Source organism: Limnohabitans radicicola, from assembly GCF_014837235.1.
In the GTDB taxonomy this organism is placed as follows: Bacteria; Pseudomonadota; Gammaproteobacteria; order Burkholderiales; family Burkholderiaceae_C; genus Limnohabitans_A; species Limnohabitans_A radicicola.
This window is the reverse complement of record NZ_JACYFT010000003.1, coordinates 245,127-301,125: the sequence shown is the minus strand read 5'-3', so window position 1 is coordinate 301,125 and position 55,999 is coordinate 245,127. Positions and strand designations below refer to the sequence as shown.

54 protein-coding genes (2 of these 54 only partly in view) are annotated in these 55,999 nt (G+C 62.2%); 18 read left to right on the top strand and 36 right to left on the bottom strand.

The features are described 5' to 3' along the window. Together IC609_RS14065 and IC609_RS14060 are read left to right on the top strand one after the other, a co-directional pair. Positions 1-523 carry the 3' portion of a Bug family tripartite tricarboxylate transporter substrate binding protein gene (locus tag IC609_RS14065; RefSeq protein ID WP_191820145.1) on the top strand. It extends 470 nt beyond the left edge of the window, so only the last 523 of its 993 coding nucleotides appear in the window; its start codon lies beyond the left edge, outside the window; its stop codon occupies positions 521-523. Between the two features lie 26 nt (positions 524-549). Beyond that, positions 550-1,755 (top strand): M20 aminoacylase family protein, encoded by a 1,206-nt coding sequence (locus IC609_RS14060; RefSeq protein WP_225224197.1) that lies wholly within the window; start codon positions 550-552, stop codon positions 1,753-1,755. Between the two features lie 70 nt (positions 1,756-1,825). Here the strand turns inward: IC609_RS14060 and IC609_RS14055 are convergent, their stop codons facing one another. The 4 genes from IC609_RS14055 to dcd all read right to left on the bottom strand — a co-directional run bounded on the left by IC609_RS14055 (position 1,826) and on the right by dcd (position 7,151). Further along, positions 1,826-2,701 carry an alpha/beta hydrolase gene (locus tag IC609_RS14055; protein ID WP_191820144.1) on the bottom strand — a complete coding sequence of 292 codons (876 nt, stop codon included), beginning with the start codon at positions 2,699-2,701 and terminating at the stop codon, positions 1,826-1,828. A 128-nt stretch (positions 2,702-2,829) separates the two neighbouring features. After that, positions 2,830-5,043, bottom strand: coding sequence for a TonB-dependent receptor plug domain-containing protein (locus IC609_RS14050; protein WP_191820143.1), 2,214 nt, complete (start codon positions 5,041-5,043; stop codon positions 2,830-2,832). 56 nt (positions 5,044-5,099) lie between these two features. Further along, positions 5,100-6,542 (bottom strand): DEAD/DEAH box helicase, encoded by a 1,443-nt coding sequence (locus IC609_RS14045; protein ID WP_191820142.1) that lies wholly within the window; start codon positions 6,540-6,542, stop codon positions 5,100-5,102. A gap of 39 nt (positions 6,543-6,581) precedes the next feature. Then, positions 6,582-7,151: a dCTP deaminase gene (dcd, locus tag IC609_RS14040; RefSeq protein WP_191820141.1), complete on the bottom strand. Its 570-nt coding sequence runs from the start codon at positions 7,149-7,151 to the stop codon at positions 6,582-6,584. 154 nt (positions 7,152-7,305) lie between these two features. Here dcd and IC609_RS14035 point away from each other — a divergent pair, with 154 nt between their 5' ends. The 3 genes from IC609_RS14035 to IC609_RS14025 are packed head-to-tail and all read left to right on the top strand — an operon-like array spanning position 7,306 to position 10,407. After that, positions 7,306-8,040: a GntR family transcriptional regulator gene (locus IC609_RS14035; RefSeq protein WP_191820140.1), complete on the top strand. Its 735-nt coding sequence runs from the start codon at positions 7,306-7,308 to the stop codon at positions 8,038-8,040. Next, positions 8,037-9,005, top strand: a complete 969-nt coding sequence (locus IC609_RS14030; RefSeq protein ID WP_191820139.1) for a Bug family tripartite tricarboxylate transporter substrate binding protein — start codon at positions 8,037-8,039, stop codon at positions 9,003-9,005. The genes IC609_RS14035 and IC609_RS14030 overlap by 4 nt, the downstream gene beginning before the upstream one ends. Before the next feature lie 31 nt (positions 9,006-9,036). Continuing rightward, positions 9,037-10,407 carry an MmgE/PrpD family protein gene (locus tag IC609_RS14025; protein WP_191820138.1) on the top strand — a complete coding sequence of 457 codons (1,371 nt, stop codon included), beginning with the start codon at positions 9,037-9,039 and terminating at the stop codon, positions 10,405-10,407. An 18-nt stretch (positions 10,408-10,425) separates the two neighbouring features. Here IC609_RS14025 and IC609_RS14020 read toward each other — a convergent pair whose 3' ends face one another. The 7 genes from IC609_RS14020 to IC609_RS13990 form a co-directional block, all read right to left on the bottom strand. Next, complete coding sequence (locus tag IC609_RS14020; RefSeq protein ID WP_191820137.1) at positions 10,426-11,511, bottom strand: BMP family ABC transporter substrate-binding protein; 1,086 nt, start codon at positions 11,509-11,511, stop codon at positions 10,426-10,428. Between the two features lie 93 nt (positions 11,512-11,604). Continuing rightward, entirely contained in the window at positions 11,605-12,654 is a 1,050-nt protein-coding gene (locus IC609_RS14015; protein WP_191820136.1) for an adenosine deaminase, read from the bottom strand. Beyond that, positions 12,654-13,637, bottom strand: coding sequence for an aromatic ring-hydroxylating dioxygenase subunit alpha (locus tag IC609_RS14010; RefSeq protein ID WP_191820135.1), 984 nt, complete (start codon positions 13,635-13,637; stop codon positions 12,654-12,656). The genes IC609_RS14015 and IC609_RS14010 overlap by 1 nt, the downstream gene beginning before the upstream one ends. An 82-nt stretch (positions 13,638-13,719) precedes the next feature. After that, on the bottom strand, positions 13,720-14,856 hold the full coding sequence (locus tag IC609_RS14005) for a BMP family ABC transporter substrate-binding protein (protein ID WP_191820134.1): 1,137 nt from the start codon (positions 14,854-14,856) through the stop codon (positions 13,720-13,722). A 44-nt stretch (positions 14,857-14,900) separates the two neighbouring features. After that, entirely contained in the window at positions 14,901-15,821 is a 921-nt protein-coding gene (locus IC609_RS14000; RefSeq protein ID WP_191820133.1) for an ABC transporter permease, read from the bottom strand. Continuing rightward, positions 15,821-16,894 (bottom strand): ABC transporter permease, encoded by a 1,074-nt coding sequence (locus IC609_RS13995; protein ID WP_191820132.1) that lies wholly within the window; start codon positions 16,892-16,894, stop codon positions 15,821-15,823. Before IC609_RS13995 ends, IC609_RS14000 begins: the two co-directional genes overlap by 1 nt. After that, the gene (locus IC609_RS13990; RefSeq protein WP_191820131.1) at positions 16,881-18,410 is read right to left on the bottom strand and encodes an ABC transporter ATP-binding protein; all 1,530 of its coding nucleotides are present in this window, start codon (positions 18,408-18,410) and stop codon (positions 16,881-16,883) included. The genes IC609_RS13995 and IC609_RS13990 overlap by 14 nt, the downstream gene beginning before the upstream one ends. A gap of 145 nt (positions 18,411-18,555) precedes the next feature. Here IC609_RS13990 and guaD point away from each other — a divergent pair, with 145 nt between their 5' ends. After that, on the top strand, positions 18,556-19,908 hold the full coding sequence (guaD, locus tag IC609_RS13985) for a guanine deaminase (RefSeq protein ID WP_191820130.1): 1,353 nt from the start codon (positions 18,556-18,558) through the stop codon (positions 19,906-19,908). Further along, the gene (locus IC609_RS13980; protein WP_191820129.1) at positions 19,905-20,138 is read left to right on the top strand and encodes an oxidoreductase-like domain-containing protein; all 234 of its coding nucleotides are present in this window, start codon (positions 19,905-19,907) and stop codon (positions 20,136-20,138) included. Before guaD ends, IC609_RS13980 begins: the two co-directional genes overlap by 4 nt. On the opposite strand, the gene IC609_RS13975 is transcribed toward IC609_RS13980, so the two are convergent. The 6 genes from IC609_RS13975 to IC609_RS13950 form a co-directional block, all read right to left on the bottom strand. Next, positions 20,135-20,557 carry an SRPBCC domain-containing protein gene (locus IC609_RS13975; RefSeq protein WP_191820128.1) on the bottom strand — a complete coding sequence of 141 codons (423 nt, stop codon included), beginning with the start codon at positions 20,555-20,557 and terminating at the stop codon, positions 20,135-20,137. The two genes, IC609_RS13980 and IC609_RS13975, sit on opposite strands and share 4 nt — an antisense overlap. A 78-nt stretch (positions 20,558-20,635) precedes the next feature. Beyond that, positions 20,636-21,367 (bottom strand): tetratricopeptide repeat protein, encoded by a 732-nt coding sequence (locus IC609_RS13970; protein ID WP_191820127.1) that lies wholly within the window; start codon positions 21,365-21,367, stop codon positions 20,636-20,638. A 69-nt stretch (positions 21,368-21,436) separates the two neighbouring features. Then, entirely contained in the window at positions 21,437-22,522 is a 1,086-nt protein-coding gene (locus tag IC609_RS13965) for a PA0069 family radical SAM protein (RefSeq protein ID WP_191820126.1), read from the bottom strand. Between the two features lie 48 nt (positions 22,523-22,570). After that, a complete protein-coding gene (locus IC609_RS13960) occupies positions 22,571-23,266 on the bottom strand; it encodes a DNA alkylation repair protein (RefSeq protein WP_191820125.1) in 696 nt (231 codons plus the stop codon). A gap of 3 nt (positions 23,267-23,269) precedes the next feature. Further along, positions 23,270-23,593 (bottom strand): thioredoxin family protein, encoded by a 324-nt coding sequence (locus IC609_RS13955; RefSeq protein ID WP_191820124.1) that lies wholly within the window; start codon positions 23,591-23,593, stop codon positions 23,270-23,272. Next, positions 23,590-24,522, bottom strand: a complete 933-nt coding sequence (locus IC609_RS13950; protein WP_191820123.1) for a LysR family transcriptional regulator — start codon at positions 24,520-24,522, stop codon at positions 23,590-23,592. The genes IC609_RS13955 and IC609_RS13950 overlap by 4 nt, the downstream gene beginning before the upstream one ends. Positions 24,523-24,616: 94 nt before the next feature. On the opposite strand from IC609_RS13950, the gene IC609_RS13945 reads away from it, so the two are divergent. Genes IC609_RS13945 through IC609_RS13935 form a run of 3 tightly spaced genes read left to right on the top strand, consistent with a single transcriptional unit; the run spans position 24,617 to position 29,418 of the window. Beyond that, the gene (locus tag IC609_RS13945) at positions 24,617-26,773 is read left to right on the top strand and encodes a thiamine pyrophosphate-dependent enzyme (protein WP_191820122.1); all 2,157 of its coding nucleotides are present in this window, start codon (positions 24,617-24,619) and stop codon (positions 26,771-26,773) included. Positions 26,774-26,796: 23 nt separating this feature from the next. After that, positions 26,797-28,374 carry an indolepyruvate oxidoreductase subunit beta family protein gene (locus tag IC609_RS13940; RefSeq protein ID WP_191820121.1) on the top strand — a complete coding sequence of 526 codons (1,578 nt, stop codon included), beginning with the start codon at positions 26,797-26,799 and terminating at the stop codon, positions 28,372-28,374. Positions 28,375-28,425: 51 nt separating this feature from the next. After that, complete coding sequence (locus tag IC609_RS13935; protein WP_191820120.1) at positions 28,426-29,418, top strand: Bug family tripartite tricarboxylate transporter substrate binding protein; 993 nt, start codon at positions 28,426-28,428, stop codon at positions 29,416-29,418. A gap of 9 nt (positions 29,419-29,427) precedes the next feature. Here IC609_RS13935 and IC609_RS13930 read toward each other — a convergent pair whose 3' ends face one another. From IC609_RS13930 to IC609_RS13890, 9 genes are all read right to left on the bottom strand, one after another. Then, positions 29,428-30,081: a Crp/Fnr family transcriptional regulator gene (locus IC609_RS13930; protein ID WP_191820119.1), complete on the bottom strand. Its 654-nt coding sequence runs from the start codon at positions 30,079-30,081 to the stop codon at positions 29,428-29,430. Between the two features lie 91 nt (positions 30,082-30,172). Further along, positions 30,173-31,471 carry a glycerate kinase type-2 family protein gene (locus tag IC609_RS13925; protein WP_191820118.1) on the bottom strand — a complete coding sequence of 433 codons (1,299 nt, stop codon included), beginning with the start codon at positions 31,469-31,471 and terminating at the stop codon, positions 30,173-30,175. 83 nt (positions 31,472-31,554) lie between these two features. Further along, positions 31,555-32,523 (bottom strand): Bug family tripartite tricarboxylate transporter substrate binding protein, encoded by a 969-nt coding sequence (locus IC609_RS13920; RefSeq protein WP_191820117.1) that lies wholly within the window; start codon positions 32,521-32,523, stop codon positions 31,555-31,557. 22 nt (positions 32,524-32,545) lie between these two features. Continuing rightward, positions 32,546-32,938 carry a VOC family protein gene (locus IC609_RS13915; protein ID WP_191820116.1) on the bottom strand — a complete coding sequence of 131 codons (393 nt, stop codon included), beginning with the start codon at positions 32,936-32,938 and terminating at the stop codon, positions 32,546-32,548. Beyond that, on the bottom strand, positions 32,935-33,876 hold the full coding sequence (locus IC609_RS13910) for a hydroxymethylglutaryl-CoA lyase (RefSeq protein ID WP_191820115.1): 942 nt from the start codon (positions 33,874-33,876) through the stop codon (positions 32,935-32,937). Before IC609_RS13910 ends, IC609_RS13915 begins: the two co-directional genes overlap by 4 nt. Continuing rightward, positions 33,873-35,102, bottom strand: a complete 1,230-nt coding sequence (locus IC609_RS13905; protein ID WP_191820114.1) for a CaiB/BaiF CoA transferase family protein — start codon at positions 35,100-35,102, stop codon at positions 33,873-33,875. Before IC609_RS13905 ends, IC609_RS13910 begins: the two co-directional genes overlap by 4 nt. Before the next feature lie 48 nt (positions 35,103-35,150). After that, the gene (locus tag IC609_RS13900) at positions 35,151-36,074 is read right to left on the bottom strand and encodes a LysR family transcriptional regulator (RefSeq protein ID WP_191820113.1); all 924 of its coding nucleotides are present in this window, start codon (positions 36,072-36,074) and stop codon (positions 35,151-35,153) included. A gap of 69 nt (positions 36,075-36,143) precedes the next feature. After that, positions 36,144-37,133: a tripartite tricarboxylate transporter substrate-binding protein gene (locus IC609_RS13895; RefSeq protein WP_191820112.1), complete on the bottom strand. Its 990-nt coding sequence runs from the start codon at positions 37,131-37,133 to the stop codon at positions 36,144-36,146. A 78-nt stretch (positions 37,134-37,211) separates the two neighbouring features. Beyond that, entirely contained in the window at positions 37,212-38,276 is a 1,065-nt protein-coding gene (locus tag IC609_RS13890) for a tartrate dehydrogenase (protein ID WP_191820111.1), read from the bottom strand. Positions 38,277-38,374: 98 nt separating this feature from the next. Here IC609_RS13890 and IC609_RS13885 point away from each other — a divergent pair, with 98 nt between their 5' ends. Continuing rightward, positions 38,375-39,286: a LysR family transcriptional regulator gene (locus tag IC609_RS13885; RefSeq protein WP_191820110.1), complete on the top strand. Its 912-nt coding sequence runs from the start codon at positions 38,375-38,377 to the stop codon at positions 39,284-39,286. Here IC609_RS13885 and IC609_RS13880 read toward each other — a convergent pair. From IC609_RS13880 to IC609_RS13855, 6 genes are read right to left on the bottom strand one after another with little or no spacing between them, the layout of a single operon-like run. Then, positions 39,267-40,271, bottom strand: coding sequence for a transketolase family protein (locus tag IC609_RS13880; RefSeq protein ID WP_191820109.1), 1,005 nt, complete (start codon positions 40,269-40,271; stop codon positions 39,267-39,269). The two genes, IC609_RS13885 and IC609_RS13880, sit on opposite strands and share 20 nt — an antisense overlap. Then, positions 40,268-41,110: a transketolase gene (locus IC609_RS13875; RefSeq protein WP_191820108.1), complete on the bottom strand. Its 843-nt coding sequence runs from the start codon at positions 41,108-41,110 to the stop codon at positions 40,268-40,270. Before IC609_RS13875 ends, IC609_RS13880 begins: the two co-directional genes overlap by 4 nt. 22 nt (positions 41,111-41,132) lie before the next feature. After that, entirely contained in the window at positions 41,133-42,392 is a 1,260-nt protein-coding gene (locus IC609_RS13870) for a TRAP transporter large permease (RefSeq protein WP_191820107.1), read from the bottom strand. Further along, positions 42,389-42,889 (bottom strand): TRAP transporter small permease, encoded by a 501-nt coding sequence (locus IC609_RS13865; protein ID WP_191820106.1) that lies wholly within the window; start codon positions 42,887-42,889, stop codon positions 42,389-42,391. The genes IC609_RS13870 and IC609_RS13865 overlap by 4 nt, the downstream gene beginning before the upstream one ends. A 52-nt stretch (positions 42,890-42,941) precedes the next feature. Next, positions 42,942-43,925, bottom strand: a complete 984-nt coding sequence (locus IC609_RS13860; protein WP_191820105.1) for a TRAP transporter substrate-binding protein — start codon at positions 43,923-43,925, stop codon at positions 42,942-42,944. Between the two features lie 44 nt (positions 43,926-43,969). After that, positions 43,970-44,719 (bottom strand): SDR family NAD(P)-dependent oxidoreductase, encoded by a 750-nt coding sequence (locus IC609_RS13855; RefSeq protein ID WP_191820104.1) that lies wholly within the window; start codon positions 44,717-44,719, stop codon positions 43,970-43,972. A gap of 143 nt (positions 44,720-44,862) precedes the next feature. Here IC609_RS13855 and IC609_RS13850 point away from each other — a divergent pair, with 143 nt between their 5' ends. From IC609_RS13850 to IC609_RS13840, 3 genes are all read left to right on the top strand, one after another. Continuing rightward, the gene (locus IC609_RS13850; protein WP_191820103.1) at positions 44,863-45,747 is read left to right on the top strand and encodes a LysR substrate-binding domain-containing protein; all 885 of its coding nucleotides are present in this window, start codon (positions 44,863-44,865) and stop codon (positions 45,745-45,747) included. Positions 45,748-45,816: 69 nt separating this feature from the next. Continuing rightward, on the top strand, positions 45,817-47,823 hold the full coding sequence (gene tkt, locus IC609_RS13845; RefSeq protein ID WP_191820102.1) for a transketolase: 2,007 nt from the start codon (positions 45,817-45,819) through the stop codon (positions 47,821-47,823). Positions 47,824-47,932: 109 nt separating this feature from the next. Further along, positions 47,933-49,336, top strand: coding sequence for an 8-oxoguanine deaminase (locus IC609_RS13840; protein ID WP_191820101.1), 1,404 nt, complete (start codon positions 47,933-47,935; stop codon positions 49,334-49,336). An 18-nt stretch (positions 49,337-49,354) separates the two neighbouring features. Here IC609_RS13840 and IC609_RS13835 read toward each other — a convergent pair whose 3' ends face one another. Further along, entirely contained in the window at positions 49,355-49,669 is a 315-nt protein-coding gene (locus tag IC609_RS13835; protein WP_191820100.1) for a BON domain-containing protein, read from the bottom strand. A 305-nt stretch (positions 49,670-49,974) separates the two neighbouring features. Here IC609_RS13835 and IC609_RS13830 point away from each other — a divergent pair, with 305 nt between their 5' ends. Then, positions 49,975-51,144 (top strand): OmpA family protein, encoded by a 1,170-nt coding sequence (locus tag IC609_RS13830; RefSeq protein WP_191820099.1) that lies wholly within the window; start codon positions 49,975-49,977, stop codon positions 51,142-51,144. A 75-nt stretch (positions 51,145-51,219) separates the two neighbouring features. On the opposite strand, the gene IC609_RS13825 is transcribed toward IC609_RS13830, so the two are convergent. Both IC609_RS13825 and IC609_RS13820 read right to left on the bottom strand, forming a co-directional pair. Next, positions 51,220-51,366, bottom strand: coding sequence for a lmo0937 family membrane protein (locus IC609_RS13825; protein ID WP_191820098.1), 147 nt, complete (start codon positions 51,364-51,366; stop codon positions 51,220-51,222). 9 nt (positions 51,367-51,375) lie between these two features. Then, positions 51,376-51,588, bottom strand: a complete 213-nt coding sequence (locus IC609_RS13820) for a glycine zipper 2TM domain-containing protein (protein ID WP_225224196.1) — start codon at positions 51,586-51,588, stop codon at positions 51,376-51,378. Positions 51,589-51,860: 272 nt separating this feature from the next. Here IC609_RS13820 and IC609_RS13815 point away from each other — a divergent pair, with 272 nt between their 5' ends. Continuing rightward, a complete protein-coding gene (locus tag IC609_RS13815) occupies positions 51,861-52,697 on the top strand; it encodes a class I SAM-dependent methyltransferase (RefSeq protein WP_191820096.1) in 837 nt (278 codons plus the stop codon). A 40-nt stretch (positions 52,698-52,737) separates the two neighbouring features. Continuing rightward, the gene (locus IC609_RS13810) at positions 52,738-53,229 is read left to right on the top strand and encodes a bacteriohemerythrin (protein ID WP_191820095.1); all 492 of its coding nucleotides are present in this window, start codon (positions 52,738-52,740) and stop codon (positions 53,227-53,229) included. A 36-nt stretch (positions 53,230-53,265) separates the two neighbouring features. Here the strand turns inward: IC609_RS13810 and IC609_RS13805 are convergent, their stop codons facing one another. Beyond that, positions 53,266-54,795, bottom strand: coding sequence for a class I adenylate-forming enzyme family protein (locus tag IC609_RS13805; RefSeq protein ID WP_191820094.1), 1,530 nt, complete (start codon positions 54,793-54,795; stop codon positions 53,266-53,268). Positions 54,796-54,913: 118 nt separating this feature from the next. Here IC609_RS13805 and IC609_RS13800 point away from each other — a divergent pair, with 118 nt between their 5' ends. Continuing rightward, positions 54,914-55,999 carry the 5' portion of an alpha-hydroxy acid oxidase gene (locus IC609_RS13800; RefSeq protein ID WP_191820093.1) on the top strand. The gene runs 69 nt beyond the window's last position, so the window shows 1,086 of its 1,155 coding nt (coding positions 1-1,086); its start codon is at positions 54,914-54,916; the stop codon falls past the right edge of the window.

Genomic DNA, 55,999 nt, shown 5'->3' with positions numbered 1-55,999 from the left:
GACCTACGCCTCAGTGGGGCCAGGCTCGTTCTACCACCTGCTGGGAGAACACCTGTCCAAGGTCACCGGCATTGAAATGACGCACGTGCCATACAAAGGTGGCGCACCTGCGAACCAGGACCTGATTGGGGGGCAGGTGGACATCTATCTGGCCCCCTTCGGCAAGAACTACGTTGACCTGCAAAAAGAAGGCCGGATCAAGGTCTTGGCCATGCTCAACAAAGAGCGACTGGAGAGCGTGAAGCAATACCCCGCCATCACCGAGAGCAAGCAACTCAAGAACTTTGACTTCAACATCTGGACCGGCTACTTCGTCAAGAAAGACACCCCCGAAGCCGTTGTGCAAACGCTGCACAAGGCACTGACCGAAACCCTGAACGACGCAGGCGTGCGATCCGGTCTGGAAACCAACAGCCTGCTGATCGCCAAGCCCTTGCCACTGGCCGAACTGAGCAAGGTCTACAGCGAGGGTACAGCCCAGTTCCGCGGCATCGCCAAATCGATTAATCTGCAACCTCAGTAACCCACCCTCTCCAAAGAGGTCTATCCATGAACGCACCCAGCGAAGCTTTTTTGCACGACAAACTGCAGGCCCTGCAAGCGCAGGCCGATGAGTTCATCGCGGTACGCCGCGACATCCACAAGCACCCGGAGATGGGCTACAAGGAATACCGCACCAGCGACCTGGTGGCCGAGCAGCTCGAGAAATGGGGCTATGCGGTCACCCGTGGCCTGGGCGGTACGGGCGTGGTCGGGCAGCTCAAGCGCGGCACAGGCGGCAAGGCCCTTGGCTTGCGCGCCGACATGGACGCTCTGCCCATCGACGAGGCCACTGGCTTGCCTTACGCCAGCTGCAACACCGGGATCATGCACGCCTGCGGTCACGATGGCCACACCGCCATGCTGCTGGCTGCGGCCAAGCACATCGCGCAAAAGGCCACGTTCTCGGGTACCGTCAACCTGATCTTCCAGCCCGCCGAGGAAGGCCTGGGCGGCGCCAAGAAGATGATGGAAGACGGCCTGTTCAAGCAGTTCCCTTGCGACGCGATTTTTGGCATGCACAACATGCCAGGTCACCCACAAGGGCATCTGGTGATGCGCGACGGCGCGGCCATGGCGTCGTCTGACAACGTGACCATCACCGTCGAAGGCACTGGCGGCCATGGTGCGGTGCCCCACCGCTCGGCCGATCCGGTGGTGGCGGCTTCGGCCATCGTCATGGGCCTGCAAAGCATCGTGGCGCGCAATGTGGACCCCCAAGAGATGGCGGTCATCACCGTGGGCGCGTTCAATGCGGGGGTGGCCAACAACGTGATCCCGCAATCGGCCACCTTGCGACTGAGCGTGCGTGCCTTGAACCGCGAGGTGCGTGAACTGCTCGAAAAACGCATCACCGATCTGGCCCATGCCCAAGCCCAAAGCTACGGCGTGCGGGCCCACATCGACTACAAGCGCGGCTATCCGGTGCTGGTCAACCACATGGCCGAGACCGATTTTGTGCAGCAAGTCGCCGAGGAGCTGGTGGGCAAAGACCGCGTGGTGCGCAACCCCCGCGCCTTGACCGGCAGCGAAGACTTCGCCTTCATGCTCGAAGAAGTGCCCGGCTGCTACCTCCTGATCGGCAACGGCGACGGATCGGGTGATGGCCACGGCGCGTGCATGGTGCATAACCCGGGCTACGACTTCAACGACGACAACGTGGCTGTGGGTTCGGCGTTCTGGTCGCTGCTGGTGGAGCGCTTTTTACCTGCCTGAGCCTTGGGCTCTTGAACAGAAAAAAGGCAAGCCGTGGCTTGCCTTTTTTGTTTCCTGCCGGTGCCGAGCCTCAGGCCGATTTCTGCTGGATCAGCTGGTGCGTGAGCGCATGCAAGCGGCTACCCACCCGTGTGAGTTCAGTGACGATGCTGAAGTGATTAAGCCCAGGCAAGTCCTCACACACCGGCACGGTCTTGGGCCCCCAGGCTTGGTGGATCAGGCGGTTGTGCCGCAAAAACTCCGGGCTCTCGTCACCCCCGGCCACGGTGTACAGCACCCCATGGCGCGGGCGCGGCCATTTGGCCGGGCTGGCCAGACGCACTTGCGCGGGCGTGATGCGCAAATCGGCCTGAACAAAAGGCGTCTTGCGCACCGGCTCCAAGTCATACAGACCAGAGATGGACATCGCCTTGGTGACCAGTTTCGCAGGCAAGTCCGAACCCACGTCTTTCCAGTCGCAAGCGAGCAGCATGGCCGCCAGGTGGCCGCCTGCCGAGTGGCCGATCACGGTGATGTTGTGGCGGTCACCTCCATGCAGGCCGATGTGGCGCCACACCCAGGCCAAGGCGTGGGTCATCTGCAAGGCGATGTCGGGGATGGTCACGGGCACTTCAGGGGTGCCTGGGCACAGTGCGTAGTTGACGGCCACCACGCAGGCCCCCATGTCGCGCAAGGCTGGGGCCACAAACGAGTGATCAGCCTTGTCCAGACTGCGCCAGTAGCCGCCATGGATGAACACCACCACCGGGGCGCCGGGCCGGGCTGCCGGGAAGATGTCCAGCGTTTCTTTGGGGCCGGGGCCGTAGCGCACATCCAGCTGGCAAGGCAGCGTTTTTCTGGCTTGTTCGGAGGCGCTAGCCCAGTGCGCAAAGTGATCGGCAAAGTCCGGCACCAAAGCGCGGTTGTTGTACATGCGGTCGTGCCAGGCACCATCTTTGATCGGCATCGGGGGTCTCCTTGAAGGGTTTAACCACCATCTTGGCACAAGCGCTCAGGTGAGCGCTGCCAAACCCGGGACAAGGGTGTTGCCGCGTCAGCACCCCAGGGGGGCGCACGCAGCCGCCCACTCAGCGGTCAGATTTTCATCTCCAGCCGCAACTGGACGTTGCGCCAGTTGTGGGCCGTGGTGGTGGCCGACTCGTACTGGCTGCCATTGCGGAAGGTTGATCCGGTGATGTAGTCCAGGGGCGTCAGGTTGCTGACCGTCAGGCGTAAACCGGTTGACGGCGAAATTTTCCACAGACCATACACATCCACCACGCGCTTGGTGCCTTGGTACACCCATTGCTGTTCGGTGCGGCGGGTGTCGTAGGCCGGGTTCCAGTTGACATTGCCCCCCAGCGTCAAAGGCCAACTGCGCAGACGGTAGTCACCCCCTAAATTGGCGGTCATGCCCGGCTGCTGGTCGAGCCGGTTGTTGGGGCCAGGTACATCCTGCACGCGTGAATGGAAAAAGCTGGCATTGGCCCGCACATCCACTGGCAAGGCCCCTGCAAACCACTGGTCCAAGCGGAATTTGGCCTCCAACTCCAAGCCCTGCGTGACGGCATCGCCCACATTGGTGGGCAATGAAATGTAACGACCGGTGCTGGTGTTGTAGCTGGTGGTGTAGCGGATCAGGTTGCTGATGTTGCGGCGGAACACGTTCGCGCTGAGCAAACCGCCCTGGTCCAGGTAGCGTTCAAACGCCACGTCCACACCCGTGGCCAACTCGGGCTTGAGGTCCGGGTTGCCCGTGCGGTCGGCCTGGGTCCAGCTGTTCTCGCCCAGCGAAGGCACATAACGCGCCACCAGCTGGTAAAGCGTGGGTGACTTGTAGCTGCGCGTGAGGCTCATGCGGATCTGGTCGCGCTTTTGTGGATCGGGCTTGTAGACCGCATGCAGCAGCGGCGTCCAGACCGCGCTGTCGTTGCGTTTGAGCACGCCGTTGACCGTGCCCTCGGTCAGCAGGTTTTCATAGCGCAAGCCGCCATAGGCCGACCACTGAGGGTTGATCTTGAATTCGTCCTGGGTGTAAATCGCCCAGCGGCGCGTGCTGGCGGTGAGGTTGCCACCATCCTCGGCCAATGCTGCATTGCCTTGCTCGTCACGTTTGACCGTCTCCAGCTCCAGCCCGCTCACGATCTGGTGACCGTTGTCGAGCGCACGGGTCCATTTCCCATTCAGGCTGTAACTGTTGTCCACGAAGTTCTGGGTCTCGAAACCGTTGCGCAGCAAAGGCTGACCACTGCCCGTGGTCACACCCGCTGCACCGGTCTGGTCCAGACGGTAGTCGTAAGTGGTTTTGCCTGCGCCAAAGCGCACTTCCAGCCGGTCATCGGCCGACAATCGCTCGTTCCATTGCCCATTGAGCCGTGCCATGGTGAAGCGGTTGCCGCTCTGTATTTGCGCGGTATCGGACAGCGCCGCACCTTCTGTGGTGCGCACCGCGAGCTGGCCGCGGTTGTCAAATTCGGAATACACCACGAAGGGGGTCAGCACCAGGCTGCGGCCTTGCTCACCCTTCCACTGCAATCGCGCATTCGCATTCATGGCCTTGCGGTGGCCCACGCTGCTGAACTCCCGTATCCGATCGGTGATCAGCGAGGACTCGGTGACTGTGCTGCTTTCCTCGTGCCGGTAGTTGTCCATCGCAGACAGGGTGAATGTGCCGCTGATGGGTTCTGTCTTGAGGTTGTGGACCCAGTTGACCTGGCTCGACACCTCACCATGCTCCGTGCTGCGTGTGAGCTTGAGGTCATCGGGCGAAGCCTTTTGGCCCTCACGCAGCACGATGTTGATCGTGCCTGCAATGGCTCGTGCGCCCGTCTCGGCGGTGGGGGCACGCATGATCTCGATTTTTTCAACCTGCTCGGGCGTGAGCTGGTCCACCGAGAAGCCCGGGGGCATCCGTTCACCATCGATCAGGATCTGGGTGTAGCCATTGCCCAGCCCCCGCATGCGGATGGCCCCTCCACGCCCAGGCGCGCCCCCAATGGTGACGCCCGGCAAGCGCTTGAGCACCTCGCCCAGGGTCGCATCGCCCTGTTTTTCGATGTCTTCGCGGCCAATCACGATCTTGGCGGCCGTCGACTCGCGACGGGCTTCGGTGTCGTTGTCGCGGTTGCTGCGGATCTCGACCCGCCCCATGTCCGTGACCTTGGCAGGCGCAGTTTGCGCCAGAACACCCCACACGGGGCTGATCAAGCCGATGGCCAGGAGGCCGCGCGTCAGGGCAGGCAAGGGAAAAACAGGCGTCGTCAATTCGAAGGAATTGGCACCGGAAACGGAGGAGAGGTTTTCACGCATCCCCCAATTTTGACAGTGTCAGGTCACGCCCGTTTGAAGCAGGCGTAAAGACAAGGTCAATCGCTGGTCTTGAACAAGGCCGCCACTTTGCGCTTGGGCTTGATGTTGGCCGAGACAGGCGAACGGGGCATGGTGCCGCGATTGGACTCCCAGACCGGGGGCGCATCTGCGGCAGGGGCTTCGTAGGGCTTGTCAAAGAAGGGATCACGCGGCACAGGCGCAGGGCGGAAACCACCGCTGCGGCGCTCACGCGGCGCGTCCAGCACATCACGCGGATCGCGGGCAGACTCGCGGCGGCTGCGTTCACCGTCGAAGCGGCCACGCTCGCCCTCATAGCGACCGCGAGGTGCGCGGTCTCCTTCGAGCGAGACGGTCTCGACATCGATTTTTTTCTTGATCAGCTTCTCAATGTCACCCACCAGGCGGGTATCACTCGACGACACCAGGGTCACAGCCAAGCCGCTGGCCCCCGCACGGCCTGTGCGGCCAATGCGGTGCACATAGTCTTCCGCATTGAAAGGCACATCGAAGTTGAACACCGCGGGCACATCCTTGATGTCCAGACCGCGCGCGGCCACATCGGTGCAGACCAGCAAATCGACTTCGCCTTTTTTGAAGGCTTCGAGGGCTTTGAGGCGTTCGTCCTGGCTCTTGTCACCGTGCAGTGCCCCGGTTTTGTAGCCTTCGCGCTCCAATGACCGCGCCAGGCGACCACAGCCGAGTTTGCTGTTGGTGAAGATGAAGGCCTGCTTGAGGCCGCGCTCATTGAGCACATGGCGGATGACCCGGCGCTTGTCGTCGTCTTGAGCCGCATAAAAGCGCTGCTCGACGGTGGATGCGGTTTCGTTGGGGCGGGCCACCTCGATGGTGATCGGGTTTTGCAGGTAACTGCCCGCCAGCCGCTTGATCTCGGGTGAAAACGTCGCAGAGAACAACAGCGTGGTGCGCTGCTTGGGCAGGTAGGAAAGGATGCGCTGCAGGTCGGGCAAAAAGCCAATGTCCAGCATGCGGTCGGCTTCGTCGAGCACCACATACTCCACCTGGTTGAGGACCGCGGTTTTGGCTTCGATGTGGTCGAGCAAACGTCCCGGTGTAGCAACCAGCACTTCCACGCCTTTTTTCAGCTCGGCAGTCTGGGGCTTCATGTCCATGCCCCCGAACACCACAGCGCTGCGCAGCTGGGTGTACTTGGCGTACAGCTTGATCTGCTGGGCCACCTGATCGGCCAGCTCACGGGTGGGCAGCAACACCAGTGCCCGCACAGGGTGGCGGGCGGGGGAGGTGGAAGGGTTCTCGTGCTTGAGCAGGCGCTGCAGCAAGGGCAACGAAAAAGCCGCTGTTTTGCCAGTCCCCGTCTGGGCAGCGCCCATGACGTCCTGCCCGGTGAGCACCACCGGAATGGCCTGGGCCTGGATGGGGGTCATGGATTCGTAGCCCATTTCGGCTACGGCGCGTGCCAGCGTGGGCGCCAGCGACAAATTGGAAAAAGATGCAGTCATCGGCCTCTATTGTCTCATTTCAGCCGAACCGCCCGAAAATCAGGTCTTGGGCAAGGTCACGCCGACCTGGCCCTGGTACTTGCCGCCCCGATCCTTGTAGCTGGTCTCACACACTTCATCGCTCTCGAAGAACAGCACCTGCGCGCAGCCCTCACCGGCATAAATCTTGGCAGGCAGCGGGGTGGTGTTGCTGAATTCGAGCGTCACATAACCTTCCCACTCGGGCTCGAACGGGGTCACGTTGACGATGATGCCGCAGCGGGCATAGGTGCTCTTGCCCAGGCAAACAGTCAGCACATTGCGCGGGATACGGAAATACTCCACCGTGCGGGCCAGCGCAAAACTGTTGGGCGGGATGATGCAAACATCGCTTTCGATGTCTACAAAGCTCTTTTCGTCAAAGTTCTTGGGATCCACCACCGTGCTGTAGATGTTGGTGAAGACCTTGAACTCCGGGGCGCAGCGGATGTCGTAGCCGTAGCTGCTGGTGCCGTAGCTCACAATTTTCTGGCCAGCTGCGTTCTGGCGGATCTGGCCCGGCTCGAACGGCTCGATCATGCCGTTTTGCTCGGCCATGCGGCGGATCCACTTGTCGCTTTTGATGCTCATCGGTACACCTCGGAAGAATGCCGCATTTTAGGCCGCTTCTGTTTTGGACCTTGCAAGGCAGGCAGGGCGTTGTGCCGTCACCCACCGGACAGTGCGCCAGGCGCGTTGATCGTATTTCGTATACGATTAATCCAATCATCGATCAATACTGACCATGCTCCCCTGGATCACCTCCGACACGTCTGCGCGACTGCAAACCATGCGGGACACCTCGCTGGCCAAGCTCGTGCGCGAGGACCTGCTGGAGCGCATTCTGCGGGGCGACCTGGCCCCGGGCGAGCGGATCAACGAGCCCGATGTCTGTGCACGGCTGCAGGTGTCGCGGGTGCCCGTCCGTGAAGCCTTGCGCGAGTTGGAAAGCTCGGGCTTGGTGAGTTCACGCAAGCACTCAGGCACCTTTGTGCGCGAAATCCAGGACACCGAGGTGCTCGACCTGTACGAGATGCGCAGCCTGCTGGACGGCTTTGCCGGGGCCAAAGTGGCCGCTCTGCCCACGCCCCAGCGCAAGGTCCTGGCCACGGCGTTGTCGGCGTCGGTCACCGCCATGCAAGCGGCAGCATCACAACAAAACGTGGCGAGCTATTACGCCGAAAACCTGCAATTTCACTGGCGAATCATCGAGGCTGCCGGCAACGCTCCCTTGGCCAGCACCTACCGGGACGTGGTTCAGAAATTGCATCTGGCACGGCTCAAAAGCCTGTCCCAGGGCTTGAGCATGCAAAGCTCGATCAACGAGCATACCCACATCGCGCAGGCCATTGCTCAAGGCGATATCGAACAGGCTCGCCAACTGCTCACGCAGCACGTGAGCAGCGCTTTCCAACGCTTGCAAAGCAGCACATCGGCCCTGACCAAGCCATCAGACAAATCCACTGGAGACAAACCATGAAACGTCGGACCTTGCTTCAATCCGCGCCTTTGCTGGCCCTGCCTGCCAGCACCTGGGCCCAATCGACTTATCCGGCCAAGCCCATCAAATACATCGTGCCCGTGGCCGCAGGCGGCGGCTCGGACATGGTGGGCCGCGCCGTGTGCGACCGCCTGAGCAAGGTATTGGGTCAATCCCTGGTCGTGGAGAACCTGGGCGGCGGCGGCGGGGTGATCGCTTCACAGACCACGGCACGTTCCGCACCCGATGGCTACACCCTGATGCAAGGCTATGTGTCCACCCATGCCACGGCCCCCGCCACGCGCAAGCTCAGCTACGACCCCCTCAAAGACTTCACCCCCATCGGCATGATCGGCGCCACGCCCAATGTGCTGGTGGTCAATGCGTCCTTGCCCATCAAGGACGTCAATGCCTTCATCGACTACGTGAAAAAGAACCCTGGCCGTGTGTCCTATGGCTCGGCCGGCGCAGGCTCGCTCACCCATCTGACAGCCGAGCTGTTCAAGCTGCAAACCGACACCTTCATGGTGCACATCCCTTACCGCGGCATTGCGCCCGCCACCACCGACGTGATCGCGGGCCAGACCCAGGCCATGTTCCCGGGCTTGGCCGCTGCGCTGCCCCACATCCGCAGTGGCCGTGTACGACCCTTGGCCGTCACCGGCAACCAGCGTCACCCTGCCCTCAAAGATGTGCCCACCATGGACGAATCGGGCGTCAAGGGCTTTGACGCCCAGCAGTGGTACGGCATCGTCGGCCCCGCCAGCATGCCCGCCCCCATCGTCAAGCAACTGAGCGATGCGCTGGCCCAAGTGCTGGCCCAGCCGGACTTCCGCGAGAAGCTCAGCGCCGAAGCGATCGAGCTGATGCCCATGACGGCCACCCAGTTTGGCGACTACATGAAAAAAGACCTGGCGCGCTGGACCGAGCTCGCACGCAAACGCAACATCAACCTCGATGCCTGAGCATCCGATTTTTAATTGAAATGGAAAGACCATGACCGTCAACACCAGCGTCACCGCCGACCACAACGCACCGGCCATCACCCGCCAACTGGCCGAATTCGTGGCCAATCACCCTTCCAAAGGCTGGAGTGATGCCGTCGAGCACGAAGCGCACCGCACCTTTTTGAACTGGCTCGGCTGCGCGATCGGCGCAGCCCGCCACGAAGCGGTGGACGCGGCCCTGGCCGCCACCCAAATGTTGCAGCCCGCCCCCCAGGCCACCCTGGCCGGGCGCAGCGAGCGCGTGGACATGGCCAGCGCCGCCCTGATCAACGGCATCTCGTCGCACACCTTTGACTTTGACGACACCCACCTCAAAACCATCATCCACCCCGCTGGCCCCGTGGCTTCGGCCATCATGGCGCTGGCCGAGCACCAGGGCAGTTCGGGCCGCCAGGTGATCGACGCGCTGGTGCTGGGCATCGACGTGGCTTGCCGCATGGGCAACCTGGTCTACCCCGAGCACTACGACCGCGGCTGGCACATCACCGGCTCCACGGGTACGCTGGGCGCGGCGGCCGCTTGCTCGCGCTTGTTGGGCCTGAACGCCGAGCAAACCACCATGGCGCTGGGCATTGCCGCGTCACAACCCATTGGCTTGCGCGAACAATTCGGCACCATGACCAAGCCCTTCCACCCCGGTGGCGCGGCGCGTGCTGGCCTGATGGCCGCTTTGCTGGCACAAAAGGGCTTCACATCCAGCGCACGCGCACTTGAAGCCCCGCGCGGCTGGGCGCAGGTGCTGTCCACCAAGTACGACTGGCGTGAGGCGCAAGACGAGCTGGGTCAGCGCTTCGAGATCAGTTTCAACGCTTACAAACCGTTTGCCTGCGGCATCGTGATCCACCCCAGCATCGATGCCTGCGCGCAACTGCGCGCCCAAGGCGTGAAGGCCGAAGAAGTCGAAAAAATCGAGTTGCGCGTGCACCCGCTGGTGCTGGAGCTGACCGGCAAGAAAGAACCGCAAGACGGCCTGCAAGGCAAGTTCAGCGTGTACCACGGTTGCGCCGCAGGCCTGATCTTTGGCCGTGCGGGCGAAGAAGAGTTTGCCGACCACATCGTCACGCGTGAAGACGTGGTGGCCCTGCGCCGCAAGGTGCAGGCCGTGGTGGACACCTCGGTTCGCGAAGAAAGCGTGTACGTGACAGCCACCCTCAAGGACGGCCGCAGCGTGCAAGTGCATGTCGAGCACGCCATTGGCTCGCTGCAACGCCCCATGACCGACGCCGATCTGGAAGCCAAGTTCCACAACCTGGCCGATCCGATCCTGGGCGAGTCGAAAGTGGAAAGCGTGCTCGACGCCTGCTGGGGTCTGGGTCAGGCCAGCAACCTGCAGGTCCTGCTCAAGCAGCTGGCCCCCTGATGGGGAAAAAGGTCAGCCTCAGCGGCTGACCTTGCCCACCACACCTGCCACCAGGTAGTTCATCGACAGGATTTGCTCGTCGCTCAGCTGCTGACCGGCAGGCAGCACATTGCGACCTTCGTTGTCGGTGATCGGACCTGTGAAGGGGTGCAGCTGGCCTGAACCCATTTTCTTTTGTTGGGCCAGCACTTCGTCCTGCACCTTCTTGGGCACCTGGGGGCCAAAGTCGCCTACGCGAACCATGCCTTCCTTCACGCCCCCCCACACGGTGCCCGAAGTCCAGCTGCCATTCATGACGGCCTTGACGCGGCGGGTGTAGTAGTCACCCCACTGGTGCGTGACCGCAATGATCTGGGCATCGGGCCCCGCCTTGCGCATGTCCGAGTGGTAGGCCACGGCCATCTTGCCGCGCTCTTGCGCCGCAGCCATCACGGCGGTGGAGCCGGTGTGGAAGGCGATCACGTCCACATCCTGGTTGAACAAGGCCATGGCCGCCTCGCGTTCCTTGGGTGGATCAAACCAGACATTGAGCCAAACCACCTTGACAGTGGCCTGAGGGTTCACCGAGCGCATGCCCAAAGTGAAGGCGTTGATGCCCTGCAGCACCTCTGGAATCGGGAAGCCCGCCACATAACCGGCGACATTCGTCTTCGTCATGCGGCCCGCCGCGATGCCCGCCAGATAGCGGCCTTCGTAATAGCGGGCGTTGGACGCGGCCACGTTGGCAGCCGTTTTGTAGCCCGTGACCGATTCGAACTTCACATTCGGAAAGTCCTTGGCCACCTTGAGCGTGGGCTCCATGTAGCCAAAACTGGGCGTGAAGATGATCTGATGGCCTTGCTGTGCCAAATCGCGGATCACGCGCTCGGCATCGGCCCCTTCGGCCACATCGGCCACAAAGGTCGTTTTGACTTTGTTGCCCAAAGCCTTCTCGACGGCCTTGCGGCCCTCGTCGTGTTGCTTCGTCCAGCCTGCCTCGGTGATGGGCGAGACATAAACAAAACCGGCCTTGACGGGCTCGTTCGATGGGGTGGAAGTTTGCGCCTGAGCGCCGATGAGAAAAAAGCAGGCGGCCACGAACGTGGCAGCGAGGTTTTTGTACATGGTAGTCCTCTACATGGCCCCGGAGATTGAACAAAACAAAGCCCGCCGGGGCAGCGGGCTCATATTTGGATTTTAGCAAGTGCGCTGTGAACCTCAGTCGTTCTCGGCAAAATCCTGAAAACACACCTTCAGTTGGTGCATCCAGCGGTGCTTGTCTTCTTCGGGGGCGAAGCTCGCTTCGATGCTGTTGGCCGCAAGCCTGTAGGCCTGCTGGGCGCCCAGGTGCAGCGCGGCAAAGGTCTGCAGGTAGTTCTCGTTCAGGTAGCCGCCAAAGTAGGCCGGGTCGTCCGAGTTGATGGTCACGCAGAGCCCAGCGTCAAGCATCTGACCCAGGTTGTGGTCGGCCAGGCTATTGAACACGCACAGCTTGAGGTTGGACAGCGGGCACACGGTGAGCGGCATCTGGCTGTCGGCCAGACGCTTCATCAGCGCAGCATCGTGCACGGCCTGCACGCCGTGGTCAATGCGCTCCACGTGCAAGGTGTCGAGCGCGCTCCAGATGTAGGCGGGCGGCCCCTCCTCGCCTGCGTGGGCGACCACATGCAAGTCCAACTCACGCGCCCGGGCAAACACCCGGGCAAAATTTTCAGGTGGATGGCCGACTTCACTCGAGTCCAAACCCACACCAATGAAATGCTCCCGCCAGGGCATGGCTTCTTCGAGGGTTTCCAGCGCATCCTCTTCGGACAGGTGCCGCAAAAAGCACAGGATCAAATCGGCGCTGATGTCCCACTTGGCTTGCGCATCGCGGCAGGCGCGGTGTAAACCTTCAATCACTGCCCCCATGGCCACACCCCTGGCCGTGTGGGTTTGCGGATCAAAAAACAGCTCGGCACGCACCACATGGTCTGCCGCAGCTTTTTCAAAGTAAGCCCAGGCCATGTCGTAGAAGTCCTGCTCGTGCAGCAGCACACTGGCCCCGGCATAGTACAGGTCCAGAAAACTTTGCAGGTTGGTGAAGGCGTAAGCGCTGCGCAGGGCGGTCACATCGGCATAGGGCAAGGTCACGCCATTGCGCTTGGCCAGTACAAAGATCAGCTCAGGCTCCAAGGAGCCCTCGATGTGGATGTGTAGCTCGGCCTTGGGCATGGCCTTGAGCAAGGCTGGCAAACGTTGTGGGGCAATGGCGTGGACTTTGAACATCAGCAAACTCCAAAAGTGATGCCCGATCTTTGCAGATAGCGCCGATAACTGGAAGACATTTTGTCGGCCACCGTGTGCAGCTCCGCACGCAGATCCAGCGGCAGGGTTTTGGGCTGCTGCGATTCGAGGACCGGTTGGTCCTGTGTGAAGATGGTGTCCTGGAACGCCTGGAGTTTTTCATCAGGCGTCTCAAAGTCGGCCACCGCCAGCCGAAACCAGACGCGGCTGGACTCGGGGGTCACCGGGCAGATGAACAAGCCAATCGACTCGCGCCAGCCGTCCACCGCTGTGCTGCCGGCCTCGGGCACTTTGGCCAAAACCGCCGCATAAGGGGCTGTCACCTCGTAGGTGTACTCGACCCGTGCGGGAGCAATGGCATGCAGGTTCGATCGTGGCTGCCAGGCCTGGCAGCCAGTGGCCAGCAAGCCCGTGGGTGTCTCTTGCACCTGGTACTCGGGCACATCGGTGGCATCGCGCGTGCCCAGCCAGCCCTCGTGCACAAAGCCAAAATGGGCCATGTCCAGAAAATTTTCCACAATGCGCGGCGCACTGGTCGCCACGTCGTAAGGGCCACAGTTGACCGCGCGCAACGCCGTCACCGAGGCACCACCGAAGGCGGGCAATGGCGCTTCTTCCGGGCCGGGGGTCAATTGCACCCAGACCAGACCATGCGCCTCTTGCACTCGGTAGGTCTGGACACAATGGGTCGCGGGCGGCACGAACTGCGCCAGTGCGGGCACATGCCGACACTGGCCTTGGCCATCAAACTGCCAACCGTGGTAAGGGCACTCCAACCGGTCGTTGACCACCTGGCCCAAAGAAAACTTCGCACCACGGTGCGGGCAACGGTCTGGCCAGGCATGTGCCACGCCGTCGGCACTGCGCCACAGCACCAGCGGCTGCGCCAGCAAAGTGACCGGCAAAGGGGCACTGCTCACCTGCTCGGCCAAAGCTAAAGGGTGCCAAAGCGAAGCTTCGATCATTGTCTTTTCCCATGAAAAAAGCTGCCCGAAGGCAGCTTCAGGCTGGTGGCTCAGGGCCACCAGCAGCTCGGTTGCCCGGGGCTTATTTGCCGCTGGGCACTTTGCCTTCCACGCCTTTGACGTAGAAGTTGATGCCGCTCAGGAACTTGTCGTCCGCCACAGCGTCTTTGGCCAGGATTTCCTTGCCATCTTGACCAACGATCGGGCCTTTCCAGATGGAGAAGCTGCCGTCCTTCAGACCGGCTTTGACTTCTTCCAGCTTTTTCTTGGCATCTTCAGGCACGTCAGCGGCCAGGGACACGAAATCGATCGCGCCTTCCTTCACACCCCACCAGGAAGCGGTGCCACCGGTCCACTTGCCGTCCAGTGCTTCACGCACGGCCTTGATGTAGTAAGGACCCCAGTTGATCACGGCCGAGCCCAGGTGGGCTTTGGGGCCGTAGGCGGTCATGTCGGAGTCCCAACCGAAGGCGCGCTTGCCTTTGGCTTCAGCGGTCTTGAGCACGGCGGGCGAGTCGGTGTTTTGCATCAGCACGTCAGCGCCGCCGTTGATCAAGGCGGTGGCGGCTTCGGTTTCCTTGGGGGGGTTGAACCACTCGTTGACCCAGACCACCTTGGTCTTGACTTTGGGGTTCACCGACTGGGCGCCCAGCGTGAAGGAGTTGATGTTGCGGATCACTTCAGGGATTGGAATGGAGGCAACCACACCCAGGGTGTTGGACTTGGTCATCTTGCCTGCGATCACACCCGCCATGTACGCGCCTTCGTAGGTGCGGCTGTCGTAGGTGCGCATGTTCTCGGCTTGCTTGTAGCCGGTGGCGTGTTCAAACTTCACATCCTTGATGTCAGCCGCCACTTTGAGCATGGGCTCCATGTAACCAAAAGTGGTGCCGAAGATGATCTTGTTGCCTTGGCCGGCCATGTCGCGGATCACGCGCTCAGCGTCAGCACTCTCGGGCACGTTTTCAACGAAGCTGGTGACCACTTTGTCACCGAATTCTTTTTCCACCGCCTTGCGGGCGTTGTCGTGGGCAAAGGTCCAGCCGCCATCGCCAACGGGGCCCACATAAGCGAACGCCACCTTCAGAGGTTCGGCCTTGGCCGGTGCAGCGTCGGCCTTGGGGGCCTCTTCTTTTTTGCCGCAGCCCACGAGTGCGGCCGCAGCCACAGCCGTCAGGGCGACCATCTTGATGACGGAGCGCTTGGAAAAGTCTGTCATGTCAGTTCCTTTATTGGACAAAGTTACAGGGGTGAAAAAATGCATTATGAACCCGGATGGAAGGGTTTTCCGAGCGATGCAGGCATGTTCACGCGAATCCAGGCCGGATTGCGCGAGATCAGGGCCAACACCACGATGGTGGCCAGGTAGGGCAGCGCCGTCAGCAGCTGGCTGGGCACATCCACCCCCGCCCCCTGCAAATGGAACTGCAACATGGTCACCCCTCCAAACAGGTAAGCACCAAGCAAAACACGTGCCGGACGCCAGGTGGCAAACGTGGTCAAGGCCAGCGCAATCCAACCTTTGCCCGCCACCATGCCTTCGACCCACAACGGGGTGTAGACGACCGAGATGTACGCCCCTGACAGGCCACACAAGGCGCCGCCCACCACCACGGCCGCCAGACGGATGCGGCGCACGGGGTAGCCCAGGGCGTGTGCAGATTCTGGCGACTCACCCACGGCGCGCAGCACCAAGCCGGTGCGGCTGCGGTAAAGGAACCAGATCAGTGCAAGGCACAAGACAACGGCCGCGTACACCATCGGGTGCTGCCGAAACAGGGCCGGGCCGAGCAGGGGAATGTCGGACAAGCCGGGAACTGCAAAGCTGGCACGCTCAGGCAGTTTTTCCTGCACATAGGCAATGCCGGCAAAGGCCGAGAAACCGGCGCCGAAGAGACTCAAGGCCAAACCCGTGGCGTATTGATTGGTGCCCAGCCAGATGACCAGCACCCCAAAAATACCGGCCAGCAAGGCCCCGGCCCCCATGCCGGCCAGCAGGCCGAGCGTGTCGCTGCCGGTGTGCACCACCGAGGCGAAACCGGCGATGGCTGCGCACAGCATCATGCCCTCGGCGCCCAGATTGAGCACCCCGGCTTTTTCATTGATCAGCAAACCCAAAGAAGCCAGGGCCAGCACCGTGCCCGCATTCAGCGTGGCGGCCATCAACAAGGCATAGGCTTCCATCAGACGGCCCCTTTCCGGGCATGGCCCCAACGGATGCGGTAATTGACCAGGGTGTCACAGGCCAGCAGGCAAAACAGCAGCAGGCCCTGAAACACCCCGGTGATCGATTTGGGCAAACCCATGCGCGACTGTGCCAGCTCACCACCGATGTAGAACATGCTCATGAGGATGGCCGACAACACCATGCCCGCCGGGTGCAAACGCCCCACAAAGGCCACGATGATGGCGGCAAAACCGTAACCCGCTGGCACGTAGGGCGTGAGCTGCCCAATCGGCCCGGCCACTTCCAGCGCCCCAGCCAAACCGGCGGCACCGCCCGAGGTCAGCAGCGCCACCCACAAGGCTTTGCGCGAAGAAAAGCCCGCATAGCGCGCCGCGTCAGGCGCCAAGCCACCCACCTGCTGGGCAAAACCCGCACGGGTGCGGAACAGGAACACCCACAAACCTACCGCGCACGCCAGCGCGATCAGCAAGCCCACGCTCACGCGCGAGCCGCTCATGAGGCGAGGGATCTGGGTGACGGCTTCAAAGGTTTTGGTCTGCGGGAAGTTGTAGCCGCCCGGGTCCTTCCAGGGGCCATAGACCAGGTAACCCAGCAGCATGGTGGCCACGTAGACCAGCATCAGGCTCACCAGGATCTCGCTGGCGTTGAAGCGGTCGCGCAGCCAAGCGGTGAGTCCGGCCCAGGCCATGCCCCCCAAGGTGCCCGCCAACAGCACCGCCAGCACAATCCAGCGCCCGCTGTCCTTGTCGGCCAGCAGGGCCACACCCCCGGCGCAGACAGCGCCAAGGATGAACTGCCCCTCGGCGCCGATGTTCCAGACGTTGGAGCGAAAGCACACCGCCAGGCCCAAGGCGATCAGCAGCAGTGGCGTGGCCTTGACCATCAACTCGCCCATGGCATAAGCGGACTTCATGGGCTCCCAGAAAAACATCTGCAAGCCCCGCACCGGGTCTTTGCCCAGCGCAGCAAACAGCGCCACACCGATCAGCACGGTGACGGCCAGCGCCAGCAAGGGCGACGCATAGGTCCAGGCCCGGGAGGCCTGAGGACGGGGTTCAAGCCGCAGCATGGCCGGCCTCCTTTTCAGCGCCAGGCCACAAGCCACTCATCCATTCGCCGATACGCTCCACCGTGGCCTCAGCCCGGGGCAGCGAAGGCGACAAGCGCCCCTTGGCGATCACATGCAATCGGTCGGAAATTTCAAACAACTCTTCAAGCTCCTCACTCACCACCAGCACGGCGCAACCGGCATCGCGCAGCGCCAGGATTTCGCCCCGGATCTGCGCTGCCGCACCCACGTCCACACCCCAGGTCGGTTGCGAGACGATGAGCAAGGTCGGGTTGGCGCTGATCTCGCGGCCCACGATGTACTTTTGCAAATTGCCACCCGACAGCGAACGGGCTGCCGCATCGGGCCCCGAGGCCTTGACCTTGAAGCGCTCGATGATGCCGCGCGCCTGCTCGGCCAGTGCACCCATGCGGATCCAGCCACTGCGCCCCACCGACTCGGTGCGGGTCAGCAACATGTTTTGCGCCAGGCTGAGGCTGGGCACAGCCCCGCGACCCAGGCGCTCTTCGGGCACAAAATGCAAGCCCAACTGGCGGCGCGCCTGCGGGCTCAAGGCTCCTGCCTCGCGCTGACCGATGGTCACTGCCTGCGGCGCTGCACGGGTGTCCTCGCCCGACAAGGCCCAAAGCAACTCGCGCTGGCCATTGCCAGAGACCCCGGCCAGTCCCACGACCTCGCCCGCACGCACCTGCAGGCGAATGCCCGCGAGGTCGACACCAAACGGATCCTGCTTGGGCAGGCTCAAATCATTCACCGCCAGCACCAGCTCACCCGGTGCGCGCGGTGTGGGTGCCAGCGTCGGTGGCTCGGCGCCAATCATCAGGCGGCTCAGGCTGGCGTTGGTTTCCTCACGCGGGTCGCACACGCCCGTGAGCTTGCCGCCGCGCAGCACAGTGCAAGCGCTGCACAGGGCGCGGATTTCATGCAGCTTGTGCGAGATGTACAAAATGCTCACGCCCTGGCTGACCAGCTTGTGCAACACCACAAACAGTTTTTCAACCGCCTGCGGCGTGAGCACCGAGGTCGGCTCGTCGAGGATCAAAAGCTGCGGGTCCGACAACAAGGCACGGATGATTTCGACGCGCTGCATCTCACCCACGCTCAGGGTGTGCACCGGGCGCTGCGGCTCGATGTCGAGCCCGTACTCGCTGGCCTTGGCCTCGATGCGGCGGGTGACTTCGGCCAGAGGCAGCGATTTGTCCAGCCCCAGCCAGACGTTTTCGGCCACGGTGAGCGTGTCAAACAGGCTGAAGTGCTGGAACACCATGCTGATGCCCAGTTTGCGTGCCTCCTGCGGGTTGCGGATGCTGACCGGCTGGCCTTTGAACAGGATCTGCCCTTCATCGGGTTTGACCGAACCATAGATGATTTTCATCAGCGTGGACTTGCCCGCACCGTTTTCGCCCAGCACGGCATGGGCCTGCCCGGGCAGCACGGTCAGCGACACGTCCTGGTTGGCCACCACGCCGGGGTAGCGCTTGGTGATGCCCTGCAAGGACAAAAGTGGAGTGGTCATGCCTGAGAAATAAAGGAAATCCGAATAAACCACATGCAAAGTCTGTGCCTAAAAGATTGGCCCTAACCCCGTATGTGACAAGGTTGCCGCACAATGTACCACCGGGGCATGCCTGATCATCCCCGGATTTATCCTTGTTCATCCGATGAATACCCACGAGACATTGACCAAGTTGCAAGGCTGGCGCGCTGGCCTCTTGTGGTTTCCGGACCCGCAAACCCCCCAAGCCCGCCACGAAAGCGATGGCCTGCTCGTCACCGGACAAAGCGCCGACGGCATCGTGCGCATCCAGGCCATCGGCCCCTACCGTGATCTGGCCCCGCACTACCCTGAGCTGTCTGTCACCCACTGGCCTGGCCTGTGCATTGCGCCCGGCTTTGTGGACCTGCACATCCACTACCCGCAAACCGATGTGATCGGCTCGCCCGCCGAGGGCTTGCTGCCTTGGCTGGAGCACTACACCTTCCCGCACGAAAGGCATTTTTCAGAGCCTGCCTACGCCCACGAAGTGACCGCGTTTTTCATGGACGAGCTGATGCGCCATGGTGTGACCACGGCCTTGTGCTTTGCGACCGCCCACCCTGAGTCGGTCGATGTGTTCATGGCCGAGGCGCAAAAGCGCCGCCTGCGCATGGTCACCGGCAAGGTGCTGCAAGACCGCCACAGCCCCGACGGCCTGCGCGACACCGACACGGCTTTGAGCCTGCGCCAGACCGAAGACCTGATCCGCCGCTGGCACGGCGTGGACCGTCTGGGCTACGCCATCACGCCGCGCTTTGCGCCCACCAGCACCAGCGAGCAACTGCATGGCGCAGGCGAGATCGCACAGCAATTTCCCGATGTGTGGATCCAGTCACACGTGGCCGAAAACCTCGACGAAATCCGCTGGGTGCACGAACTCTTTCCCGAAGCGCGCAGTTACCTGGATGTGTACGACCGCGCTGGCCTGTTGCGCCAGCGTTCGGTCTATGCGCACTGCATTTACCTCGATGAAGCCGACCGCTGCCGCATGGCCGAGGTGGGCGCGACAGCCGCGGTCAGTCCTACCAGCAACCTGTTTCTGGGCAGCGGTTTCTTTGACTACACCGCCTCGGATGCGGCGAGCTTGCGCTACGGCCTGGCCAGCGATGTGGGTGGCGGCACCAGCTTCAGCCCGTTTCACACCATGCACGCGGCCTACACCGTTGCACGGCAAAGCGTGGGCCGCCCCGGCATGAGCCTCGCGCCCGAACACCTTTGGTGGCAACACACGGCAGGCGCTGCTGCAGCACTGGACTTGAACGGCAAGGTGGGCAACCTGCTGCCTGGCTGCGAAGCCGACTTCGTGGTGCTCAACCCTAAAGCCACGCCCCTGCTGGCGCGCCGCACCGCACAAACCGAGACCCTGGCCGAATGGCTGTTTGCCATGATCGTGCTGGGCGACGAGCGCTTGATTGCACACACGGTGGTGCAAGGCCAGATCGCCGCACCCACGGGCATGTCAGACAATCGGGCATGAGCTGCGAGAACGATCACCCCATCATCGACCCCAACGAGGCCCAACGCGCGTCCGTGCGTCGGGGCATTGCGCAATTCCAGGAACGCCTGCAAGCCGCTGGCCACGACTTTCGGGAACCGCCCCCCGAGCCCACCTCGTGCTGTGGGCGTGGTTGCAATGGTTGTGTGTGGGAAAGCTACGACGCCGCGCTGATGTTCTGGTACGAAGACGCGGGCGCCTTGCTCAATTAAGCCCGCGCCAACTCCAGGCCCAGGCGGTCCAGGTTTTGCGCATTGGCCGGCTCCAGAATGTGTTTCATGGCCTGCGCAAATGCGGGATCTTCAAACACCTGAAGCCAGTGCACACGCGTGCCCTCGCCTTCGGGTGTGAGCGTGATGGTGAGCCTGAACAAAGGTGCGCAGGTGTGGTCGATCACCACCTGGCGGTCGGCTTCGATGTGGGCGAACACGCACTCGTTCGCATAGCGTGTGCCGTCTGGCCCCACCATGTCAAACACCCAGTGCCCACCCGCGCGAAATTCAAAAACTTCGAATGCGTTGCTGAACCCATCAGGCCCCCACCAACGGGCCAGCCGCTCAGGGGCCTGGATGGCGGCAAAAATGGCTTGCGGTGTGAAAGCGAAATACCTGCTGTTCTGGAAGGGGTTCATGGACGTTGTCGCCTTTTCAAAGCCCCACTCTACATGCGCACCGCCAATGAACTGCTTTTACCGCCATCGTTGAAATGATCAGCGCCCGCTGACGAGTGCCCTGGCTCTTTGCAAACCTTGTGAAGCCTCCAGTGTGAGTGGGGTGCGCTCCACACGCCAATCTTCCACCATTTTTTCTGCAAGTTGGACTTGATCGTCGGACATGGATTGACGGATGGTATCCAGCGATGCCTGGGCTTGCCCGTTGATGCGTTTCTCTGAGAGCAGTTTTGACAACTTGAAAAAAGCATATCCACGTACCCGATCTATGGCTTCGCCCTGGCCTTGGAGGTAACTCACTGACAGGTTGTACAAAGGATTGGCCAAACCTTGCTGGCCTGCTGCAAGCCACCACCGCCTGGCTTCATCCGGCATTTGGCGCTGCATGTACATGATGCCCACATCCTGTTGTGCCAGGGCATAACCACGCTGGGCAGCCTCCAGTTTGAACGCGAGGGCTTTGTCTTTGTCCAGAGTCACGATCGGCCCCCACTGCCCGTCAAGGTAACAGCCCACCTTGTAGGCCGCCAGTGCATTGCCCGCTTGGGCGGAAGTCTCAAACCAAGCAAATGCCTGCTTGAAGTTTCTCTCAGTGCCAATGCCATTGTTGAGAAACATGCCCACGTGGTACTGGGCCTCAGCATCGCCGCCCTCTGCCATGACCTGCAGTTTTTGGTACAGCCCCTGAAATTCCTCTTGGGCTTGGGCCTGAACTTGCCCCAGGCAGAAGGCCACGACCAGTGCAGCCATGATTTTGAAAGAAATTCGCATGTACCCTCCCAACTCTTTGGCATCTTTTGATCACGCCAGCATCATACAAAATAACATTTTTGTTTTCATTTAAAAATCCAAGCCCATCTGCCCCACCGTGGACGGCGGCCTGAAATCCTCGACATTCCACTCATGCCGCCTGCGGTTCAGACCCAGCCGTCTGCAGGCCTTGTCAAAGCGCTGGGCGATCAGGTCAGCCCAGATGCCCTGGCCGCTGCGGCGCGTGGCAAAGCTGGCGTCGTAGTCCTTGCCGCCGCGCAGGTCGTGCATGCGGGCCATCACCCGTGCGGCGCGGTCGGGGTAGTGCAGGTCCAGCCATTGCCGAAACAGTGGCGACAACTCCCACGGCAGGCGCAGCACCACATAAAACGCGCTCGTGGCTCCGGCATCGCGAGCGGCTTCAAGCACCTGCTCCATGTCGTCGTTGATGAACGGAATCTGTGGCGACACGCTCACCCCCACCGGGATGCCCGCATCGGCCAGCGTGCGGATGGTGCGCAAGCGCCGCCACGGCGCAGCAGCGCGGGGCTCCATGCGGCGGGCCAGATCTGCGTCGAGCGTGGTCACACTCACATAAACCCCCGCCTGCCTGCGCGCCGCCATGGGTGCGAGCAGGTCGATGTCGCGCTCGATGCCACTGCCCTTGGTGACCACCGCCATGGGGTGGTGGCAGTCGTGCAGCACCTGCAGCACCTCGCGGGTCAAGCGGAGTTCGCGGTCCAGCGGCTGGTAAGCATCGGTGATGGTGCCCAGCGCCACCATGCCCGGGCTGTACCGCGGACTCGCCAGTTCGTGGATCAGGCGCTCTTTCAGGCCCCGTTTGGCGATCAAACGGGTCTCAAAGTCCAGCCCGGGCGACAGGCCCAGGTAGCTGTGCGAGGGGCGGGCATAGCAGTAGCTGCAACCGTGCTCGCAGCCCCGGTAGGGGTTGATCGAGCGGTCAAAGCCGATGTCGGGTGAAGTGTTGCGGCTGATGGCGCTTTTGGCCTCTTCCCAGGTCCAGGTGGTGGTGGTGCGCGTGGCTTCTTCGAAGTCAGCTGCCCAGCCGTCGTCAAAAGGTTCTCGGGCATCGCGCTCGAAGCGGTGCGCCAGGCGCGTGGCACTGCCACGGCCTTTGATCTGACGGACGGGGATGGCGATGGGTGGCTCATGCATAACTGTACATTTATACAGTATTTATGCATTCTGCACCACCTCATACAGCTAGCCAAGGTGCTTGCCCGCTTCCCTGCGCGTGAGGCCCGACAGCTGCTCGGCATGCCGGGCCAGAAATGCCCGCACCGCATCAGGCTGGGTGCGCGCATGGTCGCGCAAGGCCCAGCCAATGGCTTTGCGGATGAAAAAGTCTGTCTCGGGGGCCAGCGTGAGCGCGTAACGGAAAAGCCGCACCTGATCGGTTTGCTCGCGCCAGCCCAGCTGGTGCAGCATGGCCACGCGGCGCACCCACAGGTGGGGGTGAATCAGGCAGGCATCCATGTGGTGCTGAACATCGGGCTGGCTCGATTTGGCCTGCAGCACGATGTCGCCCACCACCCCGGCCAGGCCATCGACCGTGTCCCACCACGGATCGGTTTGCACCAGCTGCAAGATGCGCGGCAAGGCCTTCACATCGAGCCGCTTGTGGTGTTTGGCCAGCAAATCAATGGCGGTGTATCGGAATTCGCGCTCGGGCAGCTGCCACAGGGCATGGGCCAGCGCCAGCAATTCATCAGCCGTGCCCGCAAACTTAGGCAAGCTTTGGAGTGCATGTTTCACCGCCGCGCGACGTGGGCCAGCGCGGATGCCCAGAAACTCGAACTGCCCGAGCATGTAGGCCTTCATGGGCACGGCCTGCTGCGCATCGGCGTGCGCACGCAGGCCCGCTTCGATCGGCGTCAGCCAAATCTCGATGTTCGACATGCTTCAGGCCGACAGTGCGGCCAGCACGTCCTGCGCGGCCACAGGGCGCACCACGCGGGCCACCTCTTGCCCATCGCGCAAGACAAGCAAGGTGGGCCAGAGCTTGACGCGGTAACTGCGCCCCAGTGCCCTGCCCGGGCCGTCTTCGACTTTGAGGTGTTGCCACTGCGGCTGCTGTGCCAGCGCCTGCTGCACCACAGGCTGTGCAGCGCGGCAGTGGCCGCACCAGTCGGTGCCGAATTCGAGCACGGTCAGGCCGCGCAGGGCATCCACATCGGCGCGGCTGGGCGCTTCGATTTCGCTGAGGTAGGGTTTCGATGAACTCATGGTGGCGATGAATTGAACAACTGTGCAACCGTAGCACGGAACCATTGCGAGCACGGGTCCTTGGAAAAACGCTGGCTCCAGTGCATGGAGACCACAAAGTCACGCAACGGCAACTCGGGTTCGATGATGTCGAGTGTTCCCTGCACGGCAAAACCCTGCGCAAAGTTGCGCGGCATCAGCACCGCCAAGTCGCTGCTGCGCACAATGGCAGGCAAAGACAGGAAATGGCTCACCGTCAGCCGCAGCCGATGCTGCCAACGCATGAGCTCCAGAATGCGCAAGGTGTCAGCATGGGTGCGCACCGCGGCAAACTCCAGTTCGGCCAGCGCAGCTTGCAGGACGTCGGACGGTGTGTCTGGGTCTGTCTTCAGCTGGCGCCAGCGCTTGACCATGGGGTGCCCTTGGCGCATGAGCAAGACATAGCGATCACTGAGCAAAGGCTGCGCCAGGGTATCGGTCACTTCAGGCAAAAAACCGATGGCCAAATCCAGCTGCCCATTGTCCAGCGCGGCGCCGATCCTGTCGTGCGGCATGGGCAAGGCTTCGAGACGCATCCCGGGGGCTTGCCGCTGCAAAGCCAGCACCAGCTCAGGCAGAAACCGGGCCTCGCCAATGTCACTCAAATGCACCCGCAGAACCCGGCCAGAACGCTTGGGGTCAAACACCTGAGAAGCGTTCAAGGCTTCTTCAATCGTGGCCAGCGCCAGCTGCACCGATTGCGCCAGGCGATCGGCGCGGGGGGTGGGACGCACCCCTGCCCCATGGCGCTCGAACAGGGCATCACCCAGCACCGCCCGCAAGCGGGCCAGACCTTGACTGGCTGCAGGCTGCGACATGCCCAGCTGCTGAGCGGCCAGGCTCACGCTGCGCGAACGCCACACTGCGTCAAAGAGGCGCAGCAAGTTCAGATCCAGGTCTTTGATATTCATTCAGCGCATACCATTTATTAAGAATATTTTATGCGCTTATACGTAAGATGAACTTGCGGCCCTCCATCTGGGGCCACCCCCCAAGGAGCGTGCGTTGGAAGTTTCATTTCACGAAGAAATCAAGGCCCTGCGCATGGGCCAAGGCGAGGTCTTTCATGGCGAAGGCATCCTGGCCATCACCAAGGGCCTGCTGCAGTCGGGCGTGAGCTATGTGGGCGGCTACCAGGGTGCTCCGGTCTCGCACCTGCTCGATGTGATGGTGCAGGCCAAGCCTTACATGGACGAGCTGGGCGTACATGTGGAGGCTTGCTCGAACGAGGCCTCTGCCGCAGCCATGCTGGGCGCGTCCATCCATTACCCGATTCGCGGTGCAGTGACCTGGAAATCGATTGTGGGCACCAACGTGGCGGCCGATGCGCTGTCCAACCTGTCCTCACCCGGCGTGACCGGCGGCGTGCTGATCGTGGTGGGCGAAGACTACGGCGAAGGCGCCAGCGTCATTCAAGAGCGCACACACGCCTATGCGCTCAAGTCGGGCATGTGCCTGCTCGACCCACGACCTGAACTGGGCCAGATGGTCAACATGGTCGAGCACGGTTTCCGGCTGTCCGAAGCCTCCAACATGCCGGTGATGATGGAACTGCGCATCCGCGCCTGCCATGTGCGCGGCCAGTTTGTGGCCAAGGACAACCAGGCCCCCAAGCTGTCCAAAAAGCACCTGATCGACGAACCCGCAGGGTTCAACTACATGCGGCTGGCGCATCCGCCAGTGACCTTTGCGCAGGAAAAACGCAAAGTCGAGCACCGCCTGCCCGCCGCCCGCCAATACATTGCCGAGCAGCGCCTGAACGAACACTTTGAAGGCAGCACCCACCGCCACCTCGGTCTGATCGTTCAAGGCGGCCTCTACAACACACTGATCCGCGCCCTGCAGCAGTTCGACCTGGCCGATGCCTTTGGCGTGACCCGCCTGTCGGTGCTGGTGCTGAACGTGACCTACCCGCTGGTGCCCGACGAGTTGGTGAATTTCTGCAAGGACAAATCGGCGGTGCTGCTGCTCGAAGAAGGTCAGCCCGAATACATCGAGCAAGAACTGGCGCTGATGCTGCGCCGCCTCGATCTGCAAACCCCGCTGCACGGCAAAGACATGCTGCCCTCGGGTGGTGAATACACCGCCGAGGTCATGGCCCAAGGCCTGCTCAAATTCATGGATCGCCACCAAGCCGACGCCATGCCCGAGGCCACGCGCCAATGGCTGACCACCAACGGCGAGCGCCGCCAGCAAGTGCAAACCCTCTTGGGCAGTCCCGTACCCGCACGGCCACCGGGCATGTGCATTGGCTGCCCTGAGCGCCCGGTGTTTTCTGCGCTCAAACTGGCGCAACAAGACGTGGGCCCGGTGCACATCGCGGGCGACATCGGCTGCCACGCGCTGGCCACCTTCGAGCCGTTTTCCTTTGGCCACTCCATCCTGGGTTACGGCATGAGCCTGGCCAGCCGGGCGGGCGTGTCGCCCGTCATGAAGCGGCGTGTGCTGTCGGTGATGGGCGACGGCGGCTTCTGGCACAACGGCTTGCTCACGGGCGTGCAAAGTGCGTTGTTCAACGGCGACGACGCGGTGCTGCTGATCTTCAAGAACGGCTACACCTCCGCCACGGGCACGCAGGACATCATCAACACGCCCACCGACATCGCCAAGGAACTGGCGGGCGACAAGCGCCAGAGCATGGTGCACACCAACCAGACCATCGAGTCCACACTCAAAGGCCTGGGCGTGCAGTGGCTGCGCACGGTGCACACCTACGAGGTGAGCCACATGCAGGCCACCTTGACCGAGGCTTTCACCACCGAGTTCCAGGGCCTGAAAGTCATCGTGGCCGAAGGCGAATGTCAGCTGGAACGCCAGCGCCGCATCAAGCCCTGGCTGGCCTCGCTGCTGTCCAAAGGCGAACGGGTGGAGCGCGTGAAGTACGGCGTGGACGAAGACGTGTGCAACGGCGACCACGCTTGTATTCGCCTCTCGGGCTGCCCCACCCTCACGCTCAAGGACAACCCGGACCCATTGAAAGTGGACCCGGTGGCCACCGTGATCGACGGCTGTGTGGGCTGCGGCTTGTGCGGCGAAAACGCGCATGCGGCCACGTTGTGTCCCTCGTTTTACCGCGCCGAAGTGGTGCAAAACCCCAAGTGGCACGAACGTCTGTGGGCCCGCTGGCAAGGCCTGGCCACCCGCTGGTTGCAACCCGCTTGAAACGCCTATTCCAGAGACACACCATGACCCAACCGATTTCGATTTTGCTGTGCGCCTTGGGCGGTGAAGGCGGCGGCGTGCTGGCCGACTGGCTGGTCGACGTGGCCCGCCACGCAGGCTACCCGGCCCAAGCCACCTCCATCCCCGGTGTGGCGCAACGCACCGGGGCCACCACCTATTACCTGGAGGTCTACCCCCTGCCCCACAGCCAGCTGCAAGGCCGCTTGCCGGTGCTGGGCCTGAACCCGCTGCCGGGCAGGCTCGATGCGCTGGTGTCGTCTGAGTTGCTGGAGACCGCACGCCAAATTGGCAACGGCCTGGCTTCAAGCGACCGCACGCTGGTGATCAGCGCCTCGTCGCGGGCGCTGACCACCGCCGAGAAGATGACCATGGGCGATGGCCGCCGACCTGAAGGTCCGCTGCTCGATGTGGTGGCTGCGCACAGCCAGCGCCACCATGTGATGGACATGGCCAGTTTGTGCCAGCAAAGCGGCACCATGGTCAGCGCCGTCATGTTGGGAGCCATTGCGGGCAGTGGCTTGCTGCCTTTTACGCGGTCGCATTATGAAGCCGTGTTGGCGGGCACCAGCAGCTCGGCCAAGGCCAGTTTGCGCGGCTTTGCGCTGGCCTTTGATGTGGTCACGCGACAGCGCGAGCAGGCGCAGTATGTCGAGCATGTGATGAAACCTGCCGTGGTTGCGCCCGCTGCATCGGCTGTTCTGCCTGCCGATGTGGCTGCCAAATTTCCAGCAGAGCTGCACCCCTTGATGGCCCTGGCCCACCAGCGCCTGGTGGAATACCAAAGCCCCGCTTACGCCCGTTTGTACGTGCAGCGGCTCGAACGCCTGCTGAATACGGAATCCAACTCACCTGGCAACACCCGCCCCGTGACGCTTGAAGCCACCCGCTGGCTGGCCCTGTGGATGGCGTTTGACGACATCATCCGCGTGGCCGATCTGAAAAGCCGCGCCAGCCGCTGGGACCGCGTGACGCAGGAAGTCAAAGCCAAAGAAGGCGATGTGCTCAAGGTCTACGACCACTTCAAGCCAGGCGTACCCGAATTGGCAGCACTCTTGCCACAGGGCTTGGCCAAGCGGTTGCTGCGCTGGGACCGCGCCCGGGTGGCCCGAGGCCTTGCGCCTTGGTCTATGCCACTCAAAGTTGCGCGGCACGCGCTGTGGGGCATGGCCAGCTTGCGCCTATTGGCCAGCCTGCGTGTGCTGCGCCCCTTGGGCAGCCGCTATGCCACCGAGCAAGCCTTGATCGAAGAATGGCTGGGCGGGATCGAGGCCGCCACACGTCTGTCGCCCGCACTGGGTCTGGAGTTGGCGCGTTGCGGGCAGCTCATCAAAGGCTACGGCAGCACCAACGAACGCGGCAAGGACAACCTGCTCCACATCCTGCGCCATGTGTGCGGCCCGGCCTCCCCAGTGCCTGTGGCCGAGCAGGCTGAGGCCGTGGCCCGCATCCGTCAGGCCGCCCTGCAAGACGAAGCCGGTCAAGCGCTCGACCAGGCCTTGCTGCAACACGGTGCGCCAGCGCGCCCTGTCAAAGAACAACCTGTGCTCTGGATGAAAAATCCGAGACTGCAAAAAACCTGAACTGGCCCTGGCATGGCCAAAGACACACCCACCAACTTCAAGGAGACAAATATGAAAAAAACAGGTTTCTTCACACGGCGTGTGCTGGGCACTGCGTTGCTGGCGGTCATCACCGGCCCTGCACTGTGCCTGAGCGCAGCCGCGCAAAGCTGGCCCAGCAAGCCGGTCAAGATCGTGGTGAACTTTCCGCCAGGTGGCGCAGCCGACCAGATCGCCCGGGCCATTGGCGTGCCTCTGGGCGAAGCTTTGGGCCAAGCTGTGGTCATCGAAAACAAAGGCGGCGCCAACGGCAATCTGGGTGGAGAGCTGGTGGCCAAGTCACCTGCCGACGGCTACACCCTGCTCATGAGCTCGGGCGGCATGGTCTCGGTCAACCCACACATCTACGCCCGCATGCCCTTTGACCCGGCCAAAGACCTGGTGCCCGTGGCATCGGCCGCGCGGGTGCTGGTGTTCCTGGTGGCCAAGCCCAACTTCCCGGCCAACAACATCCAGGAATTTCTGGCCTACGTCAAAGCCAACCCCGGTCGCCTGTCGTATGGCTCGGCAGGCAACGGCAGCTCGCCGCACCTGGCCGGTGAAATGATGAAAAGCCAGGCGGGCCTGTTTGCTGTGCATGTGCCCTACCGCGGCGCAGCACCTGCGCTGCAAGACGTGTTGGCCGGCCAGCTGGACTATTACTTTGACCCCGGCATTGGCCTGGGCCAAGTGCGCGCGGGCAAACTCAAGCTGCTGGCTGTCGGCAGCATGAAACGCTCGCCCTTGTTCCCAGACGTGCCCACGCTGCATGAGGCGGGCCTCAAAGGTTTTGATGCCGATTCGGTGTTTGGCTTTTATGCCCCCGCAGGCACGCCTGCAGATGTGGTCGCCCGCATCAACCGCGAGGTCAACCGCATCCTCGGCACACAGGCGCTCAAAGACCGCATCCAGAACCTGGGTGGAGAAGCCCTGCCCTTGACGCCTGCCGAGTTTGGCGCACGTGCAGCAGACGACTCCAAACGGTTTGGCGCCATCATCCGCGAACGCAAAATTGTGGGTGACTGAGACAGCGGCCTAAGCTGGCACGTGCTGGCGCTCAGAAACGCCAACACCTGCCAGCTGACGCAAAGCGTCGAGATTGATCAGCTGCAGCACGCGACCACGACCACTGATCAGGTCGCGCTCACGCAACTGTTTGAGCATGCGCGACAGCGTCTCAGGCGCAATGCCCAACTGTGCAGCAATCGCGCGTTTGCGCTCACTCAGGTTCACCTGCAAGCGGCCTGAAGCCGTGTCACGTTCGGCATGGTTGAGCAACCACTCGGCACAGCGCGCATCGGCATCCTTGGCCAGACGGCTGACGGCCACTTCGGTTTGTTGGCGCTGTGCTTTGGCCAGGTCGGTCAACAGGGTTCTGGACGGCTCGGGCAAGCTGTCCACATGGGCCCGAAAATCCGACAGCGCCACCGGGTACATGCTGACTTCGGTTTCGGCCACGGCGTCGACCGCATGGGGCAAACCCAACAGTCCCGAAGCCGCTTCCAGCCAAAAAGGACCTTCGACCACACCCAATTGGTGGTGCAAGGTACCGCGCTCCAGAATGCCCAGCATGACCCGCCCTTGGTCCACATGGAGCACCTGGCTGGTGCACTCGCCACGGCGCAACAGCACGGCGCCAGGCGCGAGACGCTGGGCTGCAGCAGACGGGGCAAGGGGTGCGGGCAACATGGTGCCCAATGTGCCAGAGGTGGGGTCTTGTTGTTTTGATCCGGATCAAACGACGCGTCGGCAGCCGCCGCCCCCCAGCGGCACCGGTGCTTCACATCACCAGCATGGCGCGGAAGTCGTTCACATTGGTGTGTGTGGGTCCGGTGATGACCAGATCGCCCAGTGCCTCGAAGTAACCATAGGCATCGTTGCGCTGCAGGTACGCATCCACCTTGTGGCCCAACGCCAATGCACGCGCCAGGGTGTCGGGTGCCACGCGGGCCCCGGCGTTGTCTTCCACGCCGTCGATGCCGTCGGTGTCGGCCGCCAGCGCCCACACCCCCGGCTGACCTTGCAGGGCCTGCGCCAGGCCCATGCAGAACTCACCGGCCCGACCTCCGCGCCCACGGGGCGTGCCCGCAGCTTGCGGTTTGATGGTCACGGTGGTCTCGCCCCCGCTCAAGATCACGCAGGGCTTGACGAAAGGCCCCTGCCCTTTGGCGGCAGCGCGGGCCAGCGCCGCATGCACCTTGCCCACCTCGCGCGACTCGCCTTCAATTTCATCGCTGAGGATGTAGGCGTTCAAGCCCATCGCACGCGCTGCATCGGCTGCGGCCTCCAGTGACTGCTGAGGGGTTGCGATCATGTGCACGTGGTGACCTTCAAAGACGGGCGAGCCGGGTTTGGGCGTCTCCCACGCACCGCTGCGCAGCGCCTGCAAGGCGGCATCGGGCACGTCGATCGCATAGCGCTGCAAGATGGCCAGCGCGTCGGCAAAGGTGGTGGCATCGGGCACCGTGGGGCCGCTGGCGATGATGGACGGGTCATCGCCCGGCACATCGCTGATGGTGAGCGTGACCACCCGCGCCGGGGCGCACGCCGCCGCCAGGCGACCGCCCTTGATGCGCGAGAGGTGCTTGCGCACGCAGTTCATCTCGGCGATGTTGGCACCGCTGGCGAGCAACTGACGGTTGATGCTTTGCTTGTCCTCCAGACTCAGGCCCTCGGCAGGCAGGGTCAGCAGCGCCGAGCCACCGCCCGAAATGAGGCACAGCACCAGGTCATCGGCCGTGAGGCCTTGGGTCAGCGCCAGAATGCGCTCGGCCGCCTGCAAGCCCGCCGCATCGGGCACGGGGTGCGAGGCCTCCACGACCTCGATGCGCGCAGGCAAACCCTCAGGACGCGGCGGGGTGTGGCCATAACGCGTCACCACCAGGCCCGACAAAGGGGCATGCTGGGGCCACAGCGCCTCGACCGCCTGCGCCATGGCGCCGCCCGCCTTGCCTGCACCCAGCACCAGCGTGCGGCCTTTGGGCGGTGGTGGCAAATGGGCCGCGGTGTTGTGCAGCGGCAAGGCGCGTTGCACCGCAACGTCGTACAGCTGGCGCAACACGGTTTGGGGATCGTTCATGGTGACAACATCTCAGGCAATAAACACAGCGCAAGAGGATAAAGGCTTTTAAGACATCACCCATTTGGCCCTTGGCCAGTCACTCAATCGGCTGAAATTTTGGCGCTCTGGATCACCCGGCCCCAGAAGGCCAGTTCCTTGCGGGTGTAGTCAGCCAATGCAGCAGGCCCCATGTAATCCACCTGGGTGCCTGCCTCTTCTGCTTTTTTCTTCACCTCCGCTGTGGCCAGGATTTTGCCCACTTCATTGCTGAGCACTTGCACCACCTCGGCAGGCGTGCCAGCGGGCGCATACAGGGCAAACCAGGAGTCCAGTGTGAAGTCCTTGAGATCCGACTCGCGCGCGGTGGGCACCTGCGGCAAGGAAGTCAGCCGGGCATTGCTGGTGACAGCCAGACCTTTGAGCTTGTCCGCCTTGATGTGACTCACCACCGATGCCGGGGTGGTGAAGAACAGGTCCACCTGAGCACCGAGCAAGTCCTGCACAGCCGGACCAGCGCCTTTGTAAGGGATGTGCTGGATCTCGGTGCCCGTCATCTGCTTAAAGAGTTCACCTGCAATGTGCTGGATCGATCCGTTGCCCGAAGACGCGTAGTTGAGCTTGTCCGGGTTGGCTTTGGCGTAGGCGATGAGTTCGCGCAGGTTGTTGGCGGGCAAATTGGCTCGTGCGGCCAGCACCTGCGGTGCACGGGTGAGCATCGCCACCGGTGCGAAGTCCTTGATCGGGTCCCACCCCGCTTTTTTGAACAGGTGCGGGTTGCCCACCTGGTAACCACTGTAGGCCAGCAGCAGTGTGTAGCCATCGGCTTTGGCCTTGGCCACGGCCTGGTTGCCGATGTTGCCCGAAGCACCCGCCTTGTTGTCCACCACCACGGGCTGACCCAGTGCCCGCGACAAGGGCTCTGCGATCAGCCGTGCCGTGAAATCGGTGGTGCCACCCGGCGCGCTGGGCACCACGAGGGTGATCGGGCGGTCCGGGAACTTGGCTTGCGACCAGGCCATGCTCAGCCCCAGACACCCGGACACAGCCACCAGCAATGTGCGTTTTTTCATGTGGTTCTCCTGGGTTCGTCGCTCAAATCAGTACCGAGAGCTCAATCAGGTTGTGGTCGGGGTCGCGCACATAGACCGAGCGGATCTTGCCCGTGGCACCCGTGCGGACCACCGGACCTTCGACAATGGGCCACTGGCATTGCGCCAGGTGCGCCTGCACCTCTTCGAGCGTACCTTGCACGATGAAGCACAGATCGAGCGCACCGGGAACGGGCAAATGAGCCTTGGGCTCGAACTCAGAGCCCTGCACATGCAAATTGATTTTCTGGTTGCCAAACTTGAAGGCCCTGCGCTCAACAGGGGGCGTGCCGCCGACAAAGCTTTCCAACTGCATGCCCAGGACACGGGTATAGAAATCGACACACGCGGCTTCACGCGCAGTGGTCAAAACGAGGTGGTCGAGGTGATCGATCATTGAAACTCCTTTTTCAGTTCGGCCACCGAGGGCGGCGCTGGGTGCAGATCGGTGATCATGCCGCTCTGGGCGACCTGTCCGGGCACGGTATGGCCAACAATGGCGGGCAGTTCACGGGCGATAGGCAACAAACGCGCGAGGTCTATGCCCGTGTCATAGCCCATCGCATCCAGCATATGGATCGCGTCTTCGCTGCTGATGTTGCCGCTCGCACCGGGTGCATAAGGGCACCCTCCCAAGCCCCCCAAGGAGCCGTCAAAACGGTCAATGCCAGACTGCGCAGCAGCCAGCACATTGGCCAGGCCCATGCCTCGGGTGTTGTGAAAATGCAGTGTCAGCTGCAAATGTGCAAAACGCGCCTGAAGCACATCACACATGCGTGCCACCTGCTCTGGATGGGCCATACCTGTGGTGTCGCAAATCGTGAGGCCCCGCACGCCCAGATCGGCAAAACGCTGCGCCCACCGCAGCACCTCGGCTTGCGGCACATCGCCCTCCATCGGACAGCCAAAACAGGCCGACAAAGACACATTGATCGGGACCTGCTGGGCATAACGCGCAACCACATCTCGCAAGGCCGCAAAACTGTGCTCGCGGGGCATGCGCAAATTGGCCAGGTTGTGCGTTTCCGAAGTGGACATGACCAGATTGAACTCGTCTGGACGAGACTCCATGGCCCGCTCGGCCCCGCGCAAATTGGGCACCAAAACGGTGTACTCCACACCGGGCACGCGCTCAATCCGCCCCATGACTTCCTCTGCATCGCGCAGCATCGGGATGGCTTTGACCGAGGTGAATGAGGTCACCTCGATCTTGGCATAGCCGCATTGGCTGAGCGCATTGATCAAGGCCACCTTGCTGTCCGTGGGCACAAATTCCGGCTCCATCTGAAAGCCGTCACGGGTCACCACCTCATTGAAATGGATGCGCTGCTTCATGCCTGACCTCCTACAATGCCGCACGCTTTCAAAGACTGGATCTGGTCGGCACTCAAACCCATCTCTGCCAGGACTTGATCGGTGTCCTGCCCCAGCTGCGGCGCATTGCGGCGATGCTGGCCTGGTGTTACCGACAACTTCGGCACGATCCCGGGCACCGTCATGACGCTGCCATCGTCCAGTGTCAGCGTTTGCAACATGCCCCGCGCCTGGTAGTGGGGGTCAGCCGCGATGTCCGCCACGGTGTAAATGCGCCCGGCTGGCACTGCAGCCTGGTCCAGTGCTTCCAATACCTCAGACACCGGTCGCTGAACCGTCCAGGCCCCAATGGCGGCATCCAACTCGGCCACACGCGCCACACGGCCTGCGTTGTCGGCCAGCGCCGGATCGTTGGCCAGGTCCGGGCGCTCAATCAAGGCCATCAGGCGTTTGAAAATGCTGTCGCCATTGCCAGCGACCAAGGCATAAGCGCCGTCCTGGCACAGGTATGCGTTGGTGGGGGCAATGCCCGGCAATGCACTGCCTGCGGGTTCGCGCACCGCGCCGAAAGCGCTGTACTCGGGCAACAGACTTTCCATGCAATTGAACACCGCCTCGTACAGGGCGACATCGATCACCTGCCCTTGCCCAGTGGCATGCCTGTGCTGCAAGGCAAGCAAGATGCCTATGACCCCATGCAGCGCCGACAAGGTGTCACCGATGCTCACCCCTACACGCACGGGCACCCGACCTGGCTCTGCCGTGAGGTGGCGCAAGCCGCCCATGGCCTCGCCAATCACGCCAAAGCCCGGGCGGTTGCGGTAAGGCCCTGTCTGGCCATAGCCACTGATGCGCAGCACGATCAAGCGGGGGTTGCTGGCCATCAAGGCATCGGGCGACAGCCCCCAGCCTTCCAGTGCACCTGGGCGAAAGTTTTCAATCAGCACATCGGCCTCGGCCGCCAACTGGCGAACCAGCTCTTGCCCCTCGGGCGTGCGCAAATCCAGCGCCAGCGAACGCTTGTTGCGCGACTGCACCTGCCACCACACAGACGTTCCATCCTTGAGCATGCGCCATTTGCGCAACGGGTCGCCACTGTCTGGCGGCTCAATCTTGATCACTTCAGCGCCAAAGTCGGCCAGGGTCTTGGCGGCAAATGGCCCCGCAATCAGCTGACCCAATTCCAGCACCTTCAAGCCTGAAAGTGCACTGAGATTGGGCGAGGGAGGAACTTGGGTTGAACTCATGCGCCACAGTGTCCTGTGGATGAGCGGATGCGTCTATTGGCGAATTGATCAGACTGTCTTCGCATTTTGCGAAGACTTCTGCAAGAAATCCCTGAAGTCCGAGATCCAGGAGTCGGCCTCGCTGCGGATGCCCACCTTGAGACGTCGCCGGGCCCAATCGTCTTGCAATGGACGCCAGCTCAGCTGCATCGCCCGCACGATAGGCAGCGCCGCCAATTTGGGCAACAGCGCAATGCCCAAACCCGAGGCCACCATGTGCCCCACGGCATCAAAGCTGCGCACCTGCATGCGCAGCTTGAACACTCGACCAGCGGCCATGGCCGCGCTTTGCTGTTGCTGCAACAGGGCCGCTCCGGCGTTAAGGCTGACCCAGGACTCATCCAATGCATCGGCAAAGGCCAGGGGTGATTTGCCCGACAAGGCGTGTTGTCTCGGCAAAATCAAGACCAACTCGTCCTCACGGAAATCCCTCACATCCAAACCATCGGTGTCAGGGCCTTCCACAAAGACCCCTACATCCGCACGACCTTCGCGCAGAGCCTGCACCACGTGTTCCGACCCCTGCTCCTCCAGATCGATCTGCACTTCTGGATGCAGGCGGGTGTAAGTGGCCATCAGTGGGGGCAGGAATTGGTTGATAGCCGCCGTGCCCGCAAACAGCCGAAAATGCCGGGCGATGCCTTGGTGCATATCGGCCAACTCGCTGGCCAGGCCTTCCATCTCTTGCAGCAAGGTCAAGCCCCTGCGCATGAAAATTCGCCCGGCAGGCGTCATGCTCAGTCCACGGGAATGTCGATCAAACAACTGACAGCCCGTGGCCGATTCCAGCTCTTTCAAACGCCGACTGGCCGCGGGCAGCACCAGATTGCACTGCCGCGCCGCTGTGGTCAGACTGCCGGTCTGGGCACACAGCACCGCCAGCCGGATGGACACAAAATCGAATCGCGCCAGGTTGTATCCGGGCTTGGACATCAGCACATCTCCAGAGGGTCTTTCTCCGCCGTATTGTGCTGAATCACGAAGCGATTCGAAAATGCACCGTCAATCTGCGTACACGCCTGCCGCCTTGATGATGGGCGCCCACTTCGCCACCTCGGACATCACGAAGGCCTTGTGGCCTGCCGGATCGTTACGCGCGTCGTTGATGACAGAGGCTCCCCCGGCATCTTGCTTGCGGATGAACTCAGGGTCTTTGACCGCCACCTTGAGTGCATCGTTGAGCTTTTTGAGCACCGCCGCTGGCGTGCCCTTGGGCGCATACAGGCCTTGCCAGATCGTGACCGTGAAGTCCTTGAGTCCGGCCTCCTGCATGGTGGGCATGTCCTTGAGCACAGGCGAGCTCAAACGCGTGGGCGTGGTCACGGCAAACGACTTGACCTTCTTGCCTTCGATCTGCGGGATCGTGGTGGTGGTCTGGTCACACATCAGGTCCACCTGACCACCGATCAGATCGGTCATGGCGGGGGCCGTGCCTTTGTACGGCACCGAGGTCATGTCCACCTTGAGGGTCGACTGAAACAGCATGCCGCACAGGTGCGAAGCCGAACCTGGTCCGGCGTTGGAGATGTTGATCTTGCCTTTGTTGGCGTTGATCCAGCTCACCAGCTCAGCCATGTTGTTGGCGGGCAAGCTGGGGCGACCGATCAGGTTCATCGGGTTCTCGCTCACCAGCCCCAGGTACTCGAAGTCCTTCTCCACGTTGTAGGGCAGGTTGCGGAAAAAGCTGGGCAAAGTGGCCTGCGCGATGTGCGTAAACAGCAGCGTGTAGCCATCAGGCGCAGCCTTGGCCACCTTGTTGGCACCGATGGAGCCGGAAGCGCCAGCGGCGTTGTCGATCACGATGCTGTGCCCGCCCATGGCCTTGCTCATGGACTGCGCCAAATCGCGTGCCGCTTTGTCTGTGGGCCCCCCTGCTGCATAGGGCAGCACAAAGGTGATGGTTTTGTTGGTCGCCGGGTAGTCCTGCGCAAACGCATTGACAGACACACACATGACCAGGGCTGCAGGGACACAGAGAAGCTTGGATCGCATGTTCAAACCTTTCAAAAAGTGAAGAGCGCAAAGTCAGTCAAAAGGGAAATTCATTTTGATCAAACCGCTAAAACCGCATCAAATCAAGGCTTTGCACACGGCTGCTGTCACGTCCACTGTGCGGGCGGTTCCGCCCAGATCGCCTGTGTGCAGCGCCGGGTTGGCGGTCACGGCCTCCACGGCTTTCATCAGGCGCTGGGCTGCAGCGTTCTCGCCCAGGTGCTCCAACAGCATGACCACCGACCAGAAAGTGCCCACCGGGTTGGCCAGGCCCTTGCCCATGATGTCGAAGGCCGAACCGTGGATGGGCTCGAACATGCTGGGGTAACGGCGCTCGGGGTCGATGTTGCCCGTGGGCGCAATGCCCAGGCTGCCCGCCAGGGCCGCCGCCAGGTCGCTCAGGATGTCGGCGTGCAGGTTGGTGGCGACGATGGTGTCCAGACTGGCCGGACGGTTCACCATGCGGGCGGTGGCGGCATCCACCAGTTCCTTGTCCCACTTCACATCGGGGAACTCTTTGGACACTTGCAGCGCGATCTCGTCCCACATGACCATGGCGTGGCGCTGGGCGTTGCTCTTGGTCACCACCGTCAGCAGTTTCCGCGGGCGCGATTGCGCCAGCTTGAAGGCGTAGCGCAGGATGCGCTCCACACCGGCACGGGTCATGATGGACACATCGGTGGCCGCCTCGATCGGGTGGCCCTGGTGCACGCGGCCACCCACGCCGGAGTATTCGCCCTCGGAGTTCTCGCGCACGATGACCCAGTCCAAATCCTGGGGGGTGCAGCGCTTCAAAGGCGCATCGATGCCCGGCAGGATGCGCGTGGGGCGCACATTGGCGTACTGGTCAAAGCCTTGGCAAATCTTCAGGCGCAGGCCCCACAGCGTGATGTGGTCGGGGATGTGCGGGTCACCGGCCGAGCCGAACAGGATGGCGTCCTTGTTCCTGAGCGCATCCAGGCCATCGGCGGGCATCATCACGCCGTGCTCGCGGTAGTAGTCTCCGCCCCAGCCGAAGTTTTCAAACTCGAAGGCAAAAGTGCCACAAGCTTGCGCCAGGGCCTGCATGACTTCTTGACCTGCGGGGATGACTTCTTTGCCAATGCCGTCTCCAGGGATGGTAGCGATGCGGTAGGTTTTCATGTGAATTCAGATGGGTGTTGAACGACGTGGCCATTGTGAAACCGCCCTACATCAACAAACACCCTAAAATTCAATGCATTGTTAACCTGTATTCAACAATGGAACCACGCCTGCAAGCCGCCGATCTGGGCTTCTTTTCTGCCCTGACCATGGCCGGGAGCCTGAGTGCCGCCGCACGCGAGATGCGCATCACCACGGCCGCCGTCAGCAAGCGCCTGTCGCAAATGGAGTCGCGTCTGGGCGTGCCGCTGGTCAACCGCACCACCCGCCGCATGAGCCTCACGGTGGAAGGCGAAACCATGCTGCGCCATGCCCGCAGCATCCTGGCCGAGATGGCCGATCTGGAACAACAACTGGGTGCCAGCCGCTCCACACCCAGCGGCCTGTTGCGCATCAACGCCACGCTGGGCTTTGGCCGCAGCCACATCGGCCCACTCATCAGCCGCTTTGTGCGGCAATACCCGCAGGTCGACGCACAGCTGCAACTGTCGGTGGACCCGCCCGCACTGAGCGACGACGCGTTTGACGTGTGCATCCGCTTTGGTCCGCCGCCCGACAGCCGCGTCATTGCGCGCAAGATCGCCAGCAACCAGCGCTTGCTGTGTGCCGCCCCCGATTACATCGCGCAGCACGGCGAACCCAAGACCCCAGCCGATCTCACACGGCACAACTTCATCAGCATCCGCCAGGGCGGCGAGGCCTATGGCGTGCTCAAGCTGGCGCGTGGGCGCACGGGCAAAACCGAGACCATCAAGACACGCGGCAACCTGACCACCAACGACGGCGGCATCGCGGTGCAATGGGCGCTGGACGGTCACGGCATCCTTCTGCGGGCCGAATGGGACATCCGCGACCACCTGGCCACAGGCCAGCTGGTGCAGGTGCTGCCGCAGTACCACACGCCCGATGCCGACATTTACGCCGTCTACCCGGCGCAGCACAAATCGGCCGCGCGGGTCAGGGCGTTTGTGGACTTTTTGGCCGAGGCATTCAGGCCAGCCAGGCCTTGATGCGGCTGTTCATCTTTTCAGCCGAGATGCCGTAGCGGTCGTGCAGCGTGGGCAAAGCGCCCGCGTCCAGGAAGGCATCGGGCAGCGCCAACATGCGGAACTTTGCAGGGAGCACACCTTCGCGCATCAGCAAGCTAGCCACCGCCTCGCCCAAGCCACCCACGATGGAATGGTTTTCAGCCACAACGACCAATCGACCCGGCTTGCGCACTTCAGCCAGGATGGTCGCTTCGTCCAGCGGCTTGATGGTCGGGCAATGCAGCACCGCCACATGGACTTTGTCGGCTTCCAGCTGTTTGACCACTTCGAGCGTGCGCATGGTCATGAAGCCGCTGGAGATCACCAGCACATCACCGCCTTCGCGCAGCATCTTGGCCTTGCCCAATTCAAAGGTGTAGTTGTATTCGTCCAGCACCAGCGGCACATTGCCACGCAAGAGGCGCATGTACACCGGCCCTTTGTGCTCGGCAATTTGCGGCACGGCCTGCTCGATATCGAGCGCATCGCAAGGGTCCACGATCGTCAGGCCGGGAATGGCCCGCATCATGGCCAAGTCTTCGGTGGCCTGGTGGCTGGGGCCATAGCCGGTGGTCAGGCCCGGCAAGGCGCAGCAAATTTTCACGTTCAAGTTTTCTTCGGCGATCACCTGGTGGATGAAGTCATAAGCGCGGCGCGTGCCGAACACGGCGTAGGTCGTAGCGAATGGCACCAGACCGGTCTTGGCCATGCCACCCGCAGCGCCCATGAGCAGCTGCTCGGCCATGCCCATCTGGAAAAAGCGCTCGGGATAGGCCTGGGCGAACAGGTGCAGGTCGGTGTACTTGGCCAGATCCGCCGTCATACCCACCACTTCGGGGTGGCTGTCGGCGTATTCAACCAATGCTTTGCCAAAGGGCGCAGCCTGCACACGCTGGCCTTCGCTCGCGATCGAGGCGATCATGGCCGAGGTGGTCAGCCGGGGTTTCTTCTGGGCAACAGTGTTCATGCTTGGGCTCCCTCGGGTGCGTTTTCGTCCAGGATGGCCAGCGCCTGCTGCCACTCGGGTGGATCGACGCGGATGAAGTGGTTCTTCTCGCGGGCTTCCAGAAAGGGCACGCCCTTACCCATCAGCGTGTCGCACAGGATCACCCGGGGCTTGGCATCGGTCAGGCTGCGGGCGGTGTCAAATGCACGCAGCACGGCGGGCAAGTGGTTGCCATCCACGCGCTGCACATGCCAGCCAAAAGAAGCCCACTTGTCGGCCAAGGGCTCAAAACCCAGCACCTTGCTGGATGGGCCGTCGGCCTGCTGGTTGTTGATGTCGACCATGCAGATCAGGTTGCCCAGCCCGTGGTGCGCGGCCGACATGGCCGCTTCCCACACCGAGCCTTCGTCGAGCTCGCCGTCGGACATGGAGTTGTAGACAAAAGCCGGGTTTTTCTGATGCCGCAGACCGAGCGCGATGCCCACGGCAATCGGCAAGCCCTGTCCGAGCGAGCCACCCGAGATTTCCATGCCCGGCGTGTAGGTGGCCATGCCCGACATGGGCAGGCGGCTGTCGTCGCTGCCATAGGTTTCCAGCTCGGACTCGGGAATGATCCCGGCCTCGATCATGGCGGCATAGTGCGCGATCGCGTAGTGCCCGTGCGAAAGCAGGAAGCGGTCACGGCCCTCCCACTCGGGGTCCTCGGGCTTGAAGTTCATGGCATGGCCGTAGGCCACGGCCAGCACGTCGGCATAACCCAGCGCCTGGCCCACATAGCCCTGGCCCTGTACTTCGCCCATGCGCACCGCGTAGCGGCGGATGCGCCAGGCGCAGCTGGCAATTTCCTGAAGGGTACTCATCGGTGTGTTCTTCCGTAAGGGTTCAACGCAGGGTCAGCCACGGCAGGTAGGCAAAGCCCAGCAACAGTGCGATGGCGACGGCATAGAAAGGAATCAGCTCTTTCACCACGTCACCGATGCGCACCTTGGCAATCGAGCTGGTGATGAACAGGGTGGTGCCAATCGGCGGGTGGTAGAGGCCAATAGACAGGTTCACGATCATCATGATGCCCAGCTGGATGGTGTCCATGCCCACAGCCGAAGCCAGCGGAACAAACATCGGTGTGAGCAGCAACACGGCGGCGGGCAGGTCGATGAACATGGCCACGGCCAGCATGATCAGGTTCATGGCCAGGATGATCAGCCAGGGTTGCTGCAGCGTTTCCTTGGCGTACTGGGTGAAGGCGGCAGGCAGCTGTTCATAGGTCACGATCCAGCCCACCACGCTGGAGGCCATGATGATCAGCAGTACCACACCCGTGGACACGCCAGCCTCGACGGCCGCATGCTTGAGCTTGGCCAGATTCAGATCGCGGTAGACCACGCCCGAGACAACCAACGCGTACAGCGTGGACATGACGCTCACCTCGGTGGGCGTGGCGATGCCAAAGCGCAGGAAGATGATGATCAGCACCGGCATGGCCAGCGCAGGGCCAGCGTGCAGCAGCTGGTGGCCAAACTCGCCCCAGTGGAAAGGCGTGGTGTCGCGCGGGAAATTGCGGCGACGGCCCTGCACGTAACACACCAGCATGAAGCCACCGCACATCAAGAGGCCCGGCAGGATGCCGGCCACAAACAAGGCACCGATCGACGCACCCGAGACCAAGGCGTACACGATCATCGGGATGGAGGGCGGAATCAGGATGTCGATGGTGGCCGCAGCAGCCAGCGTGCCTGCGGCAAACGGCGCGGGGTAGCCCAGCTTCTTCAACCAGGGGATCAGCATGGAGCCAATCGCCGAGGCATCGGCCACGGCCGAACCCGACACGCCGCCAAAAATGGTGGACGAGAGCACCCCCACCTGGGCGGGGCCGCCGTGCACACGGCCAATCATCATGGTCAACAAATTGACCAGACTTTGACCGAGTCGGCCGCTGACCATCAACGCACCGGTCATCATGAAAAAGGGAATAGCGATCAGCGGAAAGCTTTGCGTCTGCGTGATCATCTGCTCCACCGCCAAGTGCACCGGCACGCGGTCGATGATGAGCAGGCCACCGACCGCAGCCAGCACCAGCGCGTGAGCAATCGGCACCGAGGCCAGCGCGGCCAAGATGAACAAACCAATGATGAGGGTGGTCATGCGTCAACTCCGATCTCGTTGTGTTCTTCACCGCGCCAAACCTGTGGCAAACGCAGCAGCGTCACGATGGCCAGCATCACGAAGCCCAGCAGCAGACAACCCACACTGACCGAGCCGGGGACCTGCATGATGGGCGTACGCTCGTCGGCCGCAATTTCAAAGACGGGCCACGCGGCCCAAGCCAGACCCAGATAAAGGCCAGCCACCACGAGCGAAGCTGCGGTCAGCACCCAGCGGCGCGAGGCGCCCAGTTTCTGCGTGAGGATGACCACCGCAATGTGTGAGCCATGCTGCGCGGCAATAACCACCCCGGACATGATCATCCAGGGAAACATCAACTCGGGCAGCTCGGACGCCCACGACAGGCTGGTGCCGGCAGCGTAGCGCAGACACACGTTTACACTCAGGATGACGAACACTACCGACAGCGTCACATACAGCACGGCATGGCACCACCAGCCGATGACCGTGTCCACCGCTTTGAAAAGAGGATTCATGAGAACACCTTGGGGACCCGCCAGACAGGCGGGTCCAGGTTAAAGGAAAGGATCAGCGCGCGGCTTGCTGCACGCGCTTGACGAAGTCACCGATCGGGCCAGAGGTCCACTTGGTGTAGACCGAAGCCGATGCGTCCATGAAGGCCTTGCGGTCCACGGTGTCGATCAGCACGCCTTTGCCCTTGAGCTCGGCCACCAGCTTGTCATCAACTTCCTTGTTCAGACGACGCTGCAGCGTGGTGGCTTCCAGCGCGGCCTCGCTGACCACTTTCTGGTCAGCCGGGGTCATGCGGTCCCAGCTGCGCTTGCTCATCAGGAATGGGGTGGACTCGTACTTGTGGCCCGACAGCGAGATGTACTTCTGCACTTCGTACAACTTGGCCGAGGCGATGTTGGTCAAGGGGTTTTCCTGACCATCGACCACGCCCTGCTGCAGCGCCACATACAGCTCGGAGAATTTGATCTGCTGCGCGTCGGCGCCCATGGCCTGCATGATGTCCACCGTCACGGCGTCCGGAGGGGTACGCATCTTCAGGCCCTTCATGTCGGCAGGCGACTTGATGGCGCGCTTGCTGTTGGACATCTGGCGAATGCCGTTGTCCCACAAGCCCAACAGCACCATGCCTTTGGCGGCGGCCTTGTCGGCCAACTCTTTGCCAATGGCGCCGTCCATCACGCTCCAGGCCTTTTGCACGTCGGCAAACAGGAAGGGCATGCCCAGCGCAGCGAACTCGGGCACCACGCTCGAGATGGCCCCCTGGCTGTTGGCCGAGAAGTCCAGCGTGCCCGAACGCAGTGCGGTCACCATGGCAGCGTCGTCACCCAGCTGGGCAGAGTGAGCCACCTGGATTTCAATGCGGCCATTTGTCTTGGCCTTGACGGTGTCAGCGAACTTCACTGCAGCCACATGGCGTGGGTTGTCGGGCGGGTTGCCGTGGGCCATGGTGAGCTTGACAGTCTGGGCAGCGGCCAGGCCCGAGGCGGCCAACAGGGCCGAAGCCAGCACGGTGCGGCGGATCAGGGAAATGTTTTTCATGGTTTGTCTCCAGTGTTGTGATTGAGGGAAGAACTGCCGGGAAATCAGTGGATCAGCATGCCACCGTTCACGTCGAGCGTGATGCCGGTGCAGTACTTAGACAGGTCGCTGGCCAGGAACACCACGCAACCGGCCACGTCGTTGGGCTCACCAATATGACCGAGCGGAATGCCATCCAAAATGGCCTGACGCTTGTCATCGGGGATCTTGCCCTTGTTGATGTCGGTGGCGATCAGGCCGGGCGTGACACAGTTGACGCGGATGTTGTTGCCGCCGTATTCGCGCGCCATAGCACGGGCCAAGCCCAGCACACCCGCCTTGGCGGCCGAATAATGCGGGCCGCCCAGAATGCCGCCACCGCGTTGTGCCGACACCGACGAAATGCACACGATCGAGCCGCTGTTTTGCGCGATCATGGTCGGCAGCACGGCTTGCGATGCGTACAGCGTGCCGCGCAGGCTCACGTCCAGAATGCGGTCGTAATCGCTGCCGGTGATGTCGAGGAACTTCACAGGTTGGGTGATGCCCGCGTTGTTGACCAGGATGTCAATGCGGCCCATGGCGGCCTTGATCTGGGCAGCAGCGGCTTCGCAAGAAGCCTTGTCGGTCACATCGGCCACCAGACCCAGGTGCTGCGCACCCAGGCGAGCAGCAGCGGCTTGTGGGTCCGCCACGGCCAAGTCAAGGATCACGACGCGGGCGCCTTGTTCGGCCATCATGCGGGCAGTGGCAAAGCCCAAGCCATTTTGGCCAGCGCCACCGGTGATCACGGCCACTTTGTCTTTGAGCAACATGCAGGTCTCCTTGTTGTGTGTCTGCGTTGAAGTGAGTGGCGCGATTTTGGTCAAGCCCCGGCTTGAAGACAAACGATATAAACTCACCAGTGGTTTAATTTCATTCATGTTGCAACGCAACGATTCAATTTTTTTCAGCTGCCATGATCCCACCTCTTGCCGCCCTGCAGGCCTTTGAAACCATTGCCCGCCGTAAGAGTTTTTCGTTGGCGGCCGAAGAACTGCACCTGACCCCCTCGGCCGTGAGCCACCAGGTGGCCAAGCTGGAAAGCCTGCTGAATGTGCGCCTGTTCGAGCGCTCAGCCCGAGGTGTTGAGCTGACCCCGGCGGGCCAGCAATACCTGCAGCGCGTGGCCAGCGCACTGGGCGCCATCAACACCGCGACCGAAGACCTGCGCCACGGTGTGCAAGACACCTTGTATGTGCACAGCAGCCCCAGCTTTGCCAGCCTGTGGCTGATGCCGCGCATCGCCCGCTTCACCGAGCAGCATCCTCACATCTCGCTGGTGCTGTCGGCCTCGCATGTGCATTCGGACTTTCAGCTGGGGCAAATGGACATTGACATCCGCTACGGCATGCCCAACTGGCCCCATCTGGAGGTGGAGCCCGTGTTCACCGAAAAAATCCTGCCGCTGGCCAGCCCGGAATTCATCCGCACACACGCGCTGCACACTCCGCAAGACCTGTTGCGCGTGCCGCTGATCCAGTCAGGCGTAAGTGTTGTGCAATGGGCCGACTGGTTCACCCGATTTGGAGACGGCCTACGTCCTGAGCGTATGGGACTGCGCTTTGACCGCGCCATGATGAGCCTGGATGCTGCGGTACAAAAGCTGGGCGTGGCACTGGAGAGTTCGAGCATCGGACAGTCCCTGATCGCCACAGGCAAACTTCAGCCGGTCTTTGAAGAATCCCTGAGTGTGGAAGTCCAGGCCCACTTCTTGGTCTATCCGGCTCGCCATGCCTCGCGACAGGAGGTGAAGAGTTTTGTGGAATGGCTGCGGGCAGAGGCCCAACCCAGCAAAGGTTGAATGGTTTTCATCTAAACCTGAATATTGATCGCTTGTGCTCATGCATGGGAAGCACAAAAATCTCGACTCATGAGTGCCCTGCCTCCCCATACGCAACAAGCCCTGGCCCACGCCATCCGTTTTCTCTCGATTGACGCCATCGTCAAAGCCCAAGAAGGCCACCAAGGCGTGCCGCTGGGCATGGCAGAAATCGCCACCGCGCTTTACACACGCCACCTCAAGTTCCACCCGCAAGACGCCGGTTGGTTTGACCGCGACCGCGTGGTGCTGTCCAACGGGCATGGCTCTATGCTCTTGTATGCGCTGCTGCACCTGACGGGCTACCCCGCATTCCCGATTGAAGAAGTGCAACGCTTTCGCGTGCTGGGCTCGGTCTGCGAAGGGCACCCCGAGCGTCCGCATGACCAACCCAACGGCATCGAAGTGACCACCGGCCCACTGGGCCAGGGCATTGCCAACGCGTTTGGCATGGCGGTGGCCGAGGCGTATCTGAGCGCCCGCTTTGGCAAGGACTTGATCAACCACTTCACCTACGCGTTTGTGGGCGACGGTTGCCTGCAAGAAGGTGTGGGCCAGGAAATGATTTCATTGGCGGGCCACTTGCAATTGGGCAAGCTGGTGCTACTGTGGGACGACAACCAAATCACCGACGACGGCAGCACCGACCTGTCCATCAGCGAAAGCGTGGCCGAGCGTTTCCGCGTGGCGGGCTGGCATGTGGTGGAGCTGGATGGCCACGACATTGAAGCCGTGTCTGCTGCACTCGATGCTGCACGGCTTGACCCACGCCCTTCCATGCTGGCATGCCGCACCGTGATTGCCAAAGGCATTGCACGCTTGCAAGGCCAGCGCGGCGGCCACAGCGGTCGCTTGTTTGAAGAAGACGCCCAAGCCGCACGCGACATGCTGGGCTGGGTGCATGGCCCATTTGAAATTCCTGCGGACGTGCAACAAGCCTGGCGCACCGCTGGTCAGCGCAGCGCAGCCGAACATCAAGCTTGGCAAGCCCGCGTGGCTGCCCTGCCCGCGGCCGAGCGCGCCGAGTTTGAACGCGTGATGCGCGGCGAGCTGCCCGCGCAATGGCAACAAGTGCTGCTGGACTACAAACAAAAAGCCTTGCAAGCACCACCCGCGCCCAGCGGCATCTTCATCTCGGCGGAAATCAACGACCTGCTCACTCCCGTGTTGCCCGAGCGCATGGTGGGCTGCGCTGACCTCGAAGCGCCCACCAGCCACAAGCGCGGCTTGACGGCATTCAACACACAAAACCGCACAGGCTCGTATGTGCACTGCGGCGTGCGCGAGCATGTGATGGGCTCCATGGCCAACGGCATGGCCGCACACGGCGGTGTGATTCCGCTGTCGGTCACCTACCTCGCGTTTGCCGACTACGAACGCCCCGCCATGCGCATGGCCGCACTCATGGGCCTGCCGGTGAAGTTTGTGTTCAGCCACGATTCGATTGGCATTGGCCGCAACGGCCCCACACACCAGCCAGTGGAAATCATTGCTTCGCTACGCGCCATGCCCAATATGTGGGTCATGCGCCCAGCCGATGCAGTGGAAGCGGCCGAGTGTTGGGAGTTGGCATTGGCACACCAAAACGGCCCTGTGAGCATGGTGTTCGCCCGCCAATCATTGCCCTTGGTGCGTCACACGCACACCACCGACAACCTCACACGCCGAGGCGCGTATGTCTTGCACGAAGCGGCCTGCGGACCACGCCAAGTGACCTTGCTGGCCACTGGCTCTGAAGTGTTGCTGGCGGTACAAGCCCGCGAGCAGCTCGAAGCTGCAGGCGTAGGCACGGCTGTGGTATCCATGCCTTGCTGGGAGTTGTTTGACCAACAAGACGCCACCTACCGCCAGAGCGTGCTGGGCGATCCGCAAACAGGCGTGCGCATCGGCATAGAAGCCGCAGTACGTCAAGGCTGGGATGTGTATCTGGGTCTGGACGGCGGCTTTGTGGGCATGACGGGCTTTGGTGCCTCTGGTCCGGCCGAAGAGCTGTACAAGCTTTTCAACATCACCCCCGAAGCCGTCGTGTCTCAGGCGCGACGTCTGCTTAAAATCTGAACTCTGCACAGCCCGGGACGCGCGGCAACGTGGTGCTCGCCCTCCCCCTGCATTTGGGGGCCAGGGGATTCGGCCGCGACTTGTTTCACACCTTGCCAAGGACAAGTCCATGACCACACTGCTCATCCACCGCGCCCGCTGCATCGCCACACAGGACGACGCCAACACCGAACTGCATGACGCCTCGCTCTTGATCCGCGAGGGCCGGATCGAGCGCATCATCCCCGCCAGTGAGAACATCGACGACTTGCGCACACAAGTGGAAGAAGTCATCGACGCCCGCCACCATGTGGTGGTGCCGGGCCTGATCAACACCCACCACCACATGTACCAGTCGCTCACGCGAGCAATTCCGTCGGTGCAAAACGCCGAGCTGTTCAGCTGGCTCAAAGGCCTCTACCCCATCTGGGTAGGCCTGACGCCCGAGATGGTGCGCGTGTCAGGCCAGGTGGCCATGGCCGAGCTGCTGCTGAGCGGCTGCACCACCAGCAGTGACCACCTCTACATCTACCCCAACGGCGTGCGACTGGATGACAGCATCGAAGCGGCGCACAGCATCGGCATGCGCTTCACGGCCACGCGCGGCAGCATGAGCGTGGGTCAGTCCCAAGGCGGCTTGCCACCCGACCGTGTGGTCGAGCAAGAACCCGCCATCCTCAAAGAAACCCAGCGCCTGATCGAGACCTGGCACGACGCGAGCTTTGGGTCGATGACCCATGTGGCCGTGGCCCCCTGCTCGCCCTTCAGTGTGAGCCAGGACCTGATGCGCGAAGCCGCAAAGCTGGCCCGCGCCCACGGCGTGCGCCTGCACACCCACCTGGCAGAAAACGACCACGACATCGCCTACACCAAAGAGAAGTTCAACTGCACCCCCGCGCAATACGCCGAGGACCTGGGCTGGGTGGGCCACGATGTGTGGCACGCCCACGGCGTGAAGCTCGACGAAGAGGGCACGTATCTGTTTGCCCGCACGCGCACCGGCATCGCCCACTGCCCCTGCAGCAACATGCGCCTGTCCAGCGGCATCTTGCCGTTGCGCAAAATGCTCGACGCAGGCGTGCCCATTGGCCTGGGCGTGGACGGCAGTGCCAGCAACGACGCGGCGCACCTGCTCAACGAAGCGCGCCAAGCCATGCTGCTGGCGCGTGTGGGCCGGGCCTTAGAACCCTTCGGTTGTGACCATGGCCCCGCCGACATGACGCCCCGCGATGCTTTGCGACTGGCCACACGCGGCGGCGCACAAGTGCTGGGGCGCGAGCACGAGCTGGGGCAAATCAAAGAAGGCTATTGCGCCGACATCGCGATGTTCCGCACCGACAGGCTGAGCATGGCGGGCGGCGCAGTGCACGACCCCGTGGGTGCGCTGCTGCTGTGCGCCAGCGACAACGCGGACTACACCATCGTCAACGGCCGCGTGGTGGTGCGCCAAGGCCAGATCACCACCGTAGACATGGGGCCGCTTGTCGAGCGGCACAACCAGCTGGCGATGCAGCTGGCGTTGGGGGCGAAGTAAAGTCTTCGCCACCTTCGTTCAAGGACGGATCAGGATGTCGTTCTTGACCGAAGTCACCCCTTTGACACCACGCGCAATGGTTTCGGCTTTGCTGCGTTCCAGGCTGTTCTTTGCAAAGCCTGACAACATGACCGTGCCATTCAATGTCTCGACACTGATCGACGTTCCGGCCACATCCTTGTCTTCAAAGAAGCGTGACTTCACCAGGGTCGTGATGCCCGCATCGTCAATGTAGGCCCCCACCGACTCCTGACCCCGGGACACGGCACAACCCGAAGCGATCAAAAGAACCAAAGAAGCGGCCACAGCGGCCAGAGATGTTTTGTTGATCATGTTGCAGTCCCATCGTGCGTGAAGTTTGAATCAGCAAAGCGGTGCTTTGCCACCACCCTGGGCACAGCACAGCCACTGAACCCAGAATCGCTCCACAGTACTCTTCAAGAGGCTGGCCATCGGTGCGCGAGTTCACAGACCAACAATTTGCGCAATGCGTCCAGCGTCAGGACTGCAGAGTCCTCCAACAGGTGAATCAACGCACTGAACTTTTGATCGACTCCCGCCAAACTGCTTTCTCCATTCATGGGAATCCCCCAGAACGGGCAACAAACACAGGCCCCAGCGCCTTTTTGGAGAGAGAAATGAAACCATCGATGTTCAAACCCCGCCCCACGCTGCTGGCCCTGGCCTTGCTGGGCAGCCCCTGGCTGCACGCACAAGAGTTCATCCCCAACCCCGGGCCTTACATGGGCATCAGCGCGGGTGAAGCCAAGGCCCACATCGACAACGCCCGGATCACCCAAGGTTTGTTGGGCTCCGGCTTGACGACGGACAACTTGACCGAGGACCGCAAAAGCACCGGCTACAAAGTATGGCTGGGTTACCCCATTCACCCCAACTGGGCCATCGAGGGGGGCTACTTTGATCTGGGCCACTTCGGGTTCACCGCCAACACTACCCCTGCGGGCAGCCTGAGCGGCGTGGCGCACATCAAAGGCTTCAACCTGGACCTGGTGGCCAACTTGCCCATCACGGAGCGCTGGTCCTTGTTGGGCCGCGTGGGTGCAGCCTATGCACAAACCAAAGACACTTTCAGTGGCACAGGTGCAGTCACCGTGATCGACCCGAACCCCAGCAAGCGCGAGACCAATTACAAATACGGCTTTGGCACGCAATACGCGTTCACCCCCGCCTTGACCTTGCGACTCGAAGCCGAGCGTTACCGCGTGAACGATGCCGTCAACAACCGTGGCGATGTGGACCTGGTCTCTCTGGGTCTGGTGTACCGATTTGGTGGCAGTGCCGTGGCCAGTAAAGCGGCCTACACACCTTACACAGCCCCGGCACCCGAACCGGTTGTCGCCGCTGCACCTGTGGTGACCCCTGTGGAGCCGCTTCCAGCACCAGCCCCCAAGCCTTGGGTGAAAGTCAAACTGGAAGCAGACTCCTTGTTTGGCTTTGACCAGAACACCCTGCAAGCTGATGGCAAGCAAGCCCTGGACAAACTGCTGGCGGAGCTGAAAACCGTGAACATTGACACGGTTGAAATCACAGGTCACACCGACCGCCTGGGAAGCAAGGCTTACAACGACAAGCTGTCAACGCGCCGTGCCGAAGCTGTGCAGAACTACCTCGTGCAAGTGGGTGGCATACCCGCCAGCAAAGTCACGGCCAAAGGTGTGGGCGCATCCCAAGCCGAAACCAAACCAGGCGACTGCAAAGGCAACAAGGCCACACAAGCCTTGATCACCTGCCTGCGTCCCGACCGCCGCGTCGAAGTCGAGGTTTCCGGAACACAGCAAGAGCGCTGATGCAAGCCATAAAAAACCGGCATCTGGTGACAGATGCCGGTTTTTCGTTGTGCTGAGTTCAAGGACAACAGCGCTTCAAAGTCGCCGCCCCTGGATCACACGCACCAGGATCACCACCACGGCAAGCACAAGAAGGATATGGATCAGACCACCCAAGGTGTAAGAAGACATCAGGCCCAAAGCCCACAAGATGAGCAGGATAACCGCCAGCGTTTCAAGCATTGGAGCCTCTCACTTCTTTTTGTCGACTTCGTGGCCGATCACACCGCCAACCGCCGCACCGCCAAGCGTGCCTGCCGTGCTGCCACCGGTCAGGATTGAGCCACCAATGGCCCCCACCCCTGCCCCAATAGCGGTGTTCTTCTCTTGTTGCGTCATGCCTGCGCACGCAGCCAAGCACAGGGCTGTCACAGCCAACGCAGCAGTGCCTGTGATTCGGCTCATGGTTTTTGGATTTTTCATCGCTGAACTCCTTGTCTGGGTCAATGAACAAACCGACGCCGATGGCAAGAAAGTCGTCGGGCAATTCGGAGCGATCAGATTAGGTGTTCAAGTGAACAGCGTCTGCGTGCTGGATCACCTGCAGAAGGCGACCAAAGTGGCTCCCCGCACAGACCCCGACCGACGCTCTCCATAAGCTTGAATCCAGGTGCTGGCACGGGTTGGCATCGGCCAGCACCTGGGCTTACCGGCGCGTTTCTGAGAGAGACTTCACCATGTACCTGCTGACCGAATCTGCAGCCACACGTGGCATGACCGCATTGCCACGCACTTTGTTCATCGCCCTGGCGGCACGGGCCGAAGGCCACCACATGTTCCCGGCACTGGACCCGCACGACGGCCATGCGGCACAGCTGCTGCAAGCCTCGGGCGCAGAGGTTCAGACCAGCCCCTCAGACCAGCCCATCGTCATGAACGTGCTTTGGCGGACCCAACTGATCAAGCAACTGGGGCATGCGTTTTTTGAACATTACCCGGGCAGCACAGGCGTCAATCTGGGCTCCGGATTGACACATTACTTTCAGTGGCTCGATAACGGCACCAACCGCTGGATTGACGTGGACCTGCCCGAGGTGATCGCCTTGCGCGACAACCTCCTGCCCGCACAGTCGCCGCGATGCCAGCACAAGGCCCTGGACATCACCACCCCCGGTTGGTGGAAACGCCTCGGTCTGCACCGGCATGATGCCCCCCTGTTTCTGGTCTGCGAAGGCGTGCTGATGTACCTGCAGCCTGCACAGGTCCACAGCTTTTTGCACGAGATCGGCGAAAACGCCCCCGAAGGGTCCGAGCTGGTGTGCGACTTCATCTCACCCATGGGGGTGGGTCAGAGTGCGCTGACCGATTCACCTGGACACGAAAACGCCACCTTCACCTGGGGCGCGCACAACGGCTCGGAATTGACCAGCTTCCATCCACGTCTGGAGTTGCTATCGCAACACAGTGCCTCTGAAGCGTTTGGCTGGGGCGGAAGTTTCGCCGAAATGCTGTGGACCCCAATAACGGGTGGCCCGCTGTACGGGCTGGCCCAACTGCGGGTGTCGGACGATTGAGCCGAACAGTTGGTCTCCACCATCCGCGATAATCCGGGGCATGAACACCGCCACTGCCCCCACCCAACTGCCCTGGACACAGTCACTGCACACTGGTGACGGCCGCATGGACGAGACCCACCACGAGTTTGTGGAGATGGTCAACCGCATCATGACGACGCCGCACGACCAGCAGTTGCCGCTGTACAAGGCATTTTTGCTGCACACGGTGGAGCACTTTGCACAGGAAGAGCGCTGGATGTTGGCGACCGGGTTTTCAGCCGACAACTGCCACGCCGACCACCATGCCACCATCCTGGAAACCATGCGGGCGGTGGAGACGCACTACGAAGGCGGCGACACCGAGATCATCCAGCGCCTGGCAGAAGCCTTGGCCGAGTGGTTCCCCGGCCATGCCGCCAGCATGGATGCGGGTCTGGCCATCCACCTCAAGAACGTGGGCTTTGACACCGTGACCGAGACGCTGGCCGACCCTTCGGCCATCAAGAACGTGACCATGTCCGGTTGCGGCAGCGTCACCTGCACCGACTGACGTCACCCGGGTTAGGCCATCTGGCCTGACCAACCCTCAGCCCTTGAGGCGCTCGCGCAGCTCGGTCTTGAGCACCTTGCCGTAGTTGTTCTTGGGCAGGCTGTCCACCAGCACATAGCGCTTGGGCCGCTTGAAGCGGGCAATGTGCTCCAGGCAATAGGCGTCCAGCTGCGCCACGTCCAGTGCAGCGCCCTCGGCGGGCACCACAAAAGCGACCACCACCTCGCCCCACTCGGCGTCGTGCGCGCCGACCACAGCCACTTCGGCCACACCGGGCGCGTGCAGCAGCACCTCTTCGACCTCGCGCGGGTAGATGTTGGAGCCACCGCTGATGATCATGTCCTTGCTGCGGTCCTTGAGCGTGAGGAAACCATCGGCGTCGAGCGCGCCCATGTCGCCCGTCCAGAGCCAGCCATCGCGGATGGCGCTGGCGGTGGCCTCGGGGTTGCGCCAGTAGCCCGCCATCACACTGTCACCGCCAATCAGCACCTCGCCCACCTCGCCCGGGGGCATGTCGGCCCCTTGGGCATCGACCACGCGGATGCGCACAGGCGTTTGCGCCACGCCAATGGACGCCAAGCGCTCGGCATGGCGCGGGTGGTGCACGTCGGCCAGGTGCTGGCGCGAGAGCGCGGTGCCCACCATGGGGCTTTCGCCCTGGCCAAAGATCTGCACAAAGCGCGGCCCCATGACGCGCAGCGCCCGCTGGATGTCGGCCGCGTACATGGGCGCGCCGCCGTACACGATGGTCTTGAAGGCGCGGGCACAGTCATCGGGGCTGTGGCCTGCGGCTTCGGTCTCATCCACCAGGCGCTTGACGATGGTGGGCGCCGCAAACATCGACAAAGGCCCCACCTGCGCACCCAGCGCGAACAGCTCGGCCGCGTCAAAGCCCCCGGACACGGGCACCACATGCCGGGCCCCCGCCATGAGGTGCGGAATCATGTAAATGCCCGCCCCGTGCGACATGGGCGCGGCGTAGGCGATCGCGTCTTGCGACGAGACCGCATCCACATCGCAGAAGTAACCCAGCCCCATGGTCATCAGGTTGCGGTGGGTGATCATCACGCCCTTGGGTCGGCCCGTGGTGCCGCTGGTGTAGAACAGCCAGGCCGTGTCGGACAAAGCACGCGGCGTGATGTTGGCCAATGGCTCGCCCTCATGGAGCCACTGCGAAGCCTGCACGCTGTCGGCCTCGGTGATGCCCTCCAGCCCCGTCAAGGCCGAGAGATCGGGCACCAGGTCTTGCGTGACAAAGGCCCAGCGGGCCTGGGCGTTGTCCATGATCCATTGCACCTCCTTGAGGTGCAGCTTGGCATTGACCGGCACCACCACCAGGCCCGCCCACCAGGCCCCCAAAATGAACTCCAGGTAACGCGGGTGGTTGCGCATGAAGATCAGCACCCGGTCACCTGGGACCAGACCTTGCGCCTGCAAATGGCGGCCCAGGCGGGCGCTGCGCTCGGCCCACTGGCCGTGGGTGGCGCACAGCTCGGTCCCATCAAAAATGGCGGACTGCTGCGGCGACGCCCGTGCCACACGTTCGAGCAAATGGGCCAGATTCATGGTGCCAAACTCCTCTGGAAGAAATTTCAACGAGGCTGCGGTCTGTTTCAAACCGGACAGCAGTTGCAAAGGCTAACATGCAAAATCATTGTCATTGTTGCCCCAGGAGACCCGTTCCATGCCCGTGATCACCAACATCGAAGACCTGCGCGTTCTGGCCGAAAAGCGCGTGCCGCGCATGTTCTACGACTATGCCGACAGCGGCTCTTGGACCGAGGGCACCTACCGCGCCAACGAAAGCGACTTCCACAAGATCAAGCTGCGCCAGCGCGTGGCGGTGAACATGGAAAACCGCACCACCGCCACCCAAATGGTCGGCATCGACACCAAGATGCCTGTGTGTATCGCCCCCGTGGGCCTCACGGGCATGCAGCACGCCGACGGTGAAATGCACGCGGCCATGGCGGCCAAGAAGTTCGGCATCCCCTTCACTCTGTCGACCATGAGCATCTGCTCCATCGAGGACATCGCACAGCACACCCAGGCACCCTTCTGGTTTCAGCTGTACATGATGCGCGACCGCGACGCCATGGTCCGCATGATCGACCGCTGCAAAGCCGCCAACGTGAGCGCCTTGGTGCTCACGCTCGATTTGCAGGTGATCGGCCAACGCCACAAAGACCTCAAAAACGGCCTGACTGCGCCACCCCGCCCGACCATTGCCAACATCATCAACCTGATGACCAAGCCCCGCTGGTGCTTAGGGATGGCGGGTACCAAACGCCACACCTTTGGCAACCTGGTCGGCCACGTCAAGGAAGTGACCAACATGAACTCGCTGGCCTCATGGACCAACGAGCAGTTTGACCCCACCCTGAATTGGGAAGACGTGGCCTGGGTCAAGAAGCAATGGGGCGGCAAGTTGATCCTGAAAGGCATCATGGACGTGGAAGACGCCAAGCTGGCCGTGGCCAGCGGTGCCGACGCCATCGTGGTCAGCAACCACGGTGGTCGCCAGCTGGATGGCGCGCCCAGCAGCATCGAGGCCCTGCCCGCCATCGTGGCAGCCGTGGGCAACCAGATCGAGGTCTGGATGGACGGCGGCATCCGCTCGGGCCAAGACGTGCTCAAGGCCTGGGCCCTGGGCGCCAAGGGCGTCATGATCGGCCGCGCCATGGTCTATGGCCTGGGTGCGATGGGCGAAGCGGGCGTGACCAAAGCCCTGCAAATCATCCACAAAGAGCTGGACGTGACCATGGCCTTT

Excerpts from the sequence above, each read along its gene's own strand:
- IC609_RS13825 (WP_191820098.1), bottom strand. The coding sequence starts at position 51,366 with ATGCTTGAAACGCTGGCGGTTATCCTGCTCATCTTGTGGGCTTTGGGC.
- IC609_RS13980 (WP_191820129.1), top strand. The coding sequence starts at position 19,905 with ATGAGCTGCGAGAACGATCACCCCATCATCGACCCCAACGAGGCCCAA.
- IC609_RS13895 (WP_191820112.1), bottom strand. The coding sequence starts at position 37,133 with ATGCGATCCAAGCTTCTCTGTGTCCCTGCAGCCCTGGTCATGTGTGTG.
- IC609_RS13995 (WP_191820132.1), bottom strand. The coding sequence starts at position 16,894 with ATGCTGCGGCTTGAACCCCGTCCTCAGGCCTCCCGGGCCTGGACCTAT.
- IC609_RS13930 (WP_191820119.1), bottom strand. The coding sequence starts at position 30,081 with ATGTTGCCCGCACCCCTTGCCCCGTCTGCTGCAGCCCAGCGTCTCGCG.
- IC609_RS13890 (WP_191820111.1), bottom strand. The coding sequence starts at position 38,276 with ATGAAAACCTACCGCATCGCTACCATCCCTGGAGACGGCATTGGCAAA.
- IC609_RS13960 (WP_191820125.1), bottom strand. The coding sequence starts at position 23,266 with ATGTCGAACATCGAGATTTGGCTGACGCCGATCGAAGCGGGCCTGCGT.
- IC609_RS14030 (WP_191820139.1), top strand. The coding sequence starts at position 8,037 with ATGAAACGTCGGACCTTGCTTCAATCCGCGCCTTTGCTGGCCCTGCCT.
- IC609_RS14055 (WP_191820144.1), bottom strand. The coding sequence starts at position 2,701 with ATGCCGATCAAAGATGGTGCCTGGCACGACCGCATGTACAACAACCGC.
- IC609_RS13805 (WP_191820094.1), bottom strand. The coding sequence starts at position 54,795 with ATGAATCTGGCCCATTTGCTCGAACGTGTGGCACGGGCGTCGCCGCAG.
- IC609_RS13840 (WP_191820101.1), top strand. The coding sequence starts at position 47,933 with ATGACCACACTGCTCATCCACCGCGCCCGCTGCATCGCCACACAGGAC.
- IC609_RS13855 (WP_191820104.1), bottom strand. The coding sequence starts at position 44,719 with ATGTTGCTCAAAGACAAAGTGGCCGTGATCACCGGTGGCGCTGGCCAA.
- IC609_RS13885 (WP_191820110.1), top strand. The coding sequence starts at position 38,375 with ATGGAACCACGCCTGCAAGCCGCCGATCTGGGCTTCTTTTCTGCCCTG.
- IC609_RS13810 (WP_191820095.1), top strand. The coding sequence starts at position 52,738 with ATGAACACCGCCACTGCCCCCACCCAACTGCCCTGGACACAGTCACTG.
- IC609_RS13975 (WP_191820128.1), bottom strand. The coding sequence starts at position 20,557 with ATGAACCCCTTCCAGAACAGCAGGTATTTCGCTTTCACACCGCAAGCC.
- IC609_RS13850 (WP_191820103.1), top strand. The coding sequence starts at position 44,863 with ATGATCCCACCTCTTGCCGCCCTGCAGGCCTTTGAAACCATTGCCCGC.
- IC609_RS13910 (WP_191820115.1), bottom strand. The coding sequence starts at position 33,876 with ATGAAGCAGCGCATCCATTTCAATGAGGTGGTGACCCGTGACGGCTTT.
- IC609_RS13875 (WP_191820108.1), bottom strand. The coding sequence starts at position 41,110 with ATGAGTACCCTTCAGGAAATTGCCAGCTGCGCCTGGCGCATCCGCCGC.
- IC609_RS14025 (WP_191820138.1), top strand. The coding sequence starts at position 9,037 with ATGACCGTCAACACCAGCGTCACCGCCGACCACAACGCACCGGCCATC.
- guaD (WP_191820130.1), top strand. The coding sequence starts at position 18,556 with ATGAATACCCACGAGACATTGACCAAGTTGCAAGGCTGGCGCGCTGGC.
- tkt (WP_191820102.1), top strand. The coding sequence starts at position 45,817 with ATGAGTGCCCTGCCTCCCCATACGCAACAAGCCCTGGCCCACGCCATC.
- IC609_RS13955 (WP_191820124.1), bottom strand. The coding sequence starts at position 23,593 with ATGAGTTCATCGAAACCCTACCTCAGCGAAATCGAAGCGCCCAGCCGC.
- IC609_RS14005 (WP_191820134.1), bottom strand. The coding sequence starts at position 14,856 with ATGACAGACTTTTCCAAGCGCTCCGTCATCAAGATGGTCGCCCTGACG.
- IC609_RS14050 (WP_191820143.1), bottom strand. The coding sequence starts at position 5,043 with ATGCGTGAAAACCTCTCCTCCGTTTCCGGTGCCAATTCCTTCGAATTG.
- IC609_RS13970 (WP_191820127.1), bottom strand. The coding sequence starts at position 21,367 with ATGCGAATTTCTTTCAAAATCATGGCTGCACTGGTCGTGGCCTTCTGC.
- IC609_RS13920 (WP_191820117.1), bottom strand. The coding sequence starts at position 32,523 with ATGAAAAAACGCACATTGCTGGTGGCTGTGTCCGGGTGTCTGGGGCTG.
- IC609_RS13900 (WP_191820113.1), bottom strand. The coding sequence starts at position 36,074 with ATGTCCAAGCCCGGATACAACCTGGCGCGATTCGATTTTGTGTCCATC.
- IC609_RS13835 (WP_191820100.1), bottom strand. The coding sequence starts at position 49,669 with ATGATCAACAAAACATCTCTGGCCGCTGTGGCCGCTTCTTTGGTTCTT.
- IC609_RS13940 (WP_191820121.1), top strand. The coding sequence starts at position 26,797 with ATGACCCAACCGATTTCGATTTTGCTGTGCGCCTTGGGCGGTGAAGGC.
- IC609_RS13830 (WP_191820099.1), top strand. The coding sequence starts at position 49,975 with ATGAAACCATCGATGTTCAAACCCCGCCCCACGCTGCTGGCCCTGGCC.
- IC609_RS13860 (WP_191820105.1), bottom strand. The coding sequence starts at position 43,925 with ATGAAAAACATTTCCCTGATCCGCCGCACCGTGCTGGCTTCGGCCCTG.
- IC609_RS13865 (WP_191820106.1), bottom strand. The coding sequence starts at position 42,889 with ATGAATCCTCTTTTCAAAGCGGTGGACACGGTCATCGGCTGGTGGTGC.
- IC609_RS13965 (WP_191820126.1), bottom strand. The coding sequence starts at position 22,522 with ATGCATGAGCCACCCATCGCCATCCCCGTCCGTCAGATCAAAGGCCGT.
- IC609_RS14035 (WP_191820140.1), top strand. The coding sequence starts at position 7,306 with ATGCTCCCCTGGATCACCTCCGACACGTCTGCGCGACTGCAAACCATG.
- IC609_RS13905 (WP_191820114.1), bottom strand. The coding sequence starts at position 35,102 with ATGAGTTCAACCCAAGTTCCTCCCTCGCCCAATCTCAGTGCACTTTCA.
- IC609_RS13990 (WP_191820131.1), bottom strand. The coding sequence starts at position 18,410 with ATGACCACTCCACTTTTGTCCTTGCAGGGCATCACCAAGCGCTACCCC.
- IC609_RS13935 (WP_191820120.1), top strand. The coding sequence starts at position 28,426 with ATGAAAAAAACAGGTTTCTTCACACGGCGTGTGCTGGGCACTGCGTTG.
- IC609_RS14015 (WP_191820136.1), bottom strand. The coding sequence starts at position 12,654 with ATGTTCAAAGTCCACGCCATTGCCCCACAACGTTTGCCAGCCTTGCTC.
- IC609_RS13950 (WP_191820123.1), bottom strand. The coding sequence starts at position 24,522 with ATGAATATCAAAGACCTGGATCTGAACTTGCTGCGCCTCTTTGACGCA.
- dcd (WP_191820141.1), bottom strand. The coding sequence starts at position 7,151 with ATGAGCATCAAAAGCGACAAGTGGATCCGCCGCATGGCCGAGCAAAAC.
- IC609_RS14045 (WP_191820142.1), bottom strand. The coding sequence starts at position 6,542 with ATGACTGCATCTTTTTCCAATTTGTCGCTGGCGCCCACGCTGGCACGC.
- IC609_RS13915 (WP_191820116.1), bottom strand. The coding sequence starts at position 32,938 with ATGATCGATCACCTCGACCACCTCGTTTTGACCACTGCGCGTGAAGCC.
- IC609_RS13925 (WP_191820118.1), bottom strand. The coding sequence starts at position 31,471 with ATGAACGATCCCCAAACCGTGTTGCGCCAGCTGTACGACGTTGCGGTG.
- IC609_RS14000 (WP_191820133.1), bottom strand. The coding sequence starts at position 15,821 with ATGGAAGCCTATGCCTTGTTGATGGCCGCCACGCTGAATGCGGGCACG.
- IC609_RS13880 (WP_191820109.1), bottom strand. The coding sequence starts at position 40,271 with ATGAACACTGTTGCCCAGAAGAAACCCCGGCTGACCACCTCGGCCATG.
- IC609_RS13820 (WP_225224196.1), bottom strand. The coding sequence starts at position 51,588 with ATGAGCCGAATCACAGGCACTGCTGCGTTGGCTGTGACAGCCCTGTGC.
- IC609_RS13815 (WP_191820096.1), top strand. The coding sequence starts at position 51,861 with ATGTACCTGCTGACCGAATCTGCAGCCACACGTGGCATGACCGCATTG.
- IC609_RS14010 (WP_191820135.1), bottom strand. The coding sequence starts at position 13,637 with ATGATCGAAGCTTCGCTTTGGCACCCTTTAGCTTTGGCCGAGCAGGTG.
- IC609_RS13870 (WP_191820107.1), bottom strand. The coding sequence starts at position 42,392 with ATGACCACCCTCATCATTGGTTTGTTCATCTTGGCCGCGCTGGCCTCG.
- IC609_RS14060 (WP_225224197.1), top strand. The coding sequence starts at position 550 with ATGAACGCACCCAGCGAAGCTTTTTTGCACGACAAACTGCAGGCCCTG.
- IC609_RS14020 (WP_191820137.1), bottom strand. The coding sequence starts at position 11,511 with ATGTACAAAAACCTCGCTGCCACGTTCGTGGCCGCCTGCTTTTTTCTC.